52 protein-coding genes, 2 tRNA genes, 1 pseudogene and 1 CRISPR repeat array (1 of these 56 only partly in view) are annotated in these 57,525 nt (G+C 69.5%); of the genes and pseudogenes, 36 read left to right on the top strand and 19 right to left on the bottom strand.

All coding sequences use genetic code 11. The features are described 5' to 3' along the window. Positions 1–147: 147 nt before the first annotated feature. The 3 genes from RYH80_RS09825 (at position 148) to RYH80_RS09815 (ending at position 3,091) form a co-directional block, all read left to right on the top strand. Positions 148–900, top strand: coding sequence for a GNAT family N-acetyltransferase (locus RYH80_RS09825; protein ID WP_370903690.1), 753 nt, complete (start codon positions 148–150; stop codon positions 898–900). A 154-nt stretch (positions 901–1,054) separates the two neighbouring features. Further along, positions 1,055–1,855: a P-loop NTPase gene (locus RYH80_RS09820; RefSeq protein WP_370903689.1), complete on the top strand. Its 801-nt coding sequence runs from the start codon at positions 1,055–1,057 to the stop codon at positions 1,853–1,855. A 132-nt stretch (positions 1,856–1,987) separates the two neighbouring features. After that, positions 1,988–3,091 carry a DNA primase gene (locus tag RYH80_RS09815; RefSeq protein WP_370903688.1) on the top strand — a complete coding sequence of 368 codons (1,104 nt, stop codon included), beginning with the start codon at positions 1,988–1,990 and terminating at the stop codon, positions 3,089–3,091. A 37-nt stretch (positions 3,092–3,128) separates the two neighbouring features. On the opposite strand, the gene rnz is transcribed toward RYH80_RS09815, so the two are convergent. The 3 genes from rnz to RYH80_RS09800 all read right to left on the bottom strand — a co-directional run bounded on the left by rnz (position 3,129) and on the right by RYH80_RS09800 (position 7,159). Continuing rightward, positions 3,129–4,061 carry a ribonuclease Z gene (rnz, locus tag RYH80_RS09810; RefSeq protein ID WP_370903687.1) on the bottom strand — a complete coding sequence of 311 codons (933 nt, stop codon included), beginning with the start codon at positions 4,059–4,061 and terminating at the stop codon, positions 3,129–3,131. 89 nt (positions 4,062–4,150) lie between these two features. After that, positions 4,151–5,500 (bottom strand): ABC transporter substrate-binding protein, encoded by a 1,350-nt coding sequence (locus RYH80_RS09805; protein ID WP_370903685.1) that lies wholly within the window; start codon positions 5,498–5,500, stop codon positions 4,151–4,153. Between the two features lie 141 nt (positions 5,501–5,641). Further along, positions 5,642–7,159, bottom strand: coding sequence for a carotenoid oxygenase family protein (locus RYH80_RS09800; RefSeq protein WP_370903684.1), 1,518 nt, complete (start codon positions 7,157–7,159; stop codon positions 5,642–5,644). A gap of 124 nt (positions 7,160–7,283) precedes the next feature. On the opposite strand from RYH80_RS09800, the gene RYH80_RS09795 reads away from it, so the two are divergent. Then, positions 7,284–7,823: an SRPBCC family protein gene (locus RYH80_RS09795; RefSeq protein ID WP_370903683.1), complete on the top strand. Its 540-nt coding sequence runs from the start codon at positions 7,284–7,286 to the stop codon at positions 7,821–7,823. A gap of 40 nt (positions 7,824–7,863) precedes the next feature. Here the strand turns inward: RYH80_RS09795 and RYH80_RS09790 are convergent, their stop codons facing one another. Next, a complete protein-coding gene (locus tag RYH80_RS09790; protein ID WP_370903682.1) occupies positions 7,864–8,328 on the bottom strand; it encodes an RNA-binding domain-containing protein in 465 nt (154 codons plus the stop codon). 1 nt (position 8,329) lies between these two features. Further along, positions 8,330–8,995 carry an AAA family ATPase gene (locus RYH80_RS09785; protein ID WP_370903681.1) on the bottom strand — a complete coding sequence of 222 codons (666 nt, stop codon included), beginning with the start codon at positions 8,993–8,995 and terminating at the stop codon, positions 8,330–8,332. Between the two features lie 93 nt (positions 8,996–9,088). On the opposite strand from RYH80_RS09785, the gene RYH80_RS09780 reads away from it, so the two are divergent. Then, a tRNA-Arg gene (locus RYH80_RS09780) sits at positions 9,089–9,193 on the top strand. A gap of 130 nt (positions 9,194–9,323) precedes the next feature. On the opposite strand, the gene RYH80_RS09775 is transcribed toward RYH80_RS09780, so the two are convergent. Continuing rightward, positions 9,324–10,202 carry a hypothetical protein gene (locus RYH80_RS09775; RefSeq protein ID WP_370903680.1) on the bottom strand — a complete coding sequence of 293 codons (879 nt, stop codon included), beginning with the start codon at positions 10,200–10,202 and terminating at the stop codon, positions 9,324–9,326. A gap of 170 nt (positions 10,203–10,372) precedes the next feature. Here RYH80_RS09775 and RYH80_RS09770 point away from each other — a divergent pair, with 170 nt between their 5' ends. After that, entirely contained in the window at positions 10,373–10,987 is a 615-nt protein-coding gene (locus RYH80_RS09770) for an OB-like fold-containing membrane protein (protein ID WP_370903679.1), read from the top strand. Between the two features lie 3 nt (positions 10,988–10,990). Further along, on the top strand, positions 10,991–11,569 hold the full coding sequence (locus RYH80_RS09765) for a metal-dependent hydrolase (protein WP_370903678.1): 579 nt from the start codon (positions 10,991–10,993) through the stop codon (positions 11,567–11,569). A gap of 10 nt (positions 11,570–11,579) precedes the next feature. Here the strand turns inward: RYH80_RS09765 and RYH80_RS09760 are convergent, their stop codons facing one another. Continuing rightward, a complete protein-coding gene (locus RYH80_RS09760) occupies positions 11,580–12,887 on the bottom strand; it encodes a M48 family metallopeptidase (RefSeq protein ID WP_370903677.1) in 1,308 nt (435 codons plus the stop codon). A 142-nt stretch (positions 12,888–13,029) separates the two neighbouring features. Here RYH80_RS09760 and RYH80_RS09755 point away from each other — a divergent pair, with 142 nt between their 5' ends. Genes RYH80_RS09755 through RYH80_RS09745 form a run of 3 tightly spaced genes read left to right on the top strand, consistent with a single transcriptional unit; the run spans position 13,030 to position 14,004 of the window. Beyond that, positions 13,030–13,689, top strand: a complete 660-nt coding sequence (locus RYH80_RS09755) for a hypothetical protein (protein ID WP_370903676.1) — start codon at positions 13,030–13,032, stop codon at positions 13,687–13,689. 26 nt (positions 13,690–13,715) lie between these two features. Then, a complete protein-coding gene (locus tag RYH80_RS09750; RefSeq protein WP_370903675.1) occupies positions 13,716–13,862 on the top strand; it encodes a hypothetical protein in 147 nt (48 codons plus the stop codon). After that, positions 13,855–14,004 (top strand): hypothetical protein, encoded by a 150-nt coding sequence (locus tag RYH80_RS09745; RefSeq protein WP_370903674.1) that lies wholly within the window; start codon positions 13,855–13,857, stop codon positions 14,002–14,004. The genes RYH80_RS09750 and RYH80_RS09745 overlap by 8 nt, the downstream gene beginning before the upstream one ends. A gap of 23 nt (positions 14,005–14,027) precedes the next feature. Here the strand turns inward: RYH80_RS09745 and RYH80_RS09740 are convergent, their stop codons facing one another. Next, positions 14,028–15,383, bottom strand: a complete 1,356-nt coding sequence (locus RYH80_RS09740; RefSeq protein WP_370903673.1) for an ATP-binding protein — start codon at positions 15,381–15,383, stop codon at positions 14,028–14,030. Between the two features lie 141 nt (positions 15,384–15,524). On the opposite strand from RYH80_RS09740, the gene RYH80_RS09735 reads away from it, so the two are divergent. The 3 genes from RYH80_RS09735 to RYH80_RS09725 all read left to right on the top strand — a co-directional run bounded on the left by RYH80_RS09735 (position 15,525) and on the right by RYH80_RS09725 (position 18,178). After that, on the top strand, positions 15,525–16,163 hold the full coding sequence (locus tag RYH80_RS09735; RefSeq protein ID WP_370903672.1) for a hypothetical protein: 639 nt from the start codon (positions 15,525–15,527) through the stop codon (positions 16,161–16,163). Between the two features lie 138 nt (positions 16,164–16,301). After that, positions 16,302–17,438 carry a thiolase family protein gene (locus tag RYH80_RS09730; protein ID WP_370903671.1) on the top strand — a complete coding sequence of 379 codons (1,137 nt, stop codon included), beginning with the start codon at positions 16,302–16,304 and terminating at the stop codon, positions 17,436–17,438. 149 nt (positions 17,439–17,587) lie between these two features. Further along, a complete protein-coding gene (locus tag RYH80_RS09725) occupies positions 17,588–18,178 on the top strand; it encodes an IMP cyclohydrolase (protein ID WP_370903670.1) in 591 nt (196 codons plus the stop codon). 138 nt (positions 18,179–18,316) lie between these two features. Here RYH80_RS09725 and RYH80_RS09720 read toward each other — a convergent pair whose 3' ends face one another. Then, positions 18,317–19,423, bottom strand: coding sequence for a DUF7351 domain-containing protein (locus RYH80_RS09720; RefSeq protein ID WP_370903669.1), 1,107 nt, complete (start codon positions 19,421–19,423; stop codon positions 18,317–18,319). Between the two features lie 322 nt (positions 19,424–19,745). On the opposite strand from RYH80_RS09720, the gene RYH80_RS09715 reads away from it, so the two are divergent. The 3 genes from RYH80_RS09715 to RYH80_RS09705 all read left to right on the top strand — a co-directional run bounded on the left by RYH80_RS09715 (position 19,746) and on the right by RYH80_RS09705 (position 21,265). Next, complete coding sequence (locus tag RYH80_RS09715) at positions 19,746–20,057, top strand: PadR family transcriptional regulator (RefSeq protein WP_370903668.1); 312 nt, start codon at positions 19,746–19,748, stop codon at positions 20,055–20,057. Positions 20,058–20,185: 128 nt separating this feature from the next. Next, a complete protein-coding gene (locus tag RYH80_RS09710; protein WP_370903667.1) occupies positions 20,186–21,097 on the top strand; it encodes a YncE family protein in 912 nt (303 codons plus the stop codon). Positions 21,098–21,192: 95 nt separating this feature from the next. Next, a tRNA-Gln gene (locus tag RYH80_RS09705) sits at positions 21,193–21,265 on the top strand. A gap of 187 nt (positions 21,266–21,452) precedes the next feature. On the opposite strand, the gene coxB is transcribed toward RYH80_RS09705, so the two are convergent. Further along, entirely contained in the window at positions 21,453–22,244 is a 792-nt protein-coding gene (coxB, locus tag RYH80_RS09700) for a cytochrome c oxidase subunit II (RefSeq protein ID WP_370903666.1), read from the bottom strand. Positions 22,245–22,482: 238 nt separating this feature from the next. Between coxB and RYH80_RS09695 the strand changes: the two genes are divergently transcribed. The 4 genes and pseudogenes from RYH80_RS09695 (at position 22,483) to ygfZ (ending at position 26,427) form a co-directional block, all read left to right on the top strand. Further along, complete coding sequence (locus RYH80_RS09695) at positions 22,483–23,913, top strand: heme o synthase (RefSeq protein ID WP_370903665.1); 1,431 nt, start codon at positions 22,483–22,485, stop codon at positions 23,911–23,913. Between the two features lie 3 nt (positions 23,914–23,916). Further along, positions 23,917–24,615, top strand: coding sequence for a DUF7546 family protein (locus RYH80_RS09690; protein WP_370903664.1), 699 nt, complete (start codon positions 23,917–23,919; stop codon positions 24,613–24,615). A gap of 183 nt (positions 24,616–24,798) precedes the next feature. Further along, a pseudogene (locus tag RYH80_RS09685) lies at positions 24,799–25,089 on the top strand (DUF6432 family protein); the annotation flags it as partial. A 189-nt stretch (positions 25,090–25,278) separates the two neighbouring features. Further along, positions 25,279–26,427 (top strand): CAF17-like 4Fe-4S cluster assembly/insertion protein YgfZ, encoded by a 1,149-nt coding sequence (ygfZ, locus tag RYH80_RS09680; protein WP_370903663.1) that lies wholly within the window; start codon positions 25,279–25,281, stop codon positions 26,425–26,427. Between the two features lie 117 nt (positions 26,428–26,544). Here ygfZ and RYH80_RS09675 read toward each other — a convergent pair whose 3' ends face one another. Next, complete coding sequence (locus RYH80_RS09675) at positions 26,545–28,176, bottom strand: DNA-directed DNA polymerase II small subunit (protein ID WP_370903662.1); 1,632 nt, start codon at positions 28,174–28,176, stop codon at positions 26,545–26,547. A 176-nt stretch (positions 28,177–28,352) separates the two neighbouring features. Between RYH80_RS09675 and RYH80_RS09670 the strand changes: the two genes are divergently transcribed. From RYH80_RS09670 to cgi121, 3 genes are all read left to right on the top strand, one after another. Further along, positions 28,353–29,369, top strand: coding sequence for an amidohydrolase family protein (locus RYH80_RS09670; RefSeq protein WP_370903661.1), 1,017 nt, complete (start codon positions 28,353–28,355; stop codon positions 29,367–29,369). 127 nt (positions 29,370–29,496) lie between these two features. Beyond that, entirely contained in the window at positions 29,497–31,938 is a 2,442-nt protein-coding gene (locus RYH80_RS09665; protein WP_370903660.1) for an ATP-dependent DNA helicase, read from the top strand. Positions 31,939–31,943: 5 nt separating this feature from the next. Next, positions 31,944–32,531, top strand: a complete 588-nt coding sequence (gene cgi121, locus RYH80_RS09660) for a KEOPS complex subunit Cgi121 (RefSeq protein ID WP_370904695.1) — start codon at positions 31,944–31,946, stop codon at positions 32,529–32,531. A 179-nt stretch (positions 32,532–32,710) separates the two neighbouring features. Here the strand turns inward: cgi121 and RYH80_RS09655 are convergent, their stop codons facing one another. Further along, complete coding sequence (locus RYH80_RS09655; protein ID WP_370903659.1) at positions 32,711–33,859, bottom strand: FtsZ/tubulin family protein; 1,149 nt, start codon at positions 33,857–33,859, stop codon at positions 32,711–32,713. Between the two features lie 225 nt (positions 33,860–34,084). Here RYH80_RS09655 and RYH80_RS09650 point away from each other — a divergent pair, with 225 nt between their 5' ends. Then, a complete protein-coding gene (locus RYH80_RS09650) occupies positions 34,085–34,231 on the top strand; it encodes a DUF8555 family protein (protein ID WP_370903658.1) in 147 nt (48 codons plus the stop codon). A gap of 266 nt (positions 34,232–34,497) precedes the next feature. Continuing rightward, the gene (locus tag RYH80_RS09645; protein ID WP_370903657.1) at positions 34,498–35,202 is read left to right on the top strand and encodes an SDR family oxidoreductase; all 705 of its coding nucleotides are present in this window, start codon (positions 34,498–34,500) and stop codon (positions 35,200–35,202) included. 61 nt (positions 35,203–35,263) lie between these two features. Here the strand turns inward: RYH80_RS09645 and RYH80_RS09640 are convergent, their stop codons facing one another. Then, entirely contained in the window at positions 35,264–35,890 is a 627-nt protein-coding gene (locus tag RYH80_RS09640; protein ID WP_370903656.1) for an SHOCT domain-containing protein, read from the bottom strand. Positions 35,891–36,086: 196 nt separating this feature from the next. Beyond that, positions 36,087–36,233 (bottom strand): DUF7563 family protein, encoded by a 147-nt coding sequence (locus RYH80_RS09635; RefSeq protein ID WP_370903655.1) that lies wholly within the window; start codon positions 36,231–36,233, stop codon positions 36,087–36,089. Between the two features lie 140 nt (positions 36,234–36,373). Here RYH80_RS09635 and RYH80_RS09630 point away from each other — a divergent pair, with 140 nt between their 5' ends. Together RYH80_RS09630 and RYH80_RS09625 are read left to right on the top strand one after the other, a co-directional pair. Next, positions 36,374–37,072 (top strand): endonuclease/exonuclease/phosphatase family protein, encoded by a 699-nt coding sequence (locus RYH80_RS09630; RefSeq protein WP_370903654.1) that lies wholly within the window; start codon positions 36,374–36,376, stop codon positions 37,070–37,072. Positions 37,073–37,138: 66 nt separating this feature from the next. Continuing rightward, positions 37,139–37,465 (top strand): ribbon-helix-helix protein, encoded by a 327-nt coding sequence (locus tag RYH80_RS09625; protein ID WP_370903653.1) that lies wholly within the window; start codon positions 37,139–37,141, stop codon positions 37,463–37,465. A gap of 87 nt (positions 37,466–37,552) precedes the next feature. Here RYH80_RS09625 and pyrE read toward each other — a convergent pair whose 3' ends face one another. Further along, the gene (pyrE, locus tag RYH80_RS09620; protein ID WP_370903652.1) at positions 37,553–38,104 is read right to left on the bottom strand and encodes an orotate phosphoribosyltransferase; all 552 of its coding nucleotides are present in this window, start codon (positions 38,102–38,104) and stop codon (positions 37,553–37,555) included. A 100-nt stretch (positions 38,105–38,204) separates the two neighbouring features. Then, positions 38,205–38,714, bottom strand: a complete 510-nt coding sequence (locus tag RYH80_RS09615; protein ID WP_370903651.1) for a hypothetical protein — start codon at positions 38,712–38,714, stop codon at positions 38,205–38,207. A gap of 241 nt (positions 38,715–38,955) precedes the next feature. On the opposite strand from RYH80_RS09615, the gene RYH80_RS09610 reads away from it, so the two are divergent. The 7 genes from RYH80_RS09610 (at position 38,956) to RYH80_RS09580 (ending at position 46,349) form a co-directional block, all read left to right on the top strand. Next, positions 38,956–41,358, top strand: coding sequence for a type II/IV secretion system ATPase subunit (locus RYH80_RS09610; RefSeq protein WP_370904694.1), 2,403 nt, complete (start codon positions 38,956–38,958; stop codon positions 41,356–41,358). Between the two features lie 72 nt (positions 41,359–41,430). After that, the gene (locus RYH80_RS09605) at positions 41,431–43,260 is read left to right on the top strand and encodes a type II secretion system F family protein (protein WP_370903650.1); all 1,830 of its coding nucleotides are present in this window, start codon (positions 41,431–41,433) and stop codon (positions 43,258–43,260) included. Next, the gene (locus tag RYH80_RS09600; protein WP_370903649.1) at positions 43,257–44,033 is read left to right on the top strand and encodes a DUF7289 family protein; all 777 of its coding nucleotides are present in this window, start codon (positions 43,257–43,259) and stop codon (positions 44,031–44,033) included. The genes RYH80_RS09605 and RYH80_RS09600 overlap by 4 nt, the downstream gene beginning before the upstream one ends. Then, complete coding sequence (locus RYH80_RS09595; RefSeq protein ID WP_370903648.1) at positions 44,026–44,679, top strand: DUF7266 family protein; 654 nt, start codon at positions 44,026–44,028, stop codon at positions 44,677–44,679. The genes RYH80_RS09600 and RYH80_RS09595 overlap by 8 nt, the downstream gene beginning before the upstream one ends. Beyond that, complete coding sequence (locus RYH80_RS09590; RefSeq protein ID WP_370903647.1) at positions 44,676–45,353, top strand: DUF7263 family protein; 678 nt, start codon at positions 44,676–44,678, stop codon at positions 45,351–45,353. Before RYH80_RS09595 ends, RYH80_RS09590 begins: the two co-directional genes overlap by 4 nt. Further along, on the top strand, positions 45,346–45,819 hold the full coding sequence (locus tag RYH80_RS09585) for a DUF7262 family protein (protein ID WP_370903646.1): 474 nt from the start codon (positions 45,346–45,348) through the stop codon (positions 45,817–45,819). The genes RYH80_RS09590 and RYH80_RS09585 overlap by 8 nt, the downstream gene beginning before the upstream one ends. After that, the gene (locus RYH80_RS09580) at positions 45,816–46,349 is read left to right on the top strand and encodes a DUF7261 family protein (protein ID WP_370903645.1); all 534 of its coding nucleotides are present in this window, start codon (positions 45,816–45,818) and stop codon (positions 46,347–46,349) included. Before RYH80_RS09585 ends, RYH80_RS09580 begins: the two co-directional genes overlap by 4 nt. A gap of 84 nt (positions 46,350–46,433) precedes the next feature. On the opposite strand, the gene RYH80_RS09575 is transcribed toward RYH80_RS09580, so the two are convergent. From RYH80_RS09575 to RYH80_RS09565, 3 genes are all read right to left on the bottom strand, one after another. Next, positions 46,434–47,351, bottom strand: a complete 918-nt coding sequence (locus RYH80_RS09575) for an ArsR/SmtB family transcription factor (protein ID WP_370903644.1) — start codon at positions 47,349–47,351, stop codon at positions 46,434–46,436. A 490-nt stretch (positions 47,352–47,841) separates the two neighbouring features. Continuing rightward, a CRISPR array of direct repeats spans positions 47,842–50,159; the repeat unit is 37 nt; unit sequence GTTTCAATCCCGTAGTGGGTTTCCTGGCCGCTGCGAC. 143 nt (positions 50,160–50,302) lie between these two features. After that, positions 50,303–52,123, bottom strand: coding sequence for a hypothetical protein (locus RYH80_RS09570; RefSeq protein ID WP_370903643.1), 1,821 nt, complete (start codon positions 52,121–52,123; stop codon positions 50,303–50,305). Positions 52,124–52,294: 171 nt separating this feature from the next. Continuing rightward, on the bottom strand, positions 52,295–52,492 hold the full coding sequence (locus tag RYH80_RS09565; RefSeq protein WP_370903642.1) for a hypothetical protein: 198 nt from the start codon (positions 52,490–52,492) through the stop codon (positions 52,295–52,297). A 516-nt stretch (positions 52,493–53,008) separates the two neighbouring features. Here RYH80_RS09565 and RYH80_RS09560 point away from each other — a divergent pair. Then, positions 53,009–55,873 carry an ABC transporter ATP-binding protein gene (locus RYH80_RS09560; protein WP_370903641.1) on the top strand — a complete coding sequence of 955 codons (2,865 nt, stop codon included), beginning with the start codon at positions 53,009–53,011 and terminating at the stop codon, positions 55,871–55,873. 453 nt (positions 55,874–56,326) lie between these two features. After that, a protein-coding gene (locus RYH80_RS09555; protein ID WP_370903640.1) for an ABC transporter substrate-binding protein crosses the window boundary here: on the top strand, positions 56,327–57,525 show its 5' portion. Its footprint extends 496 nt past the window's final position; only the first 1,199 of its 1,695 coding nucleotides appear in the window; it begins with the start codon at positions 56,327–56,329; the stop codon falls past the right edge of the window.

Genomic DNA, 57,525 nt, shown 5'->3' with positions numbered 1-57,525 from the left:
ACGCTCTCGCCCGTGTCCCTCCCGTCTCCCGGTCTCCACCCGAAACGGAGGGGATCTGTGAACGTGTCACAGTCGAGACGGGACCGCCGCTCCCAGCGTGGGACGACGGCACACACCGTTTAGTACCAGTACGCCGTACGGAGTCACATGCGACTCAGGAACGCACGCCGCGAGGACGTAGACGCAATCCGAGCCATCGCGCGCGCCTCGACGGCGGCCTCCTACGGGCACGCGTTGTCGGAGACGGTGATCGACGAGGCGATCGAGTCGTGGTACGGCTCCGAAGAGTTGGAGGGGGAGATCGACGACGACGACGCGGTGTTCGTCGTCGCGGACGACGACGGCGACGTGGTCGGGTTCGTCCAGAGCTACTACGTCGAGCGCCGCGAGCCGGTCGGCGAGATCGACTGGCTCCACGTCGCCCCCGACGAGCGGGGCCGTGGAATCGGGCGAGACCTCTTCGCGCGGTGCGAGCGGACGCTACGCTCGCGCGGTGTCGAGCGGATCGAGGGGCGCGTGCTCGCGGCCAACGAGACCGGCGCGGAGTTCTACGAGGAGGAGGGGTTCACCGTCGCCGGGGAACGCGAGATCGAGATCGGCGGCGAGTCGTTCACCGAGCGGTTCTACTCGAAGTTCCTCGACGACGGCGGCGAGCAGGTGTTGACGGAGGCACGGACGGACACCGACGGCGAGCGGATCTACGTCGCCTTGGACGAGGCCGAACGCGGCGGGCAGGCGCCGTTCTACGTCACCTACGAGGATCGCGACCGCACGACCCGCCGCGGGTTCCTCTGTGGCGCCTGCGACACCGTCGTGGACACGATGGACGCGATGGGCCGCGTCGAGTGTGCCTGTGGCAACCGCCGGAAGGCGACCCGCTGGGACGCCGCGTATCTCTGAGCACTCACGAGGTCCGCGTGCGACGTGCGGGACTCGACACCGTCCGACCCTCACGGCTCGACACGACCCGAGGCCAGGGGTCGTCTTCGATCCGCACCGACCACGCCGCGCCGTCGGCGAGTGAACTAAGTACACTCGGGGTCGCTTGTCGGGTATGAACGGGCGGGTACTCGCGGTCGCCGGCGCGAAAGGGGGCGTGGGGAAGACCACGACCAGCCTCAACCTCGCGGCCGCACTCGGCGCGGACGGCCGCGCCGTGGTCGTCGTCGAGGCGGATCTGGCGATGGCCAACGCCGTCGACTTCCTCGACGTGGAGGTGGGTGACCGCCCGACACTCCACGAGGTGTTGGCCGGTCGCAGCGGCGTCGAGGCGGCGACGTACCCCGCTCCGGGCGGGTTCGACCTGGTCCCCGCCGGCACCACGCTGGAGGGGTTCATGGACGCCGAGGTCTCGCGGTTCCCGGACGTGATCGAGGCGCTGCGGGCCCGCTACGACGCCGTCGTGATCGACACCGGCGCGGGCGTGTCCCGCGAGACAGTCGTCCCGACCGGTGCCGCCGACGCGACGATCCTCGTCTCGACGCCACGGGTCGCCTCCGTCCGCGACGCCGACAAGACCACCTCCGTCGCGGAGCGGGCCGGGGCGCCGGTCGGTGGGATCGTCCTCACGAAGTCCGGGACCGGGCGCTCCCCGCCCGCCGAGCGGATCGCGCAGTTCCTCGACACGGACCTGTTGGGGCACGTCCCGCAGGATCCGGCGGTACCGAAGTCACAGGACGCCGGCATCCCGGTGGTCGCGCACGCGCCAGACAGTGAGGCCGCCGTCGCCTACCGCGAGATCGCCGGGGAACTCCGCCAGCGACCGGATCTCGTCGGGATGTCCGTCTCGCGCGGCGAGGCCGGCTTCCAGTTCGGCAACGTCGACACCGCCGCCGACGGCGGGGACGGGCGGTGAGTCGCGCTCGTCGTCGGTGACCCGATCACACCGGTGTGACAGTCCGTCGTAGTCACCCGCGTCTCGTGCCGACGACCGTCCACTCCGGGGACCGCAGGGCTTACCCACGGACCACTCCAATCCGGCACCGGTATGGACCCCCTCGACGCGCGGTACCCGTTCCTGTCGAGCGCTCGCGAGGCAGTGCGGACGGCGGAGGTGGACCTGGCGACGCTCGTGGCGACGGCCGACCCGGTCGTCGAACGGGCCGGCGAGCGCGTCGAGCGGGCACTGTTGGAGGGGACGACGGCCAGCGAGCGTCCGCGCGACTGGAACACCCGCGAGGAACTGCTGTCGTACCCGGTCGCACGGATCCTCGTCTCCCTCCTCGACACGGAGGCGGCCGTCGAGAAGTACGCCACCGCGGAGGCGAAGACCGCCCACGAGCGGTTCACCGAAGATCTCGCGCGCGACGACGGCCGTGCCGACCGGATCGACCTCCGGCGACTGCTGACGGAGTTCGACCTCGCGCACCGGTGCGAGCCGGAGCCGGCCAGACGCGGCGCGCCGGAGCCACAGTGGTTCCGCCTCGGCGTCGGCGCGTACCTCTCGCTGGTCGACACCGCGTGGGGTGACGACTGGCGACTCGTCAACCGCGAACTCGCCGACGGAGTCGTCCGCGTCGAACGCGAGGAGCTGTACCGGCTACTCCGGGCGGCGGTCCGTGCGCGAGTCCGCGAGGGGCTCCCGTTCGACGGTGTCGGCGAGGCCATCGCGACGGAGTTGGAGGCGGAGGTCGCGGAACTGCGGTCGTTGCTCGCCGAGCGCACCGGCCGCGCCGACGTGGACACGCTCGCGCCGGAACTGTTCCCGCCGTGTCTCGCGTCGCTGCTCGCGGACGTACGCGACGGCGCGGAGGTGTCCCGACAGGCGCGGTTCGCGCTGCTCGCCTTCCTCGCGGCGGTCGGCGTCGGGCAAGAGGACGTCGTGAAACTGTGCGCGGGCGGGATCGGCGTCGACGAGATCGCCGAGACGCTCGCGGTCGTCGCCGACGGCGACGGGAGTCAGTACCCGCCACCCTCCTGTCGGACGCTGGCCGCCTACGGCGTCTGTGAGAACGCCGACGACCACCGGGCGGTCGCCGCACACCCGCTGGACTACTACGAGCGACGACTCGACGAGGCCGGGTCGGTGACGGACTGGCGCGAGCGCGACGATCCGACGCTCCGGCTCGCCGGCGAGGACGCGACGCCGTGACGCGCCGGGGTGTCGTGAAGCGTCCGAAGCGGCAGCCTCAGTCCGCGTCGGGGAACGGCACCTCGATCTCGTGGCCGTCGTCCGGGAGCACGACGTGGCCGTCGAAGACGGCACGTGCCTCCCGTTCCAGTCGCTCGGCGTCGGTCGCGTACCGCGAGGAGACGTGTGTGAGCGCGAGCCGCCGCACGCCGGCCTCGGCGGCGAGTTCACCGGCCTCGTGGGCGGTCGCGTGGCCGGTCGACTCGGCGCGGTCGCGGGCCTCGTCGGCGAACGTGGCGTCGTGGATCAGCAGGTCCGCGCCCTCGGCGACCCGTCGCGTCGCCGGCACCGGGCGCGTGTCGCCGGTGTAGACCACCGTTCGACCCGGTCGGGGTTCGCCGACGACCTGTTCGGGTTCGATCACGCGCCCGTCGTCCAACTCCACCGTCTCCCCCTCGTGGAGCCGGCCGTACGCCGGGCCGGGTGGGATTCCCAACTCCTCTTCGGCTTTTTGCCGGTCGAACCGCCCCTTCCGGTCGTCCTCGACGAGCGCGTAGCCGACGGAGGTGGTGCGGTGTTCCGTCTCGAAGGTTCGTACCTCGTACTCCTCGGCGGCGAGTGCCACGCTGTCGGCGGTCACCTCGTTGAGTCGGACCGGGAACGACGGGTCGTGCCCCGCCGCGTGGACCAGCGACTGGAGCTGGCGACGCGACCCGGGCGGGCCGTGGATCGCCAGCGGCGCGTCGCGGTTGTTGAAGTCCATCGACTGGACGAGACCGGGTATCCCCAACACGTGGTCGCCGTGGAGGTGCGTGACGAACAGGTGGTCCACGTCGAACCCCGTGCCGAACCGCATCATCTGGCGTTGTGTCCCCTCGCCGCAGTCGAACAGCAGCGACTCACCCTCGCGGTTCACGTGGATCGCACTGGGGGCGCGTTCGACCGTCGGTACCGCCCCGCTCGTGCCGAGGAAGGTGACCCGCAACGTCATGGACTCTCCGTCGGAGGCCACACGAGAAAACGTCGTCGGAGTCGGCCGCGGCCGGCTCGCCGCGTCCACGTACTACCCCGCTCGTCGCCTCACTGCGGCGCGAGTGCGTCCTGCACCACGGAGGTGTACGACGACTCGCCCTGGTTGTACGGCACCTGTCGGAAGACGGTACCGTCGAAGGTGTCCTCGAACACGCTGGCGAAGCGGTTCGACAGTTGCTGGCCGTAGTCGTTGTTGACGTACAGCGTCGCGGCAGTCGAGGAACTCAGCCGGTCGGAGGTGACCTTCGCCATCACGCGGCCCTGCAGCCGGTCGGACGGGGCCGTCCGGAAGATGAAGTCGTCGTCCTCGAGGTTCGTCACCGACAGCGCCGTCGAGGACGGCGAGCAGCCGACGACCTCGTTCTCGATGAAGACGGACTTCGAGACCGGGACGTTCACGCCCGAAGAGGCGGTCCCACAGACGGACGGGACACCGGCGTTGACGAGCCGGTTCGCGGCCGAGGTCCCGGCGTTCGGCGAGGTCTCCGTGTCCTCGACCTGTGCGTTCACCGAGAGGTCCACGTCCGCCTCGTTGACTTCCATCGCGGGGAGTTCGGCCGCCTGGATCATCGGCTGTCCGACAGAGGCGAGGTTCCCCGTCTCCGGCAGCAGGATCCCGACGCTCATCTCGCGACCGAACCCGCCGGGGCCGCTGTCCGCGGACGGGCCGTTCCCCTCGGGGTTGGCCCCCTCGAAGTTCTGGACGTCCTCGGTGTTCGTCGACTGCTCGTCCGTGCCGGCGAACGTCCAGATGGCGTACGCGGCCGACGCCGGGTCGCCGTTCTGGTCGAAGTTGACCGCCGACGACGCCCCCTGGTAGTTCACGTCCTCGCCGTTGGCGGCCGCCTCGACCCCCTCGACGAGGTTGTCCGGCGTGACCTCCATCCCACCGGGGTTGGCGACGCGCCGCATCTGATCTCTGATCGACGGGCCGGAGTTCTCCCCCGCGGCGGCGTTCGCCAGCAGTTGGACGGCGACGGAGTCGTACGACTGGGAGGTGAACACGCCCGGCGACTCGCCGTACTCCTCTTCGAACTTGGTGGTGAACGCCTCCTGTGCCGGGCCGCCCGCTGCGGGTGCGGTGCCGGTGACGTTCGCCATGTCGTTGCCGACCTGTGCCGGGAGTGCGCCGTCGCGCAGCCCGTCCGGGACGAGGATCTCCTCGCTCCCGTCGCTGACACCGTAGTAGTCGCGGAACAACTGCGTCCCGTCTTCGGGGTAGCCGATGACGATCAACGCGTCCGGCCCCTCGCCACTGCCGGACCCGCCGGTCGTCGTCCCGGTTGCGTCCCCGTCTCCGCCGCCGTTCCCGCCGGAACAGCCGGCCAGTGCCGTGACACCCGCGGCACCGGCCGCCTGCACGAACCGTCGTCTCCGTACTGTGTTGTCGTCTGACATACAGGGCAGTGTATATCACGCACCTTCAAAAAGCTACCCGCTCCCGCACCCGGATTCGCCCCCGTCGCAGGTCGTGTCGGGGCCGGAGAGAGACACTCGTCGAGGGAGCGCGAGACCGTGCAGAAGCGCACGTACACCCTGTCACGGAGTCAGTTCCGGGAAGAACCGCCCGTGGAAGGCGAACGGCAGCGCCAGCGGGAGTGTGACGCGTGCCAGTTCCGCGAGGTCCGCACCGTCGAGGACGAACAGCCGGGACCGGCTCGCGTCCGTGTCGAGCCCGACGGTGAGGACCACGCCGTCGTCTTCGGCGGTGTCACCCCAGTCGCCGTGACCGCTGCTCGCGCCGCTCCCGCGACCACCGTCGCCGTGGCCGGGCCGCCGCCCCGACCGCGGGACGAAGATCGGCTCCGAGAAGTGGTCGGCACCGTCGTCGAACTCGCGGACGCGGCCGGTCTCCGTGTCCAGTTTCACGACGCCGGTGGGCCACTGGGTGACCGGTTGTGCGGTCCGCTGAGCGTACACGTAGCGGTGCGGGCGACACCACCGCGCCGGCGAGACGGTCGGCAGCGCGGAGCCGTCGTACAGCCGCCGGCGGTCGACGGTCGGCGCCTCCCGGTGGCCGCCGCGGTCGATCCGGAACCGCTCGATCCGGCCGCCCAGCACGTCCAACTCGCCCGCCCGGAGCCGGTCCAACGAGAGCGTGGCGACGGACTCCGCGTCCGGGACGGTCTCCACGTCGACGACGAGATCGTCGCCGTCCTCGTAGGCGTTCGCGTGGTGGAAACCGAAACACGGCTCTGCGGTCGCCTCGGCGACGACCGTGCCGTCCGCCCGGTCGACGACGCGGAGTCGGGTCCCACGATCCGGCTCCCAGCGGAAGTTCTCCACGAACGGCCCCTGCCGGCCGGGTTTGAGGAACGCCAGCGGCTCCACCACGTACGGGAACTCGGTGAAGACGACGTAGTTCGGCGTGAGCGCGAAACTGTGCATGTAGCTCGGCTGGTCCGTCTCGACGCTGGCGACGTGGCGGCGGTCCGTCGGCGAGACGATCTCGTACACCTCGTAAGTGTGGCGGCGCCCGAACGACGTGTCGAAGGTGACGAGCCGGCCGGTGTCGGGGTCGCGTCTGGCGTGTGCACAGGTGAGTTGTCCGCTGGGTACGTCGCCGTCGTACGTCACGTCGCCCGTCGTCGCGAGCGTGTCCGGGTCGAACTGTACCTGTCGTGGCGTCTCCGTGAACGCGAGGTAGTCGTCGCCGACGCGCTCGGCGATCACGTTGGTGTTGTCGTACGGCTCTCCGACCAACATCCCCCACAGGCGCTCGCGGAGCGTGGTCTCGCCGGTCGCGAACCCGCCGGTGAACTCCCCCTCGCGGGCGGCGGCGAACGCGTCCGTCCGGAGGAAGCGGTTCCGGAAGGTGACGCGGTCGGCGGCGCCGTCGAGTCCGAACCGTGTCGGCATCGCCAACCCGTCGAACCAGTGGTCGACGCTCGCCTCCCCGACCTCGAACGCCCCCGGGCCGTTGCGGAGCAACACCCCCGAGAGCCAGTCGGGGAGCGTTCCGACCACGTCGAGGGTAGCTCGCGTCTCGTCCGTGAGCGACAGCGAGTGGAACCCGTCCGGTTCCGTGGGCCGGCGTGTGCGCTGCGTGTCTGTCACTGTGGATCGTCAGGAGCGGCGCCGATATAAGCGTGGCTCGGGCGGATCGCGAGGGCGTGTCCCGAGGGCCGGAGCGGAGCGTCGGCGGGGGAACCGCTTAGGCGTCGGCCGCGCTAGGTGTGGTATGGAACTCTCCGCGACGACGGTGATCGACGCGCCGGTCGCCGAGGTGGTCGCGTTCGTCGACGACCCGGACGCGCAGGTGCTGGTGACGCCGGCGGTGACCGGGATCGCCGACGTGCGCGAGAAACCCGACGGCGGCCGACGGATGCTGTACGGTTACCGGATCGCCGGACTGGTGCTCACCGGGGCGATGGAGACGACGACGTACGACCCACCCGACCGGATCGCGTTCGCGATGAGCGGCGACCTGGCGGGCGAGATCGAGTGGACCTTCGAACCGGTCGGCGACGACCGGACGCGGTTCACCTACACCGCTCGCTACGACCTCGGCGCGGTGCCGTTCGGGTCGCTGCTCGGCCCACTGCGGCCACTCCTCGCGTGGTACAACCGGCGCGAACTGCGCCGTGCCGTCGAGAACACGTGCCGTGCCGTCGAGTCCGACGGCCAGTGGCTCCCCGGCGGCGAGAGCGAGCGCCCCCGCGACCGCTCGACCGACGGCGACGCGGCCGAGTCGGTGTCGATCCCGGTCGAGTCGCGGTGAGGTTCGGGTCGCCACCGACGTTGCCCTGGGACGCCGCTCGTCACCGCTCGCCCGCACCGCCGGGTCCACTCGAAGCGCCGCGTCCGTCGCCGTCGGGGTCGACCGGCGTCCCGTCGCGAGTCGGCGGCGCGACGTGGTCGACGTACTCTGCGACGGAGGGCTCGCGGACGGTGACGGTGACGGTGATCTCGCCCAACTCGTCGGACTCGCCGACGGCGAAGTTGACGACCCCCTCGTAGGCGGCCTGTTTCTTCAGCGCGAACGAGAACCCCTCCTCGTCGGCGTCCTCGAGGAACTCCCGACGCGCGGTGTCGAGGATCTCCTGGTCGTGGAGCCGGTCGGAGAAACCCTGCAGCGAGTGGGTCTCCGCGACGACGCGCCCCGGCTCGCTGTGGACCTCGACGTCCGGGAACAGCGCCTCGACGGCGTCGATCACCCGGTCGGTCACCTCCGTGTCCGCGACGGGGGTCTCGATGCGCGCGTCGACGCTGTAGATCGTCGTCATCTCACTCCGCCTCCGGCGTGTCCGCCGTCGCGTCGTCGCGCTCCCCCTGTCGCTCGCCCTCGTCGCCACCGGCGGGGTCGTCGCCATTCGCGGACGCCTCGTCCGTCGCTCGGTCCCCGCCGGCATCGGCGTCGTCGACACCCAGCAACTCGCGGATTCGGGAGTGGTAGGCGGCCAACGAGCCGGTGTTGTCGACGGTCACGTCGGCGCGGTCCATCACCTCGACGAGGCCGAAGGACTTCTCGCGGTCCTCGCGTTCGCGGAACGCCTCGCGGTCCCCGTCGGAGTCGTCGCGGCCGCGGTCGGCGGCGCGCTCGGCTCGAACCTCGAACGGTGCCTCGACGGCGACGAGTGTGAACGCGTCGCCGAAGGCGTCGCGGAACGTGTCGAGTTCCGCGGGGGCACGGAGCCCGTCGACGAGCACCACGTCGTCGTCGACGGCGCGGAGCCGCTCGACGGTGCGGTCGGCGATGGCGGTCGGGCCGTCCTCCTCGCGGAGTCGTTTCGCCACGGTGCCGTGGTGTTCCGCCGGGTCGAGTCCGCGGTCGCGGCAGGCGTCTCGGATCACGTCACCCATCGTCACGACGGGGATGTCGGCCTCCCGGGCGACGGTCGCGGCCTCACCCTTCCCGCTGCCCGGCAGTCCGACGGTTCCCAGTACTCGCATCGGGGCGGACTACTCCGTAGGCGCCCCTAAACCCTGTGGGAGCCGCGAGTCAACCGGGTCGCTTTTTGCGGTCGCGGCGTCACTGTCGGGCGAGGGCGCGTAGCTCAGTCCGGATAGAGCGTCGGACTTCTAACCGCGTCGGCGCCGCCGTCGTGGGGAGCCATCCGACGGTCGTGGGTTCGAATCCCACCGCGCCCGTATCGAGGCTCGAACGTCGTGAGCACCGCGTGACGAGCGATCCGAGGACGGGGCCTGCGACGTGTGACGACACGGCGAAACACTCGGAGAGTCGGAGAGCCGACGAGAAGAGCGCAGAAGACGCGACCGCTCAGTACCGCGTCGGCAGGAACGCCAGCGCGATCAAGAACGTCGCACCGGCGACGGTGACGATGCTGACACCCCACATCCCGTTCTCGTGCTCTTTGAAGGTGTCCTGGTCGTTCTGGTACTGCTGGTAGACCGTGTAGTCGTCCGACAGGACGAGCGTGTCGTTGTCGGGGAAGTGCGCGAAGTACCGCTGGTCGCCGACCGTGACGTTGGCGTGGTTCGAGACGGAGATCTCGACCTCCTCGGGGGAGACCCGCGAGAGACGCGCCTCGTCGGCACTCACTGCCGCGACGGTGAACTCCTCGCCCGCGAACTGTACCGACTCACCCCCGTCGAAGACGTACGTCTCCGGCTCGGGGAAGTACTCCTCGGTGGGGAGCAGCGTCCGCGTGCCGTCGTCGGCCTCGCGGACGACGTACTCCGTCCCGTCGACGGTCTGCGTCTCGTTGAGGACGCTGGAGTCGTTCTGGAGGATCGCGGTGCGGTCGATCACCTCACGCAGGGTCACGTCCGTGTCGTTGGGACCCTCGATCTCGGCGACGTAGGTGTCGTTCTGGTAGGTCACCTCGGAGCCGTTACCCCACGTCTCGGTGGCGAGCGCGGACTCGTTCGTCCAGACGATGGTCCCCGAGCGGACCAACTCGGCGCCGCCACCACCACCGCCGTGGCCACCGCCGCCACCACTCGACTGCATCTCGGCGTCGATCGTGTCGACGGTGTACGTCGTCCCGTCGAGTGTGAACTCGTCGGACTCGCTCAACTCGTGGTCCGGATCCTCGAACGCCAACTCCGGCGGCGTGGCCACACTGATGAGCGAGAACGAGGCCACCCCGATCACGAGGAGGAGGACGGCGTACAACGCCGCAGCGCGTCGTTGCATACCGCCGACTCGCACGTGACGGCGTTTAGCCGTTACGTTTCCGCCCCCTCGCCGCCGAGCAGTGTCGTCCCTCACCTCACCGCCGAGTGGTGCCGTCCCCCTCGTCACGTCGGACCGGCAGTCGGCGTCCGAGCACAACAGCCAACTACCACGTCCCCCTGCGTCGACTCGTGAGACCGGACGACTCGGAGCTGTCGTCGGACGACGACCCTCGACGCGGCCGCGTCCGTCGAGCGGCGGCGGTGTCGGTGCTCCTCGTCGTGCTCGCTGGCCTCCTCGTCGGGTACGGCGTCCAGTTCGCCGGGAGTAGTGCCTACCCCGACGCCGGCGAACTGGCGAGCGACTACCCGGAGCACGTCGGCGAGCGGGTCCACCTGTGGACGACGGTGGTCGCGGTGCGAAGTGGTGGCGAGACGGCCACCGACGGACGGCGAGCCTCGGTCGTGGTCGCGGCCGACCCACTCGAACTCGTCGTCGTCGGGCTCTCTCCCGACACCGTATCGTCCGGGGACCACGTCCAGGTGTACGGGGAACTCCGTCCGGGACGTCGGATCGCCGTCACGGAGACCGTCGTCGTCTCGTCACAGCGACGCACGTCACTGTACGTCGTCTCCGTGGTCGGGATCCTCTTCGCGACGGGGTGGTTCCTCCGGCGCTGGCGGCTCGACACGGATCGGCTCGTCGTCGTTCCGCGATTGACCGACTCTGACGGCGAGACCAGAGAAGAGACGCCCGACGAGACTGGCGGAGGGCCGGTCGACACCGACACGTCGGAGGGTGGGTGAGTCGTGGCCGACCTGCTCACACACGTCCTCGTCGTCGCCGCCGTCGGGACACTCGCGGCGCGGCGTGGACTCGTCGCACGGCGCTTCCTCCCCCTCGCGGCGGTCGGAGCGGTGGCGCCGGACGCGACGAAGCTCACACTCCTGCTCGGCGTCCAGTGGGGTCGCGTCGGCGGAATTCCGTACTCGGCGTGGGGGTACCACACGCTGGGCGGTGTCGCCGTCGTCGCCGCACTCGGTGCCGTGATCGTCCGGCGTGGCGACCGAGGACCGGCCGCGCTGGCGCTCGCCGCCGGCGGTGTGAGCCACCTCTGTCTCGACCTGCTGGTGATCCGTGCCGACGGCGTCGCGCCGCCGTACCTCTACCCGCTCACGGACTGGCTCCCGCCCGCGGGGAACGTCTACCTGAGTTCGGACTACTGGCCCGCCGTCGTCGCCTGCTGTCTCGCCGGCCTCGTGTGGCTCCTCGACAGACACGTCGACCCGCCGACCGACGACCCGCCAGACGGCCACGTTGCGGACGACGAGCCGTCAGATGGCCACGCTGCGGACGACACTCCGCCGACCGACGACCGAGAACCGTAGAGCGTCGCGCTCAGTCGGAGGCGGCTCCGGGATCTGCGCCGCGGTCTGTGCTGCCGTCACCGGGCGCGTCTACGTCCGGGTCGAGGTCGCGGACGCGGCGGATGCGCTCGGGAATCGGCGGGTGGTCGTAGTGGAACGTCTCGTACCACGGGTGCGGGAACGGCGTCGAGAGGTTGTCGGCCGCCAACTGCGCCAGCGCACGCGCCATCGCGTCGCCGCCGATCACCTCGACGGCGTAGGCGTCGGCGTCCCGCTCGTACGACAACGAGACGTAGTTCTCCAGCGGACTGGTCAGGCGGTTCAGCGGCGCGATCCACAACACGCCGAGGAACAGTCCGACGTACGCCGTCTCCGGTACCGCGAACGGGGCGTAGACGACGCCCGACTCGACGAGCCACCCCAACACGGCGAACACGACCGCGAACCGCACCGCACCCAGTGCGACGAACTTCCAGATGTGGCCCTCGCGCCAGTGGGCGAGTTCGTGTGCGAGCACACTCTGGACCTCGTCCGTCTCCATCCCCTCGACGAGCGTGTCGTACAACACCACCCGTTTGGCCGGGCCGAACCCGACGAAGTAGGCGTTCGAGTGCGAGGAGCGCCGGCTCGCGTCCATCTCGTACACCTCGTCCGTGCGGTAGCCCGCCCGCTCGAACACCTCGTCGACGGCGTCCCGCAGCGGACTCTCCTCGACGGGTGTGAACTCGTTGAACAGCGGGTCGATCACGCGCGGTTTGATCACCGTGAACGCGATCGTGAACGCCATCACCAGCCCCCACCCGGCCGCCGGCCACAGCGGAACCGCCTCGACGAACCACAACAGCGCCCCGCCGAGCAACACCGCGAACACCAGCGAGATCGCAGTCCCGATCACCTGATCACGGAGCCACAGCCCGAGCGTCTGGTTGTTGAACCCGTACACCTCCTCGACGACGAACGTGTCGACGACGTCGAACGGCACCGACAGCAGTTGGATCGCGAGCACGAGCCCGACGACGAAGACGAGCCCCTCGACGAGCGGCGACAGTCCGAGTGCGTCGAGTGCGCCGACGAGGTCGGCGAACAGCCCCGAGAAGAGGACGAGCAAGAGGAGGCCCAGCGTCACCCACGACTGGAGTTTGGAGACGCCGGTCTTCACGCGGTGGTACGACAGCGCCTCCTCCGGGTCGTCGATCCCCAACTCGGAGACGATCCACTCGCTGTTGTCGGCGACGGCCGTCTCCTGGTGCCGGAGGTTCACCACGCTCAACGCGGTGAAGAACGCCTCCGTCCCGACCAGGAGGACGCCCAGCCCGACCGCGGCGAGTAGTCCGTCCATGTGTGGTGTGTGCTGGGGAGTGACGGATCGAAAAGGTGTCGGGAGACGTGTCTTTCCTATCTGTATTTCAGTGTAATATAACAAATAGTCTATGTAGACTTCTATCAAAAACTTCAATTGATACGCACTAGTAACGTACCGCATGACAGCGGACGAGTCGGACGGGTCGTCGGATACCGAGATAGATATCCTCGAGATTGCGAGAGAAGAGGCACACAGGACCATCGATCAACAGGTATCTACACTCAACGACATCGACACGAAGGCCGCCAAGATTCTACGACTGAACCTCATACTTCTGAGTATCTCTCTCACCGGGTTCTCCGTGGTAGGCAGTAGCCGACTCTCCGGAATCACCACGGGCGCCCCACAGTCGGGCAGTGGATTCGTGGTAGCTGGGTTCGTTTCGATACTCGTCTCGACAGCCTTGGCTGCACTGACGTACACCGCATCGAGTATGCGGGAAGGCCTGAGTGGGCGCGACTTGAACAGTTTACTCTACGGTGAATACACCGACCGTGAGAAGCTGTACGGTATCGTCGACAGTTACTCCGAGTGGGCGCAGGTGAACTTCAAAACGAATACGAAAAACGCACCGCTGGGTACGGCGACAGTGTCGTTCCTCGTCTACGGAATCGTCTGTCTCGCTGTCGGCGTATACGGAATCCTGTCTTCTGGAGTCCCGCTGTGGATGACTTTCCTCGTGATCTGTGCGTTGCTCATCTACACGTGGCGAACGGGTATCGTCGGACAGTTAAGACGGTACTGGCGGTACAGGGACCTCGACCCCACCGAAGATTGAACACGTTTGGCCGTCTACAACGAGTCATGAGCACTGACACTCCGAAACAATCCGACAAAGGGTCCGAAGAACCGGACCCAGAGGATGTCCCGTCGTTCGAAGGTCAGGTCGTCTTCAAGGGCCACTTCGAGTCGATCGGCGACGGAGAAACTCGTCGGGCGACCGATGAGTGACAGCGGCGAGTCGTCCAGTGACGACGAACCCACAGAAGAAGACGATCAAACTGTCTCCTCTGACGACGTACCGTCTTTCGAGAGCCAACTGATCACCAACGACACGGAAGCAGAGGCGAAATCCGACCCGGACGACGACTGAGCCACTCGCCGCTCCGTGGGTCGTCAGTGGTCGTGATCGTGCTCGTGTTCGTGACCGCCGTCACCCGCGACCGCGGCGCCCTCGCCGTCGATCATGTCCATGTTCTTGAGGTTGTCGCGCTCCTCGAAGTCGCTCACGGCGTCCATCACGTCGGCCTGCGTGATCGTCCGCCGGCCGTCGGTCAGCGCCTCCAACACCGCCTCACGGAGCACCATCCGGAGGTCGCTCCCGGTCAACCCCTCCGTCTTGTCGGCGACGACCTCCGGGTCGAAGTCGCCGATCTCCATCTCGCGGGTGATGATCCGGAGGATGTCGGCCCGCATCTCCCGGTCCGGCTTCGGGAAGTTGACGATCTCGTCGAACCGGCGCCACGCGGCGGCGTCCAACTGGTCTGGGTGGTTCGTCGCCGAGATCAACAACACCTCGTCGTTGATCAGCGAGATGTCGTCGATGGACTTCAACAGGGTGTTCACCGCACGCTTCAGGGCGGCGTGTTCGTCGCTGCGACGGGTCTTCGCGACGGAGTCGAACTCGTCGATGAAGAGGATACACGGCGCGAGCCGCTTGGCGACCTCGAAGGTCTTCTCGACGTTCTTGGCCGTCTCGCCGAGGTACTGACTCGTCACCATCGACAGCTTCACCTCGACGACCGGGAGCCCCAGGTCGTGGGCGATCCCGCGGGCGACGCTGGTCTTCCCCGTCCCGGGCGGGCCGACGAACAGCAGCTTCCCGATCTCGCGGAGGCCGATCTCCGCGAGGTAGTCGCGGTGTTCGATGGCGGTGACGAGCTTCTGGATCTCTCCCTCCTGGTCGCCGGTCAAGACGAGATCGTCGAGTGTCGTCTCGATCTCCTCGGGGGCGCGGACGGTGACCAGGTCGAGCATCTCCGCGTCCTCGTCCTCCTCCTCGTCGAAGTACTCCTCCAGCAGGGCGTCGATCCAGACGCGGTCCGCCTGGATCGGACGGGTGTCGTCGCGCGCCTCCTCGTAGGTCACGTCCACGTCGGCGTCGGTCTCCTCGGCGAGTTTCGCGAGCACCGGGTTCGACCGGACGCGCTCGTCGTCGACCCGGTCGAGCAGCCAGGAGGCGGCCATCTCGGGTTGGGTGAGCGAGAGCGTGCCGTCGAACTCGTCGCGCTCGGTGAACAGTTCGTCGGAGACGGCCGCCCACGGGCGTTCCACGCCGGTGGCGGTGGTCGCAGTCGACTCCGTGACCCGGAGTGGACGCTGAATCCCGCCCGGGCCGTCCTCGTCGTCGTGGTCCGTCCAGAACACACGACGGTACCGCGGGGGGAGGTCGTCGGCGTCCAGCGACCGGTCGTCGTCGAACCGGCTGGCCGTCACGAGGAGCTCGACCACGTCGACTGCCGGGTCGTTCATCCTCCATCTCTTCGGGCGGGAATCTGTTAAGGGCGTCGGAGAGGCGCCGCGCGACGGGATCACACCCGACGGTGGCGGCTCACAGTCGGTGTCGACCGCCCACAAAGCACACGTTCACGACGGCGGACGACCCCGACACGGATGCCAGAGCGACGAGCCGTCCTCGCCACCCTGTCGACGCTCACCCCGCTGTCGACACTCGTCGCCGGGTGTGCGGGGACCGGTGGTTCCGAGACGACAACTGAGCGTACACCGACTCGAGAGCCGACACCGACGCAGAGTGAGACGACGACACGAACTGCGACGACGAGCCCGACGCAGACACCCGACGAGTCGACGGGGACGACGAGTACACCGACCCCGACGCCGGGACCACCGGCGTCGTACCTCCCGAACGAGGGAGACGGCTGGGAGCGACTCGGCACGGACGGGGCAGACTGGGGGTATCTCGGGGGGACGGCGGGCGTCCGCGCTCGGTACGGTGGCCCCGAGGGAGTCACCTTTCAGTTCGTCGCGATGCGGGTGCGCGACGGGGCCGACCCGGCGCAGATCGGTCGCAACTGGCAGTGTCCCGGCGACGTGACGGTCGTCACCGTCCACCCGCCGTACGTCCTCGCGGCGAGTTCCGGGACGAAACAGACCCCGCGGACGCCGGACTTCGCGCCGTGGATGGACACGACGCCAGTTCCGGGCGCGGCACCGCGAGCACGGGAGTTGCTGGTGCGGTCGCCGCGACTCGACGACGACCGCGTCGCCGCCGGCCGAGTCGACTGTGGGTGATCGGTCCGGGTGGACGCCCTCGTCACCACTCACGACGAACGCTGGCCCTCCGCTCGGAGCCACGCACCCGGACCAAACACCCCGCAACCCACCCGCCGTTCTGGCGGATTTATACCGGTTCGTCACACACGCCCACACATGGCCACACCCGTCATCGCGGCCGCGTACCGAACCCCGTTCGGGAAGGCAGACGGCGTCTTCGCGGAGACGCGCAGCGAGGACCTCTCGACGGCACTGATCGACCACACGCTCGCCGAGACCGGGATCGACCCCGACGACGTCGACGACCTGATGTGGGGCGTCGCCCAGCAGCGCGGCGAGCAGGACAACAACGTCGCCCGCGTGATCGCGCTGCTCTCGGAGTTGGGCGAGGGGACGCCGGCGACGAGCATCAACCGCTGGTGTGCCTCCTCGATGCAGGCGATCATCTCGGCGTCCGACGCCGTCGCGGCCGGCAACCGCGACTGCGTGATCGCCGGCGGCGTCGAGAACATGTCCCGCGTCCCGATGGGCGAGGACACCTACCAGGACCTCCACCCGGAGCTGTCGAACGAGTACAACGTGTTCCAGCTCCAGATGGGGATGACCGCCGAGAAGGTCGCCGACGAGTACGAGGTGAGCCGCGAGGCACAAGACGAGTACGCCGCACGCAGTCACCACCGCGCCGCGGCGGCGACGGAGAGCGGGCGGTTCGACGACGAGATCGTCCCGATCGAGACTGAAGAGGGGACGATCACGGAAGACGAGGGTATCCGCCCGGACACGGACGTGGAGACCCTGTCGGAGTTGCCGCCCGCCTTCACCGGGGACGGCACCGTCACGGCGGGTAACTCCTCGCAGTTGACCGACGGCGCGGCGCTCACGCTCGTGACGAGCCGCGAGTTCGCGGACGAGCACGGGCTCGACGTGCTCGCCGAGGTCGGCACGAACAACGTCGCGGGCGTCGACCCGACCGTGATGGGGATCGGCCCGGTGCCGGCGACGCGCGGCCTGTTGGAGCGTGCGGGGACGGAGATCGACGACTACGATCTCGTCGAGTTGAACGAGGCGTTCGCCTCCCAGTGTGAGTACGCCCGTCGGGAACTCGGGATTCCCGAGGACAAGTACAACGTCAACGGCGGCGCCATCGCGTTGGGCCACCCGCTGGGTGCCTCCGGCGCGCGCTTGCCGGTGACGCTGATCCACGAGATGATCGAACGCGACGTGGACCGCGGGCTCGCGACCCTGTGTGTCGGCTTCGGACAGGGTGCCGCCATCGAGTTCGAGCGGTCGTAGCGCACGCGCCCACCCGAGTGGCTCGCGGATCGGCCTCTCGGTCGTCGCGTGTGTCTCCTCTCGGTCGTCGCGTGTGTCCACTCCGGTCGGAGCAGGTGTCCAGTCGCAGTACCGACACCACTAACCTCGCGCCCGGAGAGGGTCCGGCCATGTACGTCGGCAGACTACTGGTGGCCGGACCGCAGATCGGTGCCTACCGCGTCTCCTCGCGGTCGTTTCCGAACAGAGCGATTCGTCGGCGCGACGACGAGACGCTGACCGTCGGCCCGACGGACGACGCCGAGGCGACGGACAACCCGTACGTCTCGTACAACTGCGCTCGCGTCGTCGGCGAGAAACGGCGGCGCGCCGGCGTGATCGGCAACGGGTCACACGTCGACCCCGTGGCGGAGAAGTACGCTCGCGGCTACCCGGCACGCGACGCGCTCGTCGAGGCACTCCACGCCCTGGACTTCGAGAAGGACGACTACGACACCCCGCGAATCGCCGCCGTCGTCGGTCGCGACACCGCCCACGTCGGGATAGTCCGCCGCGACGCACTCCTCGTGGAGGCGGTCGACGAGCCACACCTCGTCGCGACGTACGAACGCGACGCGCCGGAGCCGTTCGCGTTCGAACCGACCACCGCCAGCGCCGCCGCCAAGAGCGCCTACGCGTTGGAGTTCGAACACGAGGTGTGTGCCGCCGGCGTCCACGTCGGGGACAACTCCGTCGGACTGGCCGTCGAGAACGGCGACTGACGCCGCAGAGTCACGGCGAGGGTCCCACGACGAACCGGCTAACGGCCGCGGCAGGTGGCGTCTCGGGGAGAGCCAGCTCACAGCCGCTGCGGGTGGCGTCCCGGGGAGAGCCAGCCCACGGCCGCCGCGGGTGGCGTCTCAGGGAGAGCCGCCCCACGGCCGCGGCGGCGTGCCGGTCGGCGCGTCCCACTCGTCGTCCGCGTCGGCCGCGTCCCACTCGTCGTCGTCTTGGTCCCCCGTCGCGGGCGGTCCGATCCGGAGGTCGTCGTCGACGACGAACCGCGGGCCGTCGGGCGGGTCGACCGCGACGCGGAGGCCCTCGTCCGTCTCGATCGGCTCGACCGGCCAGCCTGCGGCCGTCGCGAACCGCTCCCAGGCGGTCGCGTCGCCGTCGGTCGTCGCCAGCGCCGCCGTGACGACCGGACTGTCGGTCCTGGCGAAGGCGACCGGGGAGACGTGGTGCAAGCCACACACCGTACACGCGAGCCCGACGACGGCACCGAGCGCGTAGCTGCACGTCTCACAGATCCCCTCGTCGTCGTGGTCGGAACAGACGGCGAGTTCGGACGCGACCCCACCGCCGCAGGTCGGACACACGTCCGCCGCCATCGCCGCACACTCCAGTTCGTACCGGAGGTGGACGCGTTCCAGCACTTGCCGTCCCGAGCGCCCGGCGACACCCGCGGGCGGGTACTCCAGCGAGGACAGCGTCCCGGTCGGCACCGCCGGGTCCGCCGTGTGTCCCGGGCAGTCGCGACACCGCGTCGTGACACGCTGATCGTCGTACGAGACTACCACCGTCCCACCACACTGCGGACACGCCGTCTCCGCGGCCGGCTCCGAGAGCGTCGGGTCGCCCGCGCCGAAGTTCCCCAAGACGAGACGAGCCACCGTCGCGCCGGTCTGGTCGAGCGAGTAGCCCCCCTCCGACTTCGAGACGAAGAACTCCCGCAGTTCCGTGAGGTGGTAGTTGAACTTCCCGCTGTCCTCGACCCCGGCGGCGGCCTGCAGTTCCGAGTACGGTACCGCCCGCTGTCCGGGGCCGTCGTCGGCCCGCGCCCGCTCGTACAGTGCCTCGAGGATCGACAGCCGCGTCTCGTCGCCGAGACAGGCGAACGCCGCCACCGGGTCGACGGCCGACGCGTCGGTGATCGTGGTGTCGTCCCCACTCGTGTCGTCGCCCGCCGTCTCTCTCCCGGACCGGTCGTCATCGCGTCCTCCGTCACCACCCGTGTCGTCGCTCACGCTGTCCCCCCACGCGCGGCCGTGCCGGTCCCCGTCCGGTCGTGTTCCAGACTCGTCGCACGTACACTCGACACAACCACTACGAACAGAATAAGTTTTCCCACGGTTCGGTCCGGGCCGAACCCGACACCGGCGGCGGGGTGACGTGACTCGGCCGGAGGGGTCGACGAGGTCGGACACACGAGAATCGGCGGGGGCGACTGCGAGGAGACTGCCGGGGTCGACCGCGATGAGACCACCGTGATCGACCGCGAGCGGTCGGTGAAACCGGAGTTTCAGCCACCGGGCGGTCTATAACGGATCGTCACGTCACGGGAATCGTATGGACGACGATCTGACCGCCTTCCAGCGCGACGTGTTGTACACGGTCGCCTCGCTGGGGGACCCGTACGGCCTCGCGATCCGAGACGAGCTCTCCGACTACTACGGGACGGAGGTGAACCACGGGCGACTGTACCCGAACCTCGACGAACTCGCCGACCGTGGCTACCTCGTGAAGACCTGTCACGACGAGCGCAAGAACACCTACAGTCTCACCGACCGCGGCCGCGCGCTCATCGTGGAACGTCACGAGTGGGAGGCCGACTGTATCCTCCAGCGCTCGGAACGCCCCGCACCCGAGCCGACGGCGTAGGGACGGGCGACTCGACCGCCACCACCCGCGTTCGCAGCCGCTGCCAGCGACGCGACCCACGAACCGTCGGTTCCGGCGACCGCCGCCGCCGACGCCGTCGTTTTGTCGCGGCGGACCTAGCGGGGAGTGTGACCGAACTCGTCGTTCTCAACAAGGACGCGGACAGCGTCTGGTACCTCGACGCCGACACGGGTGAGCACCTCGCCACCGTCGAGACCGACTTCAATCCCCACGAGGTTGTCGTGACGCCCGACGGCGACCACGCCGTCGTCACCTGCTCGCTCGGCGACTCGCTGCTCGTCCTCGACAACGCGTCGCGCGAGGTCGTCCACCGGTTCGAACACGAGCTGTTCGACTTCCCACACGGGCTGGCGATCCGAGAGTCGGCCGACGAGCTGTGGCTCGCCTCGACGTACAGCAGCCAACTGTTCGTGTTCGACCTCGACTCGTGGGAGTTGCTGGAGACGGTCCCGACTCACCAGGAGCACTCCCACATGGTGACGTTCTCGCCGGACGAGACGACGGCGTACGTCGCCAACATCGGCAGCGACACGATCAGCGTCGTCGACGCAGACGAGCGCCGCGTCGTCGCCGATCCGCCCGTCGGCGAGGGGCCGGAGGGGATCGCGACGGACCCGGACACCGGCGAGATCCTCGTCGCGAACCAGGACGACGGCCGCCTCTCCGTGCTCGACCCGGAGACGTACGAGTCGGAGGTGGCACTGCTCGGCGAGACACCGATCCGGGTCGTCGTCGACCCCGCCGGGCGGTACGCGCTCGTCCCGAACCGGGAGTCGGACGACGTGTCGGTGATCGACACGGAGTTCGTCCGCGACGGGGAGCGCCGCCCGTGGGAGGTCGCCCGCGTGCCGGTCGGGATCCACCCCGGAGGCACCGTCTTCGACCCCGACGGCGGGCGCGCGTTCACCGCGAACAACAAGACCAACGACGTGTCCGTGATCGACACCGAGGCCCGCGCAGAGGTCGCACGCTACGACACCGGGATCCACCCGGACGGGATCGACATCGTCCCCGAGTGACCACACTGGCTCGTCGTCACGACCGGCCTCCCGGCCGTCACGCTCGGCGCGATCCACAAGACTGAAATTGGCCCGCGAGTTACTGGTAGGTACACAGTTCCGTGGGGTAGTGGCCAATCCTGTTGCCTTCTGGGGGCAACGACGAAGGTTCGAATCCTTCCGGAACTACTTCCTCCGACGCTCGCTCGGCCAGTGACGGCTGTCTCGTCGCCCGTGCGAGCACGTCGTACACACCAGCAGCGACACGAATCACTCACGAGCGGCGACACCTACCAGTCACGGGCGCCGACACTCGCCGATCGTGAGACGACGGTTCGAGAGGAGAGACGACGCGTACGAGTCGGCGCGACGGTCGTCAGGCCGGCGCGACGGAGGCGTTCGCGGAGTCGGCCGCCTCGCTCGTCTGTGCCTGCAGGAAGCGGTCGTAGGTGTCCTGCTCGACGACGACCACGTTGAAGTACATCTTCGAGTGGCCCTGTCCGCAGTACTCCGCACAGTACCCCTGGTAGACGCCAGTCTCCGTGGCGGTCGTCCGGATCGTGTTGTTCTGCCCCGGGATGGAGTCCTGCTTCAGCCCCATGTCCGGGACGTGGACCGCGTGGAGCACGTCCTGGGAGGTGGTGGTGATGTACACCGGTTCACCCTTCGGGATCACGATGATCGGCCCGCTCACGTCCTGTTCCTCGACCACGTCGAGGCTCACGTCGGCGGCGGTGAGCTTCTCGATCCCCTGGTCCGGGTAGTTCATGTTCCAGTTCCACTGGTAGGCGACCGCCTCCACCTCGACGGCGTCGTCGGGTGCCGCCTGGGTGTTCGTCACGTCCGGGTTCGCGAGCACGCCGTAGGAGGCGACCCCGACGAACAGGAGGATCACCGCCGTCGCGACGGTCCAGGTGATCTCCAGCCGACGGTTCTCCTTCGTGGGTTGGGCCTCGTCGGCGTCCTTGAACTTCAGTACGGTGTACAGCAGGATCGCCTCGACGAGGATCGTGATCGGCACCGCGACCACCAACAGCCGGAAGTTGAGCCCGTCGATCAACTGCTGGGTGGTCGAGGCCTGTGCCGCCGCGGGGCTCGCGAACACCACGGTCGCGAGCGCCGCCGCGAGCAGTCCTCGGGCGAGGCTCCCGAGTCGCTTGGCCGTCATTACGCCGCGCTTGGCCCAGCGTACGTAAATACCTACTGTTGTGCGTCTCGCCGCCCGACGGCGGCAGTTCGGGGTAGAACGAGCCCGCCGAGGTCGGACGCCAGACACGACCGCGAGGCGGCTCCGAGACGGACACGAGTCCACCCGTCGACCGCCGCGCGAGCGGACCAGACTCCCACGGACGTGGTCCGAAGCGGGGGGTTGATATGTCGCCAGTCGGTAGCTTCGCCGACCAACGATGGACCGTCTCCCGGGCCTCCTCGCGGCCACTGCGATGGGTGTGTACCTCCTGCTCGTCGTCGGTGCGACGACGACCGTCACGGGAGCCGCAGCCGCCTGCGTCGGCTGGCCGCTGTGTGACGGGGGCGTCGCCACGACCACGCCGGCGCTCGTCGCTCTCGGCCACCGTGTCGTCGCCGCGCTCGTCGGGCTGCTCCTCGTGGCGACGGCCGGCGTCGCCGTCCGCGAACGCCCCGGCCGGCGGGTCGCGGGCGCGCTCGGTCTCGCGACCGTCCTGTTCCCGGTGCAGGCCGCGCTGGGTGCGTTCGTCGCGACGGCCGGCGGCGAGACGGCGCTGGCGACGCTGGCCGGCACGGCCGTCGCCGCACGGACGGTCCACCTCCTCGTCGGACTCGGGATCTTCGGCGGGCTACTCGCCGCGCTCGCGTGGGAACTGGAGGCGTTGACCGGCGACCCGGACGACACGCCGACGGACCCGCCGAGTGGTCCGGCGGCCGTCGACACGGAGCCGCTCGACGGCGGAGCGGCGCCGTCCGTGCCGGGGTGGCGCGAGGACCCGCTGCGTCGCGGGTGGCTCACCGCGACGGCGTACTACCGACTGACGAAACCGCGTCTCATGTGGCTGCTGTGTCTCGTCGCCGCCGCCGCGATGGCGCTGGCACGCGGTCCGGAGTTGTCTGCCCAGACGGTCGGCGTCACGCTCGTCGCCGGGGCGCTGTCGATCGGCGCCTCGGGGACGTTCAACCACGTGTTGGAGCGCGACGTGGACCGGAAGATGCAGCGGACGAACGACCGCCCGCTGGCGGTCGATCTGGTGTCGGTACCCAACGCCGTCGCCTTCGGGACGGTGCTCGCTGTCGTCTCCGTCGGGCTGTTCGCGTCGATCAACCTCCTGACGGCCGTGTTGGGGCTGACGGCGATCGTGTTCTACTCCGTCGTCTACACGCTGTTGCTCAAGCCGAACACGGTCCAGAACACGGTGATCGGCGGTGCGGCCGGGGCACTGCCGGCGCTGATCGGCTGGGCGGCCGTCACCGGTGATGTCGGGATCGGTGGCCTCGGCGTGGCGGCGTTGATCTTCCTGTGGACGCCGGCCCACTTCTACAACCTCGCACTCGCGTACGAGGACGACTACGAGCGGGCGGGGTTCCCGATGCTCCCGGTCGTCCGCGGGGAGACGACCACGCGCCGGCACATCCTCTGGTACCTCGGCGCGACGCTGGCGACCGCGGCGGCGTTGGTCGGGTTGGCGCGACTCGACTGGCTGTACGCGCTCACCGGGGTCGTCCTCGGCGGAGTGTTCCTGTGGGCAGTCGTCCGTCTCCACTACGAGCGCGACGAGTCGGCCGCGTTCCGGGCGTTCCACGCCTCGAACGCCTACCTCGGGACGCTGCTGTTGGCCGCCGTCGTCGACTCGCTGGTGGTGTGAGCGATGGCGACCGACGCCGCGTCGCAGCCACTGTTCTCGCTGCCGGTCGTCGGGCCGGTGACGCGGCGGAGTCTGCTCGTGTGGACCCTCGTCGTGAACGCCGAGCTGGCGGCGGTCGTGGCGTACTTCGCGTTCACGGACGCGACGCTGTCCTCGCCGCTGTTCACGCTGTACGGACTCCTCTGGGTCGACGCCGCGCTGCTCGTGTTCGCGCGGTACGACCTCCCGGAGGCGACCGGATCGCGAGCCGTCCCGACCCTCGTCGCCGCGGGATACGGTCTCCTCCTGTTCGTCTTCGGCGGCGTCGTCGGCCCGTCGACGCCGGTGACGCCGCTCGGGTGGGACGTGTCGCTGCTCCCGCCCGGCTGGGGGCCGGCGGTCGTCTACGGCGGGCAGCGGGTGGCGGCCGTGGTGATGCCCGCGAAGGTGTTGGGGTACGGCGCTCTGGTGTACCTGCTGTACGGGAGTCTGCTGGAGGCGTCGCGAGCGGGGCTCGCCGGGCTGCTCGGACTGTTCTCGTGTGTCTCGTGTTCGTTCCCGATTCTCGCGGGTGCGGTCGCGGCGACCGTCGGCGGCGGCGGCGTCGTCGCCGCGCTCGTGACGGGTGTCGGCTACGGCCCCTCGACGGCCGTCTTCCTCGTCTCACTCGCGCTCCTGTGGTGGCGCCCCGGCTTCGCGACGCTCCGGCGGCTCCGGGGGTGAGGAGAGGTGAGGTGCGGTGAGGAGAGGTGAGGTGCGGTGAGGAGAGGTGAGGAGAGGTACGGTGAGGTGAGGTCGAACGACGCGAGGCGGACCGAGTCGAAGTAGGCCGACGTGAGGCGGGGCGGGGACGGCGTCGTGAACCCCCTCGCAAAGTGTAAGCCGTCGCCGACCGTTGGGTCTCGTATGCCCGCACGGGCGGAGTTCCGCGACCGCGACGCCACGGAGGTGGCAGTTCTCGACGCGTTAGTCGGGCGTGCCGACGACGGGATGACCGTCCTCGAGTTGCGGTCGCACGTCGACGCCGACATCGACCGGATCGAGTCGGCGCTGACCGCACTCAAAGGCGACGGCCTCATCCGGGTCGAGGAGGGCGACGGCACCGTCTGGCTGTACCCCGACGACCGCGTCGTCCCCGACCCCGGCGAGTCACCCGGCGACGACCCCGGGCTGTTCGAGGCCGTCCGGCAGGCGCTGTTCGGTCGCGACCCCGCGAGCGACGGCGGCGAACCGACGACCACGCTCGGCCGCCTCCGCAGACGCCTCCGCCGGTTCTTCCGGTGACGCCGTCGGGCACGGGGTTGCCAGGGCGCGCCCCGAGGCTGCGACCACAACGGCGCGTCCAGACACGGGTTCGTTTTGCCGCTCGGGGTCGTACGGCAGGGTATGACCCTGGTCGGCGACACACACGAGACGTACGGCGCGACGTTCGAGGAGCGAGGCGGGCGACGGCGTGTCGCACACTACGGTCGCCCGGACAGTGCCGTCCGGGCGGTCCGCAACGGCGTCGGGGTGTGCGAGATGGCCTACGGCGTCGTCCGCGTCGAGGGTGACGACCGCGTCGACTTCGTCGACGACGCCGTCTCGAACCGCGTCCCGCGTACCGACGGCGAGGGGGTGTACGCACTGCTGCTCGACCCGCAGGGTGGGATCGAGACGGAGTTGTACGTCTACAACGCCGACGAACGGCTCCTGTTGTTCGTCCCGCCCGAGCGGACGACGCCGCTGGTCGAGGACTGGTCGGAGAAGGTGTTCATCCAGGACGTGTCCATCGCGGACGCGACGGAGGAGTACGCCGTCTTCGGCGTCCACGGTTCGGGGTCGACGGAGAAGGTCGCCTCCGTGTTGAACGGCGCCGGCGCGCCGGAGCCGCCGCTGTCGTTCGTCCGCGGGTCGATGAACGACGCCGGCGTCACGGTGATCGCGACGGACGCCCCGACCGGCGAGGAGGGGTACGAGGTGATCTGTGCGGCCGCCGACGCCGAGCAGGTCTTCGACACGCTGCTCACGCGCGGGCTCAACGCCGCGCCGTTCGGCTACCGCACGTGGGAGACGTTGACCGCCGAGGCCGGGACGCCGCTGTTCGACACGGAGCTCGTCGGCCAGCTCCCCAACGTGGCCGGCGTCCGCAACGGCCTCGACTTCGAGAAGGGGTGTTACGTCGGTCAGGAGGTCGTCTCGAAGGTGGAGAACCGTGGCCGGCCGAGCCGACGGCTGGTGGGGCTGTTGCCCGAGCGGCTCCCGACCGCCGACGCGGCGGTGTTCGACGGGGACAGTGCCGTCGGGGAGGTGACCCGTGCGGTCGACTCGCCGACGCTGGACCGCCCAGTCGCGCTCGCGTACGTCGACTTCGACGTGCCCGTCGGCCCGTCGCCGGCCGACACAGAGTCGGTGGACGCGGATGCCGACGACACCACCGTCACCGTCCGTGTCGACGGCGAAGAGGTGCCCGCGACGGTCGTGACGCTCCCGTTCGTCGCCGGCAGCGCGCGCTCGGCGCGGACGCCGACGTACCCCGAGGCGGCCTCGGAGTAGTGGCCCCCCAGACCGTGTCGGAGTGAGCGACTCCACAGGTAGGGTCGAAGTGAGTGGCTCCGCAGACGGTGTCGTCGGCCGGAGTCCGCCGTCACGACACGCCACGCAGCAGTGGACTCACACGAACTTCCGGACGGTCATGTCTAGCGTGTCGAGGTCGATGATGGGCGCACGTCCCACGTCGGGGTCGATGTTGACGGACTTCTGGAAGTCGGTCTGGGCCTGCCAGCAGCCGGTGTTGACCGCGAGGACGTTGTGGTACTTCCCCCACCCGACCTTGTGGACGTGACCGGTGTGGAACACGTCCGGCACCTCGTCCATCACGAGGTAGTCCTCCGCCTCGGGGGCGAGTCGGATCTTCCCGCCGTACTGCGGGGCGACGTGTCGCTTCTTCAGCAGTTGGTACATCGCCTCGTGTGGGTCGTCGTAGCTGGCGGCGTCGTCGGGCAACTCCGCGATCAACTCGTCCAGCGAGACGCCGTGGTACATCAGGATCGACACCCCCTCGATCGTCACCGTGGAGGGGTTCCCGGTGATCCGGGCGTCGTGTGCGGACATGATCTCCCGGAGTTCCTCGTCGAAGGCCGGCTGCGGCTCCGCGAGCCGGACGGCGTCGTGGTTCCCGGGGATCATCACGATCTCGATGTCCCCCGGGACGGACTTCAGCCGCTCCGAGAACGCCTCGTACTGGTCGTAGATGTCGACGATGTCCAACTCCTCGTCTTGCCCGGGGTAGACGCCGACCCCCTCGACCATGTCCCCGGCGATGAGGAGGTACTCGACGTTCTCGGCGGCGGGGGTGTGGAGCCAGTCGGCGAACCGTTCCCACGCCTCCGCGACGAACTCCTCGCTGCCGACGTGGACGTCCGAGATCAGCGCCGCCTGCACCTCGCGGTCGGCCGTCGACGGCCGGTAGGTGCGTGGCACGTCCGGGAAGTGGATGTCGTCCGCGAAGATCAGCCCCGAGTCGTCCGACAGCGACCCCTCGACGGCGACGCACTCGTCCAAGAGGAGTTCGTCGACCGTGTCCGCGAGGTCTCGGTCCTTCATCACCAACGCCGGGAAGGTGCCGGTCGTGTCCTCCAACTCGACGAGCCAGTGGCCCGAGGCCGTCGACCGGATGTCGTTCACCAGGCCGACCATCGCCACGTCGCTGCCGGGGGCCATGTCCTCGATAGTGTCGGCCGGGCGGTGGTTGACGCGCCCCCGGAGCTGTCCCGAGAGCCGCTCGTAGCGGTCCCGGAACACCGTGACGAACTCCTCGTACTGGCCCGTGCCGGTCGAGCGCCCCGTCACGTCGTTGGTGATCTCCGCCGGCGACGGGTCGCGGTTCCCGACGCTCGCGGCCGCCTCCCCGAACGTCGGCTCGTCCGGTGTGGGGGTGTCGTCCGACTCGTCCGTGGCAGGTGTGTCGTCCGCGTCCGTCGGCTCGTCCGTGGCGGGTGTGTCGTCCGCCTCCGTCGGCTCGTTCGTCTCGCTCGTGTCTGCCGTCTCTCGCGGGTCGGTGCGCTCGCTCGGGTCGTCTGCCTCCGCGACCGCGTCGGGATCGGGGACCGGCTCCTCGCGGCGGCCCGCCTGGACGTGGGCCGCGGTCAGCTTCACCGCGTCGTCGGGCGCCGCCGCGACCGCGGCCTCCAGCGCCCCCGGCGGGTCGTCGGCCTCCGCGATCAGGGTCACGGCGCCGCGCTCCGCGTTGTACCCCCGTTCTGCGAGCGCCTGCGCGACCCTGACCGGCGTCTCCAGTGGCACGCACGGTGTGACGCCGGTGGCGCGCAAAACGGTTTCGTGTGGGCGGGCTGGCGGACGGGGGTGGGCAGAGGTCGACGGCGACCGCGTGGTCACCGCCCGTCACCCGACGACGGGCGAGCGCGCCGCCTCGCCGCGACTGCGAACGCACTTCACCACCCGGCCCGTACCGCGACCCGATGGAGACGATCGAGGGGACCGTACTGGTGGGGGCGTCGTTCGAGCCGATCCGGGGACGCGTCGTGATCGAGGACGGGGAGATCGCGGCGATCGAGGAGACGGCGACCGACAGCGACCGGATCGTCCTGCCGGCGTTCGTCAACGCGCACACCCACGTCGGCGACTCCGTCGCGAAGGAGGCCGCCGTCGGGCTCTCCCTGGAGGAGGCGGTCGTCCCGCCGGACAGTCGCAAACACGAGCGCCTCAGAGAGACGCCGCGTGCGGACCGCGTGCGGGCGATCCGCCGCACCTGCCGGCTGATGGAACGCACCGGGACGGCGGCGTTCTGCGACTTCCGGGAGTTCGGAGTCGAGGGGGCTCGCGTGCTCCGCGAGGCGGCGGGGACCGAACGAATCGCGGCGTTCGTCTTCGGCAGCGACGACCCGGCGGTGTTGGACGTGGCCGACGGGTTCGGCGCCAGCGGCGCGACGGACGAGGACTTCCGCGAGCGGCGCGCGGCGGTCCGCGAGCGCGGGAAGCCGTTCGCGATCCACGCCGGGGAACCGGACGCGAGCGACATCCACCCGGCGCTGGACTTGGAGCCTGACCTCCTCGTCCACATGGTCCACGCCGCAGACGAGCACCTCGAACGCGTCGCCGAGCAGGACGTGCCGATCGTCGCCTGTCCGCGAGCGAACCTCGCGCTCGGCGTCGGGACCCCGCCGCTGCGGGAGCTGCTCGACCACACGACGGTCGCGCTGGGGACGGACAACGTGATGGTAAACGGCCCGTCGATGTTCCGCGAGATGGAGTACACCGCCAAGCGGTTCGACGTGACCGACCGCGAGGTGTTGCACATGGCGACCCGCGGCGGCGCCGCCGCCGTCGGCTTCGAGTACGGTCTCGTCGAACGCGGTCGCCCGGCGAAGCTGCTCGTGGTGGACGGCGACTCCGACAACCTCGCCGGCACCGAGGACCCCGTCTCCGCCGTCGTACGACGCGCGAGCGGCTTGGACGTGGAGCGAGTGGTGGTGTGACGAGCGAGTGGGTCGGACGTGGGGAGCGTGGCGGTGTGAGCGGGTCACCGGTTGGCACCGAGTCCGCCGACCGACCCGTCGTGTCGCTCCGACAGTTTAAATCGGAGACCGCACCAACGACGTGTAGATGGAGCCAGCCGACGTGGAGACCCTCCCGGAGGGCGCCGCCGAGAAGCTCGAAGCGGAGGGGATCGCCGAGTTCTACCCCCCGCAAGACGCCGCCTTGGAGGCGGGCGTCGCCGACGGCGAGTCCGTCGTCGCGGCCGTCCCGACGGCCTCGGGGAAGACGCTGATCGCGGAACTGGCGATGCTGTCGGCCGTCGCCCGCGGCGGGACGGCGCTGTACATCGTCCCGCTGCGGGCCCTCGCCTCCGAGAAGAAGGCGGAGTTCGAGAAGTGGGGGGATCTGGACGTGCAGGTGGGGGTCTCGACGGGGAACTTCGACTCCGACGAGGAGTGGCTGGCCTCGCGGGACATCGTCGTCGCGACCTCCGAGAAGGTGGACTCGCTGATCCGCAACGGCGCGGCGTGGCTCGACGACCTCTCGTGTGTCGTCTCCGACGAGGTTCACCTCGTCGACGACGCCGGGCGCGGCCCGACACTGGAGGTGACACTCGCGAAACTCCGGAAGATCAACCCCGGGATCCAGGTGGTGGCGCTGTCGGCGACCGTCGGCAACGCCGGGGAGATCGCCGACTGGCTCGACGCCGAACTCGTCGAGTCCGACTGGCGCCCGATCGAGTTGCGGACCGGCGTCCACTACGGGAGCGCGGTGAACTTCGCGGACGGGGACCAGCGCGAGGTGCCCGTCGGCAGCGGCGAGAAGCAGACCGCGGCGCTGGTGGGTGACGCGCTCGACGAGACGGACGACGACGGCAACCGTGGCTCCTCGCTCGTGTTCGTCAACTCCCGGCGCAACGCCGAGACCGCCGCCCGGCGACTCGGCGACGTGACCGCACGCCGACTCTCGGCGGGCGAACAGAACGACCTCCGAGAGTTGGCGGCGGAGATCCGCGACGTGTCCGACACGGAGACGAGCGAGGACCTGGCGGACGCCGTCGCGAAGGGGGCCGCCTTCCACCACGCCGGACTGGCGAGCGAACACCGCTCGCTGGTCGAGGAGGCGTTCCGGGACCGTCTGATCAAGTGCGTCTGTGCGACGCCGACGCTCGCGGCGGGCGTCAACACGCCCGCACGACGGGTGATCGTCCGCGACTGGCGTCGCTACGACGGGGAGTTCGGCGGGATGCAGCCGCTGGACACCCTCGAAGTCCACCAGATGATGGGCCGTGCCGGGCGGCCGGGGCTGGATCCGTACGGGGAGGCGATCCTCCTCGCGAAGGACCGCGACACGATGGACGAGCTGTTCGAGCGGTACCTGTGGGCGGAGCCAGAGCCGGTGGAGTCGAAGCTGGCGGCCGAGCCGGCGTTGCGGACACACGTGCTCTCGACGGTGGCGACGGGGTTCGCGAACTCTCGCGACGGGCTACTCGAGTTCCTCGACCGAACGCTGTACGCCAGTCAGACGGACGACGACCGGCGACTCCGGACGGTCGCCGCGGACGTGGTGGACTACCTCGTCGCGAACGACTTCCTCGAAGAGTCGGACGGGACGCTGACGGCGACGAGTGTCGGACACACGGTGTCGCGGCTCTACCTCGACCCGATGTCGGCCGCGGAGATGATCGACGGCCTCCGGCAGGTCGCCGACGACGAGACGCCGTCGGCGTTGGGGCTGTACCACCTCGTCTCGCGCACCCCGGACACCTACGAGTTGTACCTGAAGTCCGGGGACCGCGACACGTTCACGGAGATCTGTTACGAGCGCGAGGACGAACTGCTCGGCGCGACACCCTCGGAGTTCGAGGACGTGGCCTTCGAGGACTGGCTCTCGGCGTTGAAGACGGCGAAACTGCTGGAAGACTGGGCGTCGGAACTCGACGAGGACCGGATCACGGAGCGGTACGGCGTCGGCCCGGGCGACATCCGCGGGAAGGTCGACACCGCGGAGTGGCTGTTGGGCGCCGCCGAGCAGTTGGCGACGGAACTCGACTTGGGGGTCACGCTCGCCGTCCGCGAGGCCAAGCGCCGCGTCGCGGACGGGGTCCGGGAGGAACTGCTCGACCTCACCGGCGTGCGCGGCGTCGGGCGTGTCCGCGCCCGGAAGTTGTACGAGGCGGGGGTCGAGACGCGGGCGGACCTCCGTGAGGTCGACAAGTCGATCGTGTTGGGTGCGTTGGACGGCCGCCGGAAGACTGCCGAGCGAGTCTTGGAGAACGTCGGACGACGCGACCCCTCGATGGACGGCGTGTCGGACGGCGACGGCGGCGGGCGGCGGACGACGTTCGACCGCGCGAGCGAGAGCCGTGACGGCGCCGGGACGGACGGCGACGCCGGGAGCGGCGGGGAGACGAGCGGTGGTGGCGGAGCCGGTGGATCGAGTGGCGGTACCGACGCCGACGGGGCCGGCGAGGGGGACGACCGCGCGCCGGACACGGACGTGTTCGACGACGAGCCGGCCGAGGAGACGGACGACGGATCACAGGCGAACCTCATGGACTTCGGGTGATCGACGTGGAGCTCCTCGCCGGAACCCTCACCGTCGCCGACGTCGACGAGTTCGTGGCCGACTGTGACGCCGTCGGCGACGCGACGGACTGTACGGTCCAGGCGTTCGACGCCCGCTACGTCGTAGACGCCGACCACCTCGAACGGGCGCTGGCACGGGCCAACCGGGCGTTCGAGCGTGGAGAGAACGTCGCCCGTGACCGCAGCGTCGAGACGCTGTTGTACGCCGCCGGGCGGCGACAGATCGACCGCGCACTGACGATGGGCGTCTCCGAGGGGTCGTGTCCGACGGTGTTCCTCGTCGCGAGCGCGTCGGCGGACGCGGAGGCCGACGACGAGCGCGCCGCTACCGACCACGGACGTGACGCTGCCAGGGACGAGAACGACGACGCCGAACGAGAGCGCGAGGCCGTCGCCCGTCTCCGCGAGCGGTTCGACGCGGTCGCGGAGTGGGACCCGGACGTGCTCGACACGCCCGACTCGGAGCGCGTCCGCTCGTTCTTCGACGTGACGGACCGCGAACTCGCGGCGACGGACGGGACACTCGCCGACGCGGTCCACGAGCGGGTCGCGCTGCTCGACGTGGAGAAGTGAGGAGCGAGTCCGCTCGGCGATCACCCCCCGGTTTCGACTGCACGCTCCCGTTACCTACCCGAACGGCCGGACGCGTGGCCGCGGCGTCGGGCGGTTCTCGCCGACGCCGGTCGGAGACACCGCGCGTCCGTTTCACTTTCACCGTGGGGTGTGGTGACGCGGTTGTCGGACGCTCGGCGTCACTCGACGGTCAGGTCGTCGCCGTGGTCGTCGGGTGCCTCGCCGAGGTACTCGCGGGTGCGCCGTTCGAGTTCGTCCAGTCGCGGGACGTCCGTCAGTCCGGCCGCGAGGACAGTGACACCCAGGTCGTCGGTCCTCGGCCGGGGGCGGTCACCCGCGCGGACGGCGACAGAGTCGGTCGCGTCCTCGACGATCCCGGTCGCCTCCTCGATCCCCTCGCGCAGCAGGTACGCCCCCGGTGCGTCCACGACGACGGCGGCACGCCCGGCGTCCGCGACGCCGTCGCCGAGGAACGTCTTCGAGTGGATCGCTTCACGGGTGGTCGTCGTCGCCAGCCGCGTGACGGCGACCTCGTCGACGTCGGGCGTCGAGTCGCCGAACAGCCCGCGGACGCTGTCCACCAACCCACCGTCCTCGTCGCTCGTCGGGAGCGTGTTGCGTGCCCGTGCCAGCGTCGCGACCCCGTCACCTCGGAGTGTGTTGATTATCTCGCTGGTGTCGAGTGTCCGTTCCGGCGTCGGCGCGCCGCCGCTCGTCTCGCTGGCGGCCGCCAGCGCCCACAGAGCCTCGGCCACGTCGCGGTCGAGCGCGTCGTAGGCCGTCTCCACGTCCGCGTCCGAGCCGCGCCAGCGGTCCAGATCGACCAGCAACACGTCCGCCGCGGGCTCGCGGAACGCACGCAGCGCTCGCATCGCGCGAGCGGCGTGGTCGCCGCCCTCGTCTTCCGCGTCGCTCGGGAGCACGCCGACGGCGTAGATCGGCTGCTCGACGACCTCGGCCAACAACTCCGCCAGACACGGTCCCAGTCCGCCGCCCGTGCCACCGGAGAGTCCGGCGACGACCAGGAACGCGTCCGTCCGCGACACCGGCAGCGCGTCCAACGCGGCACGCAGTTCCGCCTGTGCGTCGCGTGCCACCGCGACGGCCGCCTCCTGGTCTCCGGCGGTCCCGTGGCCGCCGGTCTCGACCTGCCCGACCAGGTGTCGGTGCTCGGCGGCCACCGCGGACGCGGCCGCGAGGTCGTCGTCGTCGGTGTCGACGACGACCGCCTCCGTCACCGGATCGACGCGACTCTCGTCGGCGAGGGCGACGAGAGTGTCTGCGATCGCTCCACCGGCGCGGCCGACTCCGAGTACCCCGACTCTCATTCGCCTCGGCGTGACGCCCCCGACGGGTATAATCGTACCCCTGCGACCGGTGGGCATCCCGGTGCCCCGCGCTGACGGCGAGTGGCGACCCGACGCCCACGCTGACGGCGAGTGGCGACCCGACGCCCACGCTGACGGCGAGTGGCGACCCGACGCCTACGTGGACGCCGAACGTCGACCACACGGACGGCGAGCGTTGAAGGGACTCCCGTCCGTACGACGAGTATGCGCGACGAAGCGGAGATCAGAGAGCAGTACGAGTTCCTCAAAGAGCAGCTCGACTCCGAGGAGATGAACCACGAGGGCGTCAGACAGATGTTCACCTACTACAAGCGGGCGCTCGGGTGGACGCTGGAAGAAGAGCACATCTAGCGGCGACCACGCCCGCGCCGGTGTGACGGCCCCCGTCAGATTTAATACCGGAGAGCGGCGACGTAGAGGTGACGCTTCGCTTGGAGGGCCGAAGCGTCAGCGGGGACCAACACAAGCGGCACGCGTCGTGTGTTACGACGCGCATTCCGCTTCTCTGGACACGACTCGACAGCGCCGAGTCTCGTCCGCGTCCGCGACACGTTCCGAACCGCCGTCGACGGTGTCGACACCCGTGTTTATGTCCGTACCGTCCGTCGTCCGTGTGTATGTCAGTCTCGTACGACTTCGACGGCGACGTGGCACTGGTGACCGGCGCGTGTGGCGCACTCGGGAGCGCCGTCGTCGACGCGTTCGCGGCGGCGGGGGCGACGGTCGCGGCGGCGGACGTGATCGCGGCCGACGACGACGACAGTCTCCTGGAGACGGCCCACGCCGACAGTTTCCACCAGGCAGACTTCACCGACGAGGCGGCGGTGGAGTCGACGGTCGCGGACGTACTCGACGCTCACGGCCGGCTCGACTACCTGTTGAACGTCGCCGGCACGTGGCGCGGCGGGAGTCCGGTCCACGAGACCGACGAGGCGACGTTCGACATGCTGCTGGACGTGAACCTGAAGACGATGTTCCTCGCCTCGAAACACGCTCTCCCACACCTCCAGGAGACGGAGGGGGCCATCGTCTCCGTCTCCGCGCGCGCCTCGCTGGAGGGTGGGGAGGGCGACGCCCCCTACCGCGCGAGTAAGGCCGGTGTGCGTCTGGTGACCGAGTCGATCGCCGAGGAGAACCTCGGGACGGTGCGTGCGAACGCGGTGATGCCGTCGGTGTTGGACACGCCGATGAACCGCGACATGATGGAGCCGGACGACGACTGGGTCGACCCGAGCGAGGTCGCGGACGTGATGGCGTTCCTCTGTTCGGACGGCGCCGCGGTGACCAGCGGCGCCGCCGTCCCGGTGTACGGCGAGTCGTAGGCCGCTGCGTCCTCTCGCGGCACCCGCTCTCCGTCTCCGTCCGTAGCCGCAGGCAACTACGTCACGACCCTCGTTCGTCGCCCGTCTCGCGCCGCCGCCGCGCGCGTTCGCGGGTCGAGCGGAGCTGTTCCTCGTCGGGCGAAGCTCCCGTCCCGACACTGTCCACGTCTCGGTATCCGTCCTCCGACTCGGGCTCGGAGCGGCGAGACCCGCTCGTGGTCGGCCGCGTGGCCCGGTCGTCGTCACCACGACGGCGGTGTGTCGTCGGGTCGCCGAGTACGTCGTCGAGGCGGCGCTCGAACTCCTCGCGGGACAACTCGCCGGCCGCGTAGCGTCGTTCGAGGATCGTCACCGGGTCCCCGTCGCGGTGCGTACGGTCGAGTCCGACACCGTACGCCGCCGGACTGTCGACGTTCCCGATGGCGGCGAGGTACACCGGCCACAACGTCACCAGGCCGACCACGAGGGCGGACAGGCCGAGCCCGATCCCGACGAGTCCGGCGAGGAACGCGAGGAGGTCCAACTGCAGGACGCCTGCCAGCCCGATGAGTGCGGTGAACCCGCCGCCGACGCTCAGTCCGACACCGAGCAGGACGCGCCCGATCGTCCCGTCGGGCGTGTAGTGTTCGATCAGTTCGTGTCGACTCGGCGCGTCGCGTCCCGAGTCGTCGTGTGGAGGGCCGTCCATACACGAGTGGGCGACGACGACCGACAAAAAACTGGGCGGTGTGTCCGGGTCGTCACCGCGGGGGAGGGACGGTGAGGCGAGACGAGACCGCGAGGACCGTCGGACGCGTCGTCGAGAGACGGGGCGAGACCGCGGGGACCGTCGGACGCGTCGTCGAGAGACGGGGCGAGACTGCGGGCGCCTCGAGCGCGTCGACTCAGTTCTTCTTCTCTCGGACCTTCTTTCCACGCCGGACCATATCCTCACAGTGCGGGCAGGCCCGCGGACTGGTGATCTCCTCGGGTTCGAACACCTTCACGTAGCGCTCGGTCACGAAGGAGCCACAGTTCTGGCACTTCGGCATACCCCACGGAGAGATACACGACACTAAACGCGTTGTGATCGAACACCGGCGTGTGAAGGATACACGAACCGGTCGTGGGCCGCGTGGCGACGCGACACCGGGCTAGCCACTTACACCGGTTGGACCTGAACCGTCGTGCCGTGCCGACACTCGTCACGTGGAACTGCAACATGGCGTTCCGTCGGAAGCGGGAGGCGTTGTCGACGTACGACCCCGACCTCGTCGTCGTCCCGGAGTGTGAGTGTCCGGATACGGTGGGAGAGTGGGACGCGTACGACGACTGGCGGTGGATCGGGAGCGACGAACACCAGGGGCTGGGCGTGTTCGCCCGCGGTGGCGTGTCGCTGTCGTACGGCCGGGCGGCGGCAGTCGGTGGAACGCTGACGGCGCCGATTCGGACGGACGGCGACGTGGACCTCCTCGCGGTGTGGGCCAAAGACGACGAGACGGACCCCCGCCGCCGGTACGTCGGGCAAGTGTTCGAGACACTCCGCGCGTACGACGAGTTCCTCGACGACCGAACTGCCGTCGTCGGGGACTTCAACTGGAACGACCAGTGGGACGACTCGCCGAAGTCGCCGCTGTACGGGACGCTCGCCGACGTGCGAGCGCGACTCGCCGAGTACGGACTGACGAGCGCCTACCACACGGCGGCCGACTGTGCGTTCGGCGACGAGTCGGACCCGACGTTCTACATGCACAAGAAGCGTTCCCGCGAGTACCACATCGACTACGCGTTCCTCCCGAGCGACCTCGCCGAGCGAGCGACCGTCTCCGTCGGGACGTACGACGAGTGGATCGACGCGAGTGACCACGTTCCGCTCGTCGTCGAGTGGTGACGCTCGTCGAGACCCTCCGCGTTCGACACCGAGCACTCAAACCCGCGAGGCGGCAACCCGGACGCGATGACACTCGACGACCTCGACGATGACGTGACTGCGGTCGCAGACGAGCTGGGCGAGGAACTGACCGTGTCGCTCGACCGCGAGACGCGCAACGAACTGGCGACGCTGGCGGCCGTCTTCGACGGTGACCCCGAGGAACTCCTCCGGCGTGGTGTCCACGCGCTGTTCCGACAGACGGTGGAGACCGGTGACTTGGACTTCCACCTGCGGCGCGGCTACGACCTGACGTACGACGAGTACCTCGCTGGGGTCACCTACGACGAGATGACGGGGCAAGGTGGCACACAGCCGCGCCAGCGCGACGACAGTCGTCGCTACCAGCAGTGAACGGGTGGGCTTTCGCCTCGCTACCGCTGTAACGCGTCGGAACGGCGCCCTCAGTCGTTCGCGGGTCGTTGTGACCTGCTCGGCCGTTCACGAACCGTCGGCGGCGTCCGCCCGCTCCTCGTGGTCGGCCAGCAGGTCGGAGGCAGTCAACAGCGACTGGAGTTCCACGTCGTGGTCGGCCAACAACTGTTCGGCGCCCTCCTGGCGGTCGACGACGACGAGTACGCGGTCGACGGTCGCGCCGGCATCGCGGAGTGCCTCGACGGCGTCCAGCGCCGACTGCCCGGTCGTCGCCACGTCTTCGAGCACGACGACGGGCTCGTCGTCCGGGAGCGGTCCCTCGATGCGGTTGCTCGTCCCGTACTCCTTGGCGGCCTTCCGGACGATGGCGTACGGCGTGTCGGTCTCGACGGCCGTCGCGGCGACGAGCGGGACGGCACCCAACGCGACCCCCGCGAGGTGTTCACCGTCGAGCCGATCCGCGAACGCCGCCGCGACGCGGGCGAGTGCGGTTGGATCCGTCTCGAACTGGTACTTGTCCACGTAGTAGTCGCTCGTCCCGCCGTGGGAGAGTTCGAACTCCCCGAAGAGCACGGCGTCGGCGTCTCGCAACGCGGCCAGCAGCTCCGTCTGGTCCATACCCCCACTGCCGACCCCACCGTCGAAAAGCCTCGGGGTCCGTCTCCGTGGGTGGAGATCGGAGCGGACGCCGGTCGTCACACTCGGGTCCCTGTACGCATCACTCGTCGGACTCGCAGGCACCGACATCGGCGGTGGCGATCGGTTGGGTGATCTCGTGTGCCGCGAGGGTGTCCGTCGCGGTCCGTCCCTCGAAGACGATCCGGTAGGTCGCACCCTGTTCGAGACACGCGAGGTCGCTGTCGCGCCCCGTGACCCGAGCGACGCCGTCCTCGCCGTCGACTTTGAGTTGTGTCCAGGCGACGCGATCGTCCGCCTCGTCGACGACGTACACGCGTTCCGCGTTCGGGACGACGCCGGCCGGGTGCGTGACGACCAGCGTCGGCGTGCCGCCGTCGGTGTCGGTCCGGAAGGTGAACCCGTCGGGCTGTTCGAGCGGTTCACCCGCCACACCCGAGGCGACGAGTCCGCCGATGGTCGCCGTCGCGACGGCCGCCAGGACCAACACGCCGGCCGCGATGTAGGAGAAACTCGTCCGAGCCATCTCGCGGTAGCCGTTCGAGTCTGCCTCTTCCTCCTCGGCGTCCTCGAACGGTGACTCGGCCACCATACCTCGTCGTGGACTGGCTGCGCCGATAAGCGCGCCGGTCCGATTCTCGTCGCTGAAGTCGGCGTGGTGGTTGGGGGTCTCGTCGAACGTTTAAGTACGATTCCGCAGCAGACGCCCCGTGCCGAACGACGCCGAACGTGCGCCGGCCGCCGACGCCCACGGAGCCGGTCGGCCGGCGACAGACGAGCGGACGCAGCCAGTCGAGGGTGCCGTCCCAGCCGAAGAGCGAGACACGCCGACAGTGTCGACCGACACACCGACGATCCAGCCGCCACCACCACCCGGCGACCCGGACGCGTGGTACGCGCCGGACGTGGTCGCACAGTACGCCGTCGCACCGGGTGTGGTCGCGACCGTCCGCGACGTACGAGAGACGACCGCCGCCGCACACCACGAACGGACTGCCGGTGGTGACGACGGGAGTACCGCAGACGACGACGGCGCCGTGGCGGGTGACGACCGAGCACCCGGAGCCGACCCACCGCCGACGGACGCGCCGTTCCGGTACGAGACGCGCGAGCCGGCGCTGTGTGTCGACGGGCACCACGCGTTCGAGCGGATCGACGACCACTTCGACGGCGGGCAGCACCGCCGACCGCTCACGCGGGCCGGGGTCGTCGAGCGCGCTCGCGAGGGGTTCGAGCCGAAGTACGCTCGCGCGCTGGACCGACTGGTGGACGCGACACCGGAACTCCGGCGACGTCTCGACTACCACGCGCTCCGTGCGTTCCGCCTTCTCGGCGACGCCACGCCGCTGGCGTTGGACGAGCGTATCGCGGTCGCCGACGCCGCCGGCGACGAACTCGTCGTCCACACCGACGCGTTCGCACCGGCGGCGACAGGGACCTCGGTGTCGGACCCGTTCGTCGACCGCGTCGCCAGCGAACGCCTCCAGGCGTACCACGTCTCGTTCGCCGAGTTCTCCGTCCCGGTAGTCGTCTACCGCGACCACCTGCTGGGCGACGACAGCTTCTCGACGCGGTACGCCGTCCGCGAACCGCCGCTGTTGCCCGGCGACGAAGCGTTGATCGCCGCGTGTAAGGACCGCCTCTGGGAGACGACCGTCGACGGCGTCGTCGACGACCGCTACGCGTTCGTCGCCGGCCGAGCACGCGAGTTCCTCTCGCGACGGCTCACGGCCCGCAACACGCGGGCGTGGCTCGACGCCGCGAGTGATCGGCTCCGGGAGGCACTCGCAGCCTACGGCGTCGGCGTCCCGCCGGTCGACTCCCGGTACGCACGCGACCGACTCGACGACCTGGTGTACTACGTCCTCCGAGACTTCGTGGGCGAAGGGGTCCTCACCGTCCCGCTGCGCGACGAGCACCTGGAGGACGTGGAGGCCAACGCCGTCGACGAGCGGGTGAAGGTCGTCCCGCGTGAGTCCGTGTTGGCGGGTGCGACGACGGACGAGCGAGTCGCGTCTCCCGACGATCCGGCGAGGGCAGTCGCGAGTCGCGACGAGTCACCGACCGCGGTCGGTCGTGTCCCGACCAACCTCCGGTTCGAGACGGAGTCACAGTTCGTCAACGTCGTCACGCAACTGGCCGCCCGCGACGGGACGGAACTGGACGCCTCGACGCCGAGCGCGAAGGTGAACCTCGACCTCCCGAACGTCGACAGCACCGCCCGGTGTGCGGTCGCGCTACCGGTCGTCTCCGAGGACGGTCCGCACCTCTCCGTCCGCAAGCAGGCCGCCGAGCCGATGACACCCGTGGAGCTGGTCGACCGCGGCGCGCTGTCGACGGAGCTGGTCACGCTCCTGTGGCTGTTGTACGAACACCGCGGCGTCGTCCTCTTCTCGGGACCCACGGGGGTCGGGAAGACGACGCTGTTGAACGCACACGTCCCCTTCGTCCCGTTCGACGACAGACCGGTCTCCATCGACGAGGGGTCGCGCGAGGTCGAACTCCCGCACGAGACGGGCGTCTCGCTGACCACGCGTGACCACGAGCAGCCGTACAAGCGGGTGTCGATGGCGGACCTGATGACGGAGGCGAACTACCTCAACCCGGACGTCGAGGTGATCGCGGAGATCAACAGTCCCGCGTCGTTCCAGACCTTCGGCGAGGTGTTGAACACCGGTCACGGCGTGCTCGGGACGACACACGCCGAGGACGTGTCGACGCTGGTGAACCGCGTCGTCGAGCAGGGGCTGCCGGCGTACCTCCTCGGCGAGATCGACCTCGTCGTGTTCCCGCGGCAGGTCGACGGCGAGCGGTACGTCTCGGAGGCGGTCGAACTCGCCGCCGACCCGACCGCGTTCGCGGACTGTGACGCTCCCGGCGGGGTCGTCGAGGCGGCCGGCGGTCGGATCGCGTGGAACCGCGTCGCTGCGCGGACACCCGACGGGTCGTTCTCGTTCGCGTACGACCACCCGGAGCTGGGCGACGGGACGCGACGACTCGCACACCGCGTGTTCCACCGGCTCGGCGACACGACCGACCGCACCGTCCGGGAAGTGGAGTCGGAGTTCCACAGGAAGCACCGCTACGTCCGACACCTCCGGCGCGAGGGGGTCACGGACTTCCGCGAGACGTTCGAGTTCCTCGCCGACCTGCGCGTCGACGAGGCGGCGACCGTCGACCGGGTGCGACAGTCGACCGGGACGGCGACACGCGCTCGGGGTGGTGCGGATGACTGATCGGTTCGACGGACTCGTCCGAGGTGGTGTGGCCGCCCCGTCGACTCGGTGCGCACGTCCGGGGTGGTGTCGGTGACCGACCGACTCGGTGCACTCGACCGGGTGTCGTACGCGCTGTTCGCACGCCACGCCGACGACCGACGCCACGCGACGGCTCGCGAGTGGTACCGTGGAACCGACCTCCGGATCGGCTTCGACCGCTACCTCGCTCGCGCCTACGCTCTCTCGTGGTGTTGTTGCCTGGCGGTCGCGGCGACACTCCTCCCGACCGTCGTCGCGCTCCCGACTGGTCCCCTCGCTGCGTCGCCGCTCCCGAGCGAACTCGCGCGACCGTGGGCACTCGTCGGGCTGGTCGGTGTCGTCGCCGCCACGGCCAAACACCTCACGGTCCGCCTCGCCGGGACGTACCTCCGGCTCCGGCGGACTGCCAGACGCGGCCGGATTCGACGGTCGCTGCCGGGCGTCGCGCGGTACCTCCACGCCCTCTCGTCGGGGAGCGACGGCCCGCGAGCGATGCTGCGACGGGTCGCCGAGAGCGGTGCGTACGGCGAGGCTGGCGCGGCCATCGGCTCCGCACTCCACACCGCACGGCTGACCGGGAGTCTCGGTGAGGGACTGCGCCGGGTCGCCCGTGACACGCCGGCTCGTGAGTCGCTGGCGCCGTTCCTGTTGAAGTACCGCGAACACGCGAGACAGGGCGGCGACGCGCTGGCGAACTACCTCCAGATGGAGAGTCGGATGCTCGGACATCGCCGCGAGCGTGCCGCCGAGCGCAACGCGGACACGATGGAACTCCTCGCGGAGTTATTTGTAGTATCTTTGATACTGCCCGCGTTACTGTGCATCGTCGTGACCGTCATGAGCGTCGTCGCACCGGGACTGTCGGCGACGATCCAGACACCGTTCGGCCCGACGACGCGACGGGCGGCGGTGATCTACGGCGCGGCCGCGTTCGTCCTCTGTGTCGGTGGCGGCGCCGCGCTCGCCGTCGAGACACTCCGTCCCGACGAGACACGTGTCGGCCACGAACGACCCGAGACTGCGCTCGCGACGCTCCGTACCGCCACGACGAACCCGGCGAGTGCGCTGGTCGTCTGGCTGTGGCCGTCGCTGGCGCTGACCGGTGGACTCCTCGCGACCGGTGTCCGGCCAGTCGACGCCGTAGGCGTGGGGTACGTGGCGTTTGCGGTCCCGGTCGGTGTCGTCGCACTCCGCCGGGCACGTCGCGACGACGCGAAGGACCGCGAGATGAAGGACTTCGTCCACGCGGTCTCCGGCCACGTCGGACTCGGACGCCCGCTCCCGGGAGCGGTCGAACACGTCGCCCGCGAGGTCGACTTGGGGCCACTCGGCCCAGACGTAGCCGACCTGGCGTTCAACCTCAACCACGCAGACCGGGACGACCGCGACCACCGGACGGCGGCGCTCGACCGGTTCGCGGCACGTGTCGGGACGCCCTTGGCCGCCCGGACCGTCGGCCTCCTCGCGGGCGCGTCGGACGCCGGGAGCGACAGCGAGGCGGTGTTCGAGACGCTCCAGTCGGAGGTCGCCCGCCTCTACCACGAGAAGCGCGCGTTGCGGTCGAACCTCCTCGTGTACGTCACGATCGGGTGGACGACCGCGTCCCTCGTCGTCGGGATCGTCCTCGCGATCTCGACACAGGTGGTCGACAGCTTCGCACAGTTGTCGACGCTGTCCGGGACAGCGGACGTAGCGCTCGACCCAGGGTCGATCGAGCCAGATCGAGCCAGGCGTCGGTTCTACGTCGTCACGCAGGCGACGGCGGTGGCGTCCGGGTGGTTCGCCGGTGCCGCCGACCGCGGCCCGTACGCGATGTTGTTCCACTCCGGCCTCCTCGCCGCGCTGACCGGCGGCGCCTTCGCGGTGGTGGGAACTGCGTGAGTCGGGTCGTCGACCGGACGGGCGTCGACGACCGACGCGCGCAGTCTCACGTCGTCGGCGTGGCGTTGCTACTCGGCTTCACGACGTTGGCGCTCGCAGGTGTGACGGCCTCCGTCGGAACGACGGTCGACACGGCCACCGACGCGGTCACCGAGCGCCGTGTCGCCGACGCGCTCACCGAGGCGACCCGAGCAAGCGGGCGGTCCGGCCCGGACGACGCGACGGTCGGTCTCACCGACGGGCACCTCGCCGTCGTCGATCGGACGGTTCGAGTGTGGAACGACACCGAGGAGATCGTCGTCGACAGCGACGCGCTCGTCTACCGATCCGAGGGAGTCCGCGTCGCCGCCGTCGCCGGTGCAGTCGTCCGCGGACCACCGGGCGCGGCCAGACTCCACCGCTCACTCGGCGTCGGGAGCACGGCGTCGACCCTCGTCGTCGGTGTGACGACACTGGATGCGTCCGACGAGACGAGCGGACACAGTTGGTCGTTCGGCACGGGAGCGACGACGAGGCCACGCCCGACGACGCTAGACATAGCGACAGACGTGACCCACGACGCGCGACGACACCCACCGGGCGAGTGGACGGTCGCCGTCGAGACGGCGACACCGGCGCCGTTCGAGCGGTTCTTCGAGGCCAGGGGTGCCACCGTGCGACGGCGCGACCTCGACGGAGACGGCGTCGACAGCGTCGTCGCCGCGTTCGCGTCGTCGCGGCGGCTGGTGGTCGTCGTCCACCGGCTCGGGCTGGAGGTGACGGTCGGTGTCTGAGGCGTCTCGACGGACGCGATCCGACTCCGACGAGTCGGGGCCGTCCCGTCTCGTCCGTCGCTCCTTCGAGCGAAGCACCGACACGCGTGGCGTCACACCGACCGTCGGCAAGACCCTCGAGATCGGGGTCGCCCTGCTGGTCGTCTCCGGGCTGGTGGTGACACTCCACGGGAGCGTCGTTCCGGAGTACCGGAGTCGTGTCGGCGACGCCGTCGCCGAACGGACGCTGGTCGGCGCGGCCCACCACGTTCGCGACGCGGTGCCCCACTCCGCGCACCGCAGCCGTGTCGTCCGGCGTGTCCCGCTGCCGGCGACGATCCGCGGGACGACGTACGAGGTAGTCGTCGAGGATCGCCGACTCCGACTCGTCCACCCGAACCCGGGCGTCGAGGCGGTGTGGACGCCGGTGCTCCCGCCGTCCGTCGACAGCTTCGAGGGGTCGTGGCGCAGCGATCGTCCGGCGTCGGTCGTCGTCACCACGACCCGCGACGAAGTAGCCGTACGGCTCGAGCACGGCGACGAGTCGACGGGACCGGCGGTGGCGGCGGTCGGTCGACGAGCTCAAGCGGCACTGCCGGTAGTCCAGTCGAACGGCGATCCGGACAGACGACCACGCAGACGACGGGTGGGTGGTGATCGCGTGTGACCGACTGTCCACTCGACCGTGGGCAGGCGAACCTGCTCGCACTCGCCGTCGCGTTCGTGATCGTCGTGAGTCTCGTGGGCGTGACACTGGCGACCGCCGACGCGGCGGTGACGACGGCCGAACGGTCACCCGACCGTCGTGGCGCGGCCGCGACGCTGGGCGATCGACTCGTCACCGCCGGAGCCGGCCACACCCGTCGCCGGAACGTCCTCCGTGCGTCCGCGCTGGGACGTCTCTCGGTCGCGTCGGTCGAACGACTCGTACCGGCGATCGCCGAACGGGACTTCGTCGTCCGACTCGGCGATCGACGACTCGTCTCTCGTGGTGATCCGGCCCAGGGTGTGACTGTCCACCGAGTGGTCCTCGTGAGTCGGACGACACCACGGACTCGAACCGTCTCGGCGACGGGTGGCGTGACACTCCCACGACGGACTGGGCGGCTCCGGTTCGGCTTCGCGAACGCATCCGTCGAGACCGTCCGAGTCGACGACCGCGTGGTCGCACACGATCCGACGGGGCTGGAGGGGGCGACGACGGTGTCGGTGAGTCGACGGCAGACGCTCCGCGTGACGTTCGACTCCTCGTCGTCGGCCGTGACTGGCGGCACCGTCGCCGTCACCTCGTATCCGACGCGGACGTACAAGGCGACGCTGGAGGTGACCGTCGGTGACTGACGACACGTCGCCGTCGTCGAGTGAGACGCGGTGGCGACCGTTCCACGGATCTCGGGGTTCGACGACGCGCGCCCAGCTGTCGCTCCCGGTCGTCGAGGCGGCGATCGGTGTCGGACTCCTGTTGTCGGTCACCGTCTGCTTCGGGGTCGGGCTCTCTGCGCCACCGACGGCCCAGACACGGCTCGACAGCCACGCGACGGACGCCGCGGCGGTGTTGGCCGCCGAGTCACCGCGACACGCCGACCGGAGCCGCCTGGTCGAGGTGGCGCGCTCGGCGGCGACGTTCGAGCGCGAGCGAGACACACTCCGCCGACGCGTCGCGACCGTCCTCGGCGACGGCCTGCTGTTCGTCGTACGGACGCCCCACGGACTCGTCGGCGACCGGCCACCGCCGGGTGATCCGGTCGGCCGTGCCAGCGTCCCGACGTGTCACGGCGCCGTGGTGATCGAGGTGTGGCGACCGTGACTCGTCGTCGTGGCCAGTTGGTCCTCGTGACCGCCGCACTCGCCGCCCTCGCACTGCTCCCCGTGGCGGTCGCGTACCTCCAGTTGGGCGCGCACCCGGACGTGACCGCACGGACGGCACCCGACGTAGGCGTCGATGGGACCGTCCGCGCGCTCGACCGGGTCGCGACCGACGCCGCGTGGGCGGTCTCGGGGACGCGAACGTGGGCGAACCGCTCGGCGGCCGTGGCGGCGTTCGGGGACCGGTTCGCGTCCGGTGCAGACCGGATCGCGACGGCACGTGCCGACGAGACCGTCGCCGTCGACGTGACACGGAACACCACGGCGGCGCGGGCGTGGGCGACGCGGTCGTGTCCCAGTGGGTCGAACCGCGCCTTCGGGCCGTGTCGCGTCCGCGAGGGTGTCGTCGTCCAGGAGCGCGTCGGCGAGACGGCCGTGCTCGCGGTCGGCGTGACGGTGCGGCTCGTCGCGCCGCACGGGCGGGCACGGGTCACCGTGGTACTCGGATGTGCGGAGTGTGTGCGGGGGTGAGGTGGAGTGAGGTGGCTCTCACGTGTCGTCGTGGCCCATCCCTATCCTCTGACGGCGACGGCGGCGTCTCGACCGCGCAGTGAGTCACTCCTCAATCTCGGTCACGGTGACGGTGTCGTCGATCACCAGCGTCAGCGTGTCTCCCTCACACTCGTACGTCACGCTCACTCGGAGCGGGTCACGCCCCCGCACCGACTGGTTGCCGGGGTCCGTCGCACCGAACGCCCACACGGAGCGCTCTCGGACGTCTACTCCACGGTCGTAGTAGAACCCGACGACGGCAGGGTGGTCGACGAACACGTGGGGCAACCCCAATGTCGGTTCGGCACCACACTGGTGACAGGTGTACCGGGCCAACGGTACTGGGCCCGACTCCTCGGAGATCCCGTCGGAGTCGGGGTCGTGTGACGCTTCGGCAGACCCGTCCCCGTCGTCACCGGTGGGAAATTGCAACTCGACCGTCGGCGTAGCCGGTCCGTCACAGAACGCACAGAACCCACTGGTGAGCTGGTGGAACGTCGTCTGCACGTACTGGCTGGCCACGCGTGGGACGTCCTCGCGGTTGCACCCGACGAACACGGCGGGCGGAACGCCGACCCGGTACTCGACGGGACACGAGCCACACGCGACCCGAACGGTCTCGTCCCCGTAGTGGAGGGTTCGCTCACCCCCGCACGCCGGACACGACTCTGGGAGTTCGATCGGGTCGATCGACCCCGCCGCCGTGTACGCGCCAGCCGCGATCGCGCCGTTGATCTGCATCCCCGCTTGGGTGAGTTCGTAGGCGTCGTCGGTCCGCGTGACGAACCGACCGACCAACTTGTCGAGGTGGTAGTTGAACTGACCGGAGTCGCGCATCCCGACCTCGGCCCGGAGCTCCGAGAACGTCGCCTCGCCGTCGTCTGCCCACAGTGCGCGGAGAATCTCGACTCGGGTCTCGTCCGCCAGGAGGGAGAACACCTCGTCCGGGTCGGTCTGTTCGACGAACGTTGGGTCGGTCACGTCGGGTGTACCGTCGTGGGAGGTGAAGTAGGTAGCGGTGGTACCGGCACGTCCGACCGCTCGGCGGGAGCACACTGCGTACGAGGTTTGGCGGTCACCCGACAGTCTCGACCGATCCGTCACCGAGAGGTACACCAGACTCACCCGGACGCCGTCCCGTCGGTCACCGTGACGTGGGGGTCTGCAGCGGGCGGAAAACGAGAGTCTCGTCCGGGGCAGATTGCTTCGCTCCGAGAGACGAAGTGCGGCACATGAAAGAGGTCGGTGAAAGAGACGTAGACGACACGGGTTCGCTGCCGGTTCCGACAGCGGTACCGGAGGTAGCAGCGATCGGGGGGTGACACGCTTCGGTGAGCGGTCGACGAGGAGGGGAACCTGTCGGTGGAGGTGATCGGAGAGCGGTACGGAGCCTTCGACGACGTCGAGCCGTTCGAGACCGAGGAACCGGTGGCCGGAGTCGAAGCGAAACACACCGCTCGAGTTCGCGGTGGTTCGATTCCCGTAGTGGGTTTCCTGGCCGCTGCGACCGCTGCTGCTCGGAGTCCCCGGATCGCGACGTACGTGTTTCAATCCCGTAGTGGGTTTCCTGGCCGCTGCGACAACGGGACGTAGGTAGCGGTGACACCGAACCCGGTTAGTTTCAATCCCGTAGTGGGTTTCCTGGCCGCTGCGACTCTCCACGTCCACGACGAGTGGCGTCACGGCGGAACGGTTTCAATCCCGTAGTGGGTTTCCTGGCCGCTGCGACTGTCCCCGACGACGGTGACGGCGGGGTCAAGAAGACGTAGTTTCAATCCCGTAGTGGGTTTCCTGGCCGCTGCGACGATCGCGTCGTACTCGTCCTCCATGTCACAGTCCTGTTTCAATCCCGTAGTGGGTTTCCTGGCCGCTGCGACCACGCCGATGGCGCCGTAGCCGATCGTCCGCTTCGCGGTTTCAATCCCGTAGTGGGTTTCCTGGCCGCTGCGACTCCGCGGCCGGAACCCGCCCCGCAACCAGAGTGTCGAGTTTCAATCCCGTAGTGGGTTTCCTGGCCGCTGCGACCCGCGCCTGGGACCCGCGGGAAGGACGCGAGCGGATGTTTCAATCCCGTAGTGGGTTTCCTGGCCGCTGCGACTCTACACACATAATGGTGGTGGCAGACACTATACTGGTTTCAATCCCGTAGTGGGTTTCCTGGCCGCTGCGACCCTCGGCGGCGGGAACGTCTTCGAAATACGTGCTGTTTCAATCCCGTAGTGGGTTTCCTGGCCGCTGCGACCCATCAGGTTGTAGCAGTGGCCCGGCGACGGGCGGCGTTTCAATCCCGTAGTGGGTTTCCTGGCCGCTGCGACCGGGGGTCTCGGGGCCGAGGCTCCGGCCGGCTATATGTTTCAATCCCGTAGTGGGTTTCCTGGCCGCTGCGACCACCGATCAGAGCGTTCCGCTCTCCCATCTGCATGTTTCAATCCCGTAGTGGGTTTCCTGGCCGCTGCGACACACCACGTCCGCGACGGCCGTCGTCCGCTCGAACCGTTTCAATCCCGTAGTGGGTTTCCTGGCCGCTGCGACAACGTCGTCGTCGGGCGGTTCGAGGGCGACGGCGACGAGTTTCAATCCCGTAGTGGGTTTCCTGGCCGCTGCGACTTCGACTCTCGTTCCGCTCGACCGCGAGCCCTGCCAGTTTCAATCCCGTAGTGGGTTTCCTGGCCGCTGCGACACACGGATTTGAGGTGTCGAGAGATGTTGGACTGGTGGTTTCAATCCCGTAGTGGGTTTCCTGGCCGCTGCGACCCACTGGCCGGAGACACGGACATCGCGTGTGATCTCCCGTTTCAATCCCGTAGTGGGTTTCCTGGCCGCTGCGACAGTGGAGTACGCCAGATCCTTCGGACAGCTTCAGGAGTTTCAATCCCGTAGTGGGTTTCCTGGCCGCTGCGACCCGACTGTCGGCCGACGGCAACGGTATCCGGATCGTGTTTCAATCCCGTAGTGGGTTTCCTGGCCGCTGCGACGGCCGGCGTCTACGAGACGATCGAGGGCGAGTGCTAGTTTCAATCCCGTAGTGGGTTTCCTGGCCGCTGCGACCTCGAGCGCCGTGCGACACTTGTCGAGCGCGTCGTCCGGGTTTCAATCCCGTAGTGGGTTTCCTGGCCGCTGCGACCCCCGCGTTCACGCGGTTCGAGATCTGCTCTCCGATGTGTTTCAATCCCGGAGTGGGTTTCCTGGCCGCTGCGACACAGCCGGTTCGTCGTCGCGTGGAGTTCGCGGACGAAGTTTCAATCCCGGAGTGGGTTTCCTGGCCGCTGCGACCGTCGGCCGGTCGGACGGAACGTGCTTCGGCGATGTGTTTCAATCCCGGAGTGGGTTTCCTGGCCGCTGCGACGTCGGGACTCACGACGACGTGGTGCTTGTACACCGGCAGTTTCAATCCCGGAGTGGGTTTCCTGGCCGCTGCGACCGGGTTGAGGAGGCCGTGCTCGGCCGAGACGATCGTTTCAATCCCGGAGTGGGTTTCCTGGCCGCTGCGACGGCGACGTTCGACGCGAGGGCATCCAGCGACTCCATGTTTCAATCCCGGAGTGGGTTTCCTGGCCGCTGCGACGCGGCGGCCTCGTGCTCCCACGACCAGGACGCCGTGAGTTTCAATCCCGGAGTGGGTTTCCTGGCCGCTGCGACTCGTCCCCGCGGCGATCTCGTTGGCGGTGAGCGTGTCGTTTCAATCCCGGAGTGGGTTTCCTGGCCGCTGCGACACTTATACCTCCGGTTAGTACCGAGCCAGTACCGGCGCGGTTTCAATCCCGGAGTGGGTTTCCTGGCCGCTGCGACAGGGGGTGATATCTGCCCCACACCACCTATAGCTTTCTCTGCACCCGCGACACCACGCCCCGCTTACGTGGACCCCCACCGTACAGAGCCTTCATAAAGGTCCACGTAATCGGGCCCACCACCCGACGGGAAACCACACCACCTCACCCGGACGTCGTCCCGTTCCCTGCGGTCGCCGTCTCGGTCCCCGGCGTCGCCGTCGCGGTCCCGTTGCGCTGCACCCACGCCGGGGGGTCGACGGTCGTCTCGCCGACGGCGGTGACGCGGACAGTGACGGTCGCGGTCACGGCGGGATCGTTCGGGAGCGTGTAGCTGCGGTGGATCTCGCGGACGAGCCCGTCCGGACCGACGACGACCGTCCCGGTGGTGTTCTCGACGCCCGGCCACGGATCGCCGCGGAGTGCGACCAAGGCGACGGTCCCGTTCGCGGTCCGCTCGCGACCACGGAGCCGCGTCGCCTCGACCGTGAGGTACCAGTCGACGTACTGTTCGAGCCGCGACAGGAACGGGTCACTCGCGGCGCCGCGCCGACCGCCGACGCCGTCCGTCCGGGCTCGACTCACGCTCCCGTCGCGGAGCAGTTCAACCGCCGTCCCGTCGGCCACGTACACCGGGGTGCGGTCGAACGTCGTCGGCTCGTCGACCGGAGTACCGAGCGTCGAGACGCGAGAGGCGTACTGTCCCGGGCCGGCGACGGTCGCCGTCTCGCGCCACCGGACGGTCGCGCGACCGGCGACCCGCTCGCGGTAGGTGTAGACGAAGCGGTACGAGCGGGTCGACAGGACGGCCCGCGTCCGGTCCGCGAGCAGTGCCACGTCGAGACTCCCGTCGGCACCGACTCCGGGCGGGAGCGCCTCGGCGTCGGCGACCGGCGTCCCGGTGTCTGCACCCGTCGCACCGGCGACGCCGCCGGACCGCCGCGGCGTGCCGACTCGCCCCTCGAAGGTCGTCGTCCCGGCGGTCGGTGTGCCGTCGGCGACCGCCACACCCTCCGCTGGACTGCCGGGGTCGGCCCACGGCGCCGCCGGACCGAGACCGGTCGCGAGGCCGCCGAGCGCGACGGCGAGACAGACGGCCGCGAGCGTCACTAGCCACAGTCGGGAGCGATCACCGGCCGCAGGCGACTCACTGTTCGCGGGTGGGTCCGCTCGTTCGGCGGTGACAGTGTCACCGTGTCCACCGGCCGACGGGGGGTCGGTGTCCGCGCTGCGGGGCGGACGCGAGTCCTCCTCTCGATCCGCTCCCGGCGCTCGCGATCCGTCTGTGTCTGCGTCCGTAGCAGATTCGGCCGACCGCTCGGAACTCGACGACGACGGCACACTCTCGGAACTCGGCGGCGACGGCACACTCTCGGAACTCGACGGCGACGGCACACTCTCGGAACTCGACGGCGACGGCACACTCTCGGAACTCGACGGCGACGGCGCACTCTCGGAACTCGGCGGCGACGGCACACTCTCGGAACTCGGCGGCGACGGCACCGTTCGCTCGGGTCTCGTCAAGACCGCCGCCGCGTCGTCGACACCGAAGACGGTCGCCGCGACGCGGTCTCGCTGCGAGGGGTCCAGGGCGTACCGGAACTGCTCGCAGAGTGCGTCCGTTCCGAGCACCGTCGCGGTCGACACGTCGCCGAACGGCGGTAGCCCGTCGGCAGTCCAGACCACCCGGTCGTCCGCACCGAGCGATGAGGGCGTCGAGATCGCGACGGGGTCCTCGCCCTCGTCGTCGCTGCGACTCCGTGCGGCGACCGGCGACGACGGGACGAACAGTCGCCGCGTCCGCCCGCGTGGTGAGGTGACGGCGAGCCGGTGCCACTCGTCACCCGTCGTGTCGGACGCGACTCCCCGCTCGACTGTCCAGTCTCGTTCGCGATAGCAGGCGGCGAGGAAGGCGCAGACGGTCTCCGGACCGGCCCCGACGAGACGTGCTCGCAGCGACGCGCCGTCGTCGTGGGCCGTAGTCACACACGACGGTACGCACCCGACGGTAACGAGTGTTGCGTCGACCCGGGCCGAGCTACGAGCGGCTCGGCGACGGGGCCGTCGTCACGGTGACGCGGTCGTCGTCGCGGTGGTGTCGCTCACACGACTGTCGAGTCGTCAGTCGAACGGAGAACCGCAGTGTCGACCGACCCGTCACCGCGTGCCGCCGTCCATGTCGTCGGCCGCGTCCGCCAACAGGTCGTTCCGGACGGCTTCCAGTTGGAAGTCCTCGCTGGTGTCCGTCGCGTCCCCGTCGGCACTGTTCGCGGCGTCACTGTCCTGCTCGTCGGTGATCGTCTCGGTCCCAGTCACCGACTCGAAGATCTCGCCGAGGTCGCTCACGGAGCTCATGCAATTACACCGTAGCACTCCACGCTACTTCAAAGGTAGCCACGCGTGCGCGCTCGCGCACACACGCTCACGCGAATTCCGATATGTCGCTCCGATACACCGCACGTGAATGTCGCTCCGATACACCGCACGTGAATCCGACACGTCGCTCCGATACACCGCACGTGAACCGCAGGCGTTCGGACCGTTCCGCGAACGGCGACGGGACGGTTCAGTCGGCACCGTGTGGCGGCGCGTACCCACAGTCGGGACACTGCCACACGTCTCGTTCGCTCGCGAGGCGACCGGCACAGCGTGGACAACTCGGGTTCACACACGTCGTCGGGGGCGCCACCCACTTGCCTCCCGCCGCGATCCCGACGGCGTTGGAACGAGTCCGACACCCTCGGAACGCCACGAACCGCTCGCGCGAGGACCACGAGTGCGACCGACGGCGAGTTGTACTCGCGACGACCGGCGTCGGTCGTCTCCGTCCGCACCGTAAACTATACCCGAAGCGGGACGGCAGGCCGTCACATGGATCTCCTGTCGCTCTCGAGTCTGCGGACACAGTTCGCCACCGAGCGTGGCGACGTGAAGGCGGTCGACGGCGTCGACCTCACCATCCGCGAGGGGGAGACGGTCGGGCTGGTCGGCGAGTCTGGCTCCGGCAAGTCCGTGACGGCGCTGTCGGCGATGGACCTCGTCGACGACCCCGGCGAGATCGTCGGCGGCCGCGTCACGCTCCGTGCCCCGGAGACGGTCCCCGTCCTCCTCTCTGACCACGCCGACGGCGTCGCCGCCTACCCGAACGAGCTCGTCGAGGCGCTGCGCGAGTTGGCGACGGCGTGTCGCGGACGCGGCGGCCTCGGCGGTGTCGCGGCGGAACTCGACGGTATCGCGACGGACTGCGAGTCGCTGGCCGACCCGGCGGATCTGGCCGCACGGCTCGCCGACGCCGCGAGCGACCTGCGTGGTGGCGGCGACCCGGAGCGGGTCGCCCGGCGACTCGACGACGCCGCGGACGACGCCGCCGACGGGTTCGTGTTCTTGGAGGCGGCGACCGTCGAGGGCGACCCGGACGCGGACCCGCGGCGACTCCTCCGCGAGTCGCCCGAACGCGTCGACGACGTGCGGATCGACGACGCCGTGATCGACCTGACGGCGGCCCCCGAGTCGGCGATGCGGGCGGTCCGTGGCGGCGCCGTGTCGATGATCTTCCAGGACCCGATGACCTCGCTCAACCCCGCGTTGACCGTCGGCGAGCAGGTCGCGGAGAGTCTGGAACTCCACCAGTTCGACGGCCGTCGCCCGGACACGTGGGCGAACGCGGTCCGGGAGGTGCTCCCCTCGCTGGGCGACGACGACCTCGACGAGGCCGTCCTCGAACGGACCGTCGAGGTGCTCTCGGAGGTCGGCATCCCGGAGCCGACGACTCGCGTCGACGAGTACCCCCACGAGTTCTCCGGCGGGATGCGCCAGCGCGTGTTGATCGCCATCGCGCTGGCGTGTCGCCCGAACCTCCTGATCGCCGACGAGCCGACGACCGCGCTGGACGTGACGATCCAGGCGCAGATCCTCGAGTTGATCGACGACCTCCAGGCGGAGCTGGGGATGTCGGTGTTGATGATCACCCACGACCTCGGTGTCGTCGCGGAGACGTGTGACCGCGTCGCGGTGATGTACGCCGGGGAGATCGTCGAGGAGGGCCCCGTCGAGGAGATCTTCCACGACCCGAAACACCCCTACACGTACACGCTGCTGGAGTCGATCCCCCGGGAGGACGCCGACCGGCTGACACCCATCGAGGGGAACGTGCCGGACCTCGTCGACACGCCGGAGGAGTGTCACTTCGCCGAGCGGTGTCCGTGGGAACAGCCGGAGTGTACCAGCGGCCCGGTGCCACTGCGAGACCGCGGGGACGGCGACGAGCCCCACCGCGCTCGCTGTGTGCTCGACGACTTCGACACGACGACGTACGGGGAGGACGGCGGCGTCCGGACGGACACGGAGATCGGCGACGAGTTGCTGGAGGTGTCGGGACTGAAGAAACACTTCTCGCGGGCCGACGGCTACCTCGACCGCCTGCTCGGCGACGAACCCGGGAGTGTCCGCGCCGTCGACGGCGTCGACTTCGAGGTGTACGAGGGGGAGACGCTGGGGTTGGTCGGCGAGTCCGGCTGCGGGAAGTCGACCACCGGTCGCGCGCTGTTGCGGCTGTTGGAGCCGACCGACGGACGGGTCGTGTTCGCGGGCGAGGACATCACGGAGCTGTCGGCCGACGAACTGCGGGCGCGCCGGACGGACCTCCAGATGATCTTCCAGGACCCGATGTCGAGTCTGGACCCACGGATGACCGTCGGGCAGATCGTCGCCGAGCCGCTCCAGATCCACGACCTCCCCGACGAGCCGCCCGCGGAGGGGGAGAGTCGCAGCGCCCAGCGTCGCCGTCGGGTCGACGAACTGCTGGAGGCGGTCGGCCTCGACCCGAGCCAGCGCGGCCGGTACCCACACGAGTTGTCGGGCGGGCAGCGTCAGCGAGTCGGGATCGCCCGCGCGCTGGCGGTGGACCCGGACTTCGTCGTCGCGGACGAGCCGGTGTCGGCGTTGGACGTGTCCGTGCAGGCACAGATCCTCAACCTGTTGGAGGACCTCCAGGCGGAGTTCGGGCTCACGTTCCTGTTCATCGCCCACGACCTGAGCGTGGTCCGGCACGTCTGTGACCGCGTGGCGGTGATGTACCTCGGGGAGATCGTCGAGACCGCGCCGACGGAGGAGCTGTTCGCGAACCCGCGACACCCCTACACGCAGTCGTTGCTGTCGGCGATCCCGGTACCGGACCCGACGGCGGACACGGACGACCGCGTGATCCTCGAAGGGGACGTGCCCTCGCCGATCGACCCGCCGTCGGGGTGTCACTTCCGGACCCGGTGCCCGCAGGTGATCCCGCCCGAGGAGCTGTCGATCGAACAGGAGCAGTTCCGTGCCGTGACGACGTACCGGCAACGCGTCGCTGACCGCGCCATCGACCCCGAGGGGATCCGCGAGGAGGCGAGTGCGACCGGCGGGCGTGCCGTCACCGACGGCGGCGCGACGGACGCTGGTACCGGCGACGACACGGGTGCCGGCGGGCCGGCGAGCGCCGGCGGCGCGACGGGCGACGGGAGCGCGGAGACGGACGCGCGGGTCGAGTTGGAGGCGGCCATTCGCGAGCGGTTCGGGATCGAGGACCTCCCACCGACGGCCGACGAGGCGGTCACGGAGAGTGTCGAACGGATCGTCGCCGACGACTGGGACGGCGCGGACCGCGTCCTGCGTGAGACGTTCGGCTCCGTCTGCGAGCGACAGTCCCCCGAGTTGGACGGGAGCGACCACCCGTCCGCGTGTCACCTCGACGACTGACGGTGACGGTGACCCGACGACCGAGTCCGTCTGTGTGTCGGCGCGACGACCGAGTCCGTCTGCGTCTCACTGGTCCAGCCGTCCTCGACTACCCGCCGAGCATCCCCCGAACACCCGCCGTGCACGCGCCGGCCACCCGCCGAGTACCAACCGATCCCCCAGGTCGACCACTCGCCACTGCCCCGCCGCGACCCCGAACGACGACCTGTCCCTCACCGTATCAGCAGACTGGTACGTCGGAGATCGGTTCGACACCCGCCCGACGAACGGAGTGACGACCTGACGGTCCGTCGACAGAAATGTAAGTCGTTGACACGCCACGTGGAAGCGGCACACACTGGTCCGACCGTGTCGGATTGTGGTGTCGACCACGCCACACTTACTCGAAACCGTGTGAGATCCCGTGACGACGTACCACAATTTTTAACCTACGTAGCTCTCCATTGCCACCGTATGTCACGCGACACGGACGACGTGAGCAGACGCAGCTTTCTGAAGACGGCCGGTGGCGCGGCGGCCACCGCGACCGTCGCCGCGACCGCCGGCTGTACCGGCGGCGACACCGGCGGCTCCGGCGGTGGCGGTGACGTGAGCGGCACGCTGGTGTACGCCCGCGGCGACCACCCGACGAACTACGACCCCCAGCAGACGACCAGCGGGGAGGTCGCGAAGGTGACCAACCAGGTGTTCGACCCGCTGATCCGGTTCAAGGCCGGGACCGGTGGCGAACTCGGCGACAGTCTCGCGACGGACTACTCGCTGGAGGGGACGACCGCGACGCTGACCCTCCGTGAGGGCGTCACCTTCCACGACGGCTCGGAGTTCACGGCCGCCGACGCGAAGGCGACGATCCGGCGGTTCACGGAGTCCGGCTACGAGTACTACCTCGGCGACGAGAACCGGTCCGGCTACGGCCCGTTCACGTTCGGCAGTTGGGTCGACAGCATCGACGCCTCCGACGACTACGAGCTGACGATCGAACTCACCCAGCAGTACGCGCCGTTCCTGCGGAACCTGGCGATGTTCGCGGCCGTCATCCTCTCGAAGGACCAGATCGAGAGTCTCGACTCCCAGCCGGACCTCGGGACGGACCCCGTCGGCACCGGCCCCTTCCAGTTCGAGACGCTGGACAACGAGAACAACCGCGTCGAGTTGACCGCCAACACGGACTACTTCGGCGACGGGCCGAACGTCGAGACGGTCGTGTTCAAGGAGATCACGAAGAACTCCACGCGGGCGGCCGACGTGGTCAACGGTGACTCCCACATCACGGACAACCTCGACTCCCAGTCGTTCAAGCAGATCCAAGACGCCGACACGGCGTCGCTGGTGGAGAAGAACGGGATCAACGTCGGTTACATGGCGTTCAACATGGGTCGCCGCGAGGAGTTCCGGAACAAGCAGGTCCGGCAGGCGATCAGCTACGCCGTCAACACGCAGGCGATCGTCGAGGACATCTACCAGGGGTTCGCCTCCGAGGCCGACCAGCCGCTCCCGCCGGACGTGATGGGGCACAACGAGGACATCGAGCCGTACCCGACGGACAAAGAGGAGGCACAGTCACTGTTGGACGAGGCCGGCGTCGAGCCGTTCGAGTTCGAGCTGGCGACGTTCTCGAACCCCCGTGGGTACAACCCGAGTCCGATCTCGAC

This window comes from Halobaculum sp. MBLA0147 (genome assembly GCF_041361345.1).
Classification (GTDB): Archaea; Halobacteriota; Halobacteria; order Halobacteriales; family Haloferacaceae; genus JAHENP01.
The sequence above is the reverse complement of the archived record's forward strand: the minus strand, read 5'-3'. Positions and strand labels throughout refer to the sequence as shown.

Coding starts and splice junctions, on each gene's coding strand:
- rnz (WP_370903687.1), bottom strand. CDS start 4,061: ATGACGTTGCGGGTCACCTTCCTCGGCACGAGCGGGGCGGTACCGACG.
- ygfZ (WP_370903663.1), top strand. CDS start 25,279: ATGACCCTGGTCGGCGACACACACGAGACGTACGGCGCGACGTTCGAG.
- RYH80_RS09750 (WP_370903675.1), top strand. CDS start 13,716: ATGAGCACTGACACTCCGAAACAATCCGACAAAGGGTCCGAAGAACCG.
- RYH80_RS09775 (WP_370903680.1), bottom strand. CDS start 10,202: ATGCAACGACGCGCTGCGGCGTTGTACGCCGTCCTCCTCCTCGTGATC.
- RYH80_RS09790 (WP_370903682.1), bottom strand. CDS start 8,328: ATGACGACGATCTACAGCGTCGACGCGCGCATCGAGACCCCCGTCGCG.
- RYH80_RS09745 (WP_370903674.1), top strand. CDS start 13,855: ATGAGTGACAGCGGCGAGTCGTCCAGTGACGACGAACCCACAGAAGAA.
- RYH80_RS09715 (WP_370903668.1), top strand. CDS start 19,746: ATGGACGACGATCTGACCGCCTTCCAGCGCGACGTGTTGTACACGGTC.
- RYH80_RS09725 (WP_370903670.1), top strand. CDS start 17,588: ATGTACGTCGGCAGACTACTGGTGGCCGGACCGCAGATCGGTGCCTAC.
- RYH80_RS09805 (WP_370903685.1), bottom strand. CDS start 5,500: ATGTCAGACGACAACACAGTACGGAGACGACGGTTCGTGCAGGCGGCC.
- RYH80_RS09625 (WP_370903653.1), top strand. CDS start 37,139: ATGACACTCGACGACCTCGACGATGACGTGACTGCGGTCGCAGACGAG.
- RYH80_RS09760 (WP_370903677.1), bottom strand. CDS start 12,887: ATGGACGGACTACTCGCCGCGGTCGGGCTGGGCGTCCTCCTGGTCGGG.
- RYH80_RS09730 (WP_370903671.1), top strand. CDS start 16,302: ATGGCCACACCCGTCATCGCGGCCGCGTACCGAACCCCGTTCGGGAAG.
- RYH80_RS09565 (WP_370903642.1), bottom strand. CDS start 52,492: ATGAGCTCCGTGAGCGACCTCGGCGAGATCTTCGAGTCGGTGACTGGG.
- RYH80_RS09560 (WP_370903641.1), top strand. CDS start 53,009: ATGGATCTCCTGTCGCTCTCGAGTCTGCGGACACAGTTCGCCACCGAG.
- RYH80_RS09740 (WP_370903673.1), bottom strand. CDS start 15,383: ATGAACGACCCGGCAGTCGACGTGGTCGAGCTCCTCGTGACGGCCAGC.
- RYH80_RS09635 (WP_370903655.1), bottom strand. CDS start 36,233: ATGCCGAAGTGCCAGAACTGTGGCTCCTTCGTGACCGAGCGCTACGTG.
- RYH80_RS09755 (WP_370903676.1), top strand. CDS start 13,030: ATGACAGCGGACGAGTCGGACGGGTCGTCGGATACCGAGATAGATATC.
- RYH80_RS09665 (WP_370903660.1), top strand. CDS start 29,497: ATGGAGCCAGCCGACGTGGAGACCCTCCCGGAGGGCGCCGCCGAGAAG.
- pyrE (WP_370903652.1), bottom strand. CDS start 38,104: ATGGACCAGACGGAGCTGCTGGCCGCGTTGCGAGACGCCGACGCCGTG.
- RYH80_RS09615 (WP_370903651.1), bottom strand. CDS start 38,714: ATGGTGGCCGAGTCACCGTTCGAGGACGCCGAGGAGGAAGAGGCAGAC.
- RYH80_RS09735 (WP_370903672.1), top strand. CDS start 15,525: ATGCCAGAGCGACGAGCCGTCCTCGCCACCCTGTCGACGCTCACCCCG.
- RYH80_RS09825 (WP_370903690.1), top strand. CDS start 148: ATGCGACTCAGGAACGCACGCCGCGAGGACGTAGACGCAATCCGAGCC.
- RYH80_RS09690 (WP_370903664.1), top strand. CDS start 23,917: ATGGCGACCGACGCCGCGTCGCAGCCACTGTTCTCGCTGCCGGTCGTC.
- RYH80_RS09785 (WP_370903681.1), bottom strand. CDS start 8,995: ATGCGAGTACTGGGAACCGTCGGACTGCCGGGCAGCGGGAAGGGTGAG.
- RYH80_RS09650 (WP_370903658.1), top strand. CDS start 34,085: ATGCGCGACGAAGCGGAGATCAGAGAGCAGTACGAGTTCCTCAAAGAG.
- RYH80_RS09655 (WP_370903659.1), bottom strand. CDS start 33,859: ATGAGAGTCGGGGTACTCGGAGTCGGCCGCGCCGGTGGAGCGATCGCA.
- RYH80_RS09815 (WP_370903688.1), top strand. CDS start 1,988: ATGGACCCCCTCGACGCGCGGTACCCGTTCCTGTCGAGCGCTCGCGAG.
- RYH80_RS09820 (WP_370903689.1), top strand. CDS start 1,055: ATGAACGGGCGGGTACTCGCGGTCGCCGGCGCGAAAGGGGGCGTGGGG.
- RYH80_RS09645 (WP_370903657.1), top strand. CDS start 34,498: ATGTCAGTCTCGTACGACTTCGACGGCGACGTGGCACTGGTGACCGGC.
- RYH80_RS09670 (WP_370903661.1), top strand. CDS start 28,353: ATGGAGACGATCGAGGGGACCGTACTGGTGGGGGCGTCGTTCGAGCCG.
- RYH80_RS09695 (WP_370903665.1), top strand. CDS start 22,483: ATGGACCGTCTCCCGGGCCTCCTCGCGGCCACTGCGATGGGTGTGTAC.
- RYH80_RS09640 (WP_370903656.1), bottom strand. CDS start 35,890: ATGGACGGCCCTCCACACGACGACTCGGGACGCGACGCGCCGAGTCGA.
- coxB (WP_370903666.1), bottom strand. CDS start 22,244: ATGACGGCCAAGCGACTCGGGAGCCTCGCCCGAGGACTGCTCGCGGCG.
- RYH80_RS09795 (WP_370903683.1), top strand. CDS start 7,284: ATGGAACTCTCCGCGACGACGGTGATCGACGCGCCGGTCGCCGAGGTG.